The following is a 49793-nucleotide window of genomic DNA, read 5'->3' as shown; positions in this document are numbered from 1 at the left end:
TGGCGCTGCGCGGCGATGGCGAGCACTTCATCTCGCTGGACCGGGTGATCCGCACCATGCGCGACACCGGCGCCGACATGCACGACAAGTACAAGGAAACCTCGCGCGGCGGCCTGGCAGTCAGCGCGGTCGAGTGCTGAGGGGGGAAATGCCATGACTGCTGCTCTGCAACTGCCCCGGCAAGGGACCCAGGCCAGGCTGGAATCCATTGGCTTCCTGCTGCTCGACGGTTTCAGCCTGATCGCCCTCGCAGGTGCGCTGGAACCCCTGCGCCTGGCTAACCAGCTGTCTGCGACCAGCCTCTATCGCTGGCGGACCCTGACCCTCGATGGCAGCCCATGTCGGGCCGGCAACGGCATGCAGGTGTCCCCGGAAGGCATCCTGGCTGGCGCAGGCGAGCTGGATGCACTGATCCTCTGTGGTGGCGACGGTCCGGCCTGTGTGGCTGACCCGCAGTTGCTGACACAGTTGCGAGACTTGGCCGAACGCGATGTGCACCTGGGGGCGCTGGGCTCGGCCAGTTGGGTATTGGCCGAAGCGGGCCTGCTCCATGGCTACGAGTGCAGCCCGGGCTGGGCTTGCCGGGTGGACTTGCGCGAGCGCTTCCCCGGCATCGCCCTGAGCCCGCAACCCTATTCGCTTGACCGTGATCGCTACACGGCGGCGGGCGGCAGCGCGGCGCTGGAACTGATGCTGCAACTGATCGGCCGTAGCCAGGGACCAGCGCTGCTGGGCGCGATCAGCGAGACGTTGGCCTTCGAGCAGGTACGTAGCGAACCCGTCCCCCCGCGCCTGACTCTGCGCGAGGCCTTGTCCAGCGCCCAGCCCAAGCTGCAAGAAGTCATCGCGCTCATGGAGGCGAACCTGGAAGAGCCCATCGATCTGGACGATCTGGCGAGTTTCATCGAGTTGTCGCGTCGCCAGCTCGAGCGCCTGTTCCAGAAGTACCTGCACTGCTCGCCGTCGCGCTATTACCTCAAGCTGCGTCTGCTGCGCGCCCGCCAACTGCTGCGCCAGACCGCCATGCCGGTGGTGCAGGTGGCCATGGGCTGCGGCTTCCTCTCGGCGCAGAACTTCTCCAAGTGCTACCGCGAGCACTTCGGCATCCCGCCCAGTAACGAGCGGCTGGGCAAGCCCCAGCTGTGCCGCATCGCCATGCATTGACACCGAGCGACACCACCTTCGGGCCCGCCCGTGCCTGGCAGCACGGTCCGGGCCCGTTTTTTTGGTCGAGCGCTGTCGTTGTGGGGCAAATCTTTGTGGGGCGAATTCATTCGCCAAGCAGACCGCAGGCCTGCCTTTGGGCTTGGCCGGGGGCAGCTGCGCTGCCTTTGGCAAATGAATTCGCCCCACAGAAAAGCGGCCTGCTCCAGCCGTGAAAATCCGATTGCGTCCAACGCCCTCACTACCTCGTAGGCGGGGCGGCGTTCCGCTGAGCGCAGCGCCAACGAAAGCCTTGAGCGTTTGCGGGGGATTTTGCCCTGGGCGGCCCCTGCGGATCTGACCAACTTCGGGTCGGAATCGTACAAAAACCGCCCGCTTCCTTCTGTTGCAATGCTTTCCAACGGCCCGCCAATCCGGCGTGTCGAGTCACTGGAAAACAACAAGGGTTCCCGCCATGCAAATGCCCAAGACGATCCGGATCCAGAACGGCGACAAGGTCAACTCCACCTTCTCCGCTCAGGAATACGCCAACCGCCAATCCAAGCTGCGCGCCCATATGGCGGCGGAGAACATCGACGCGGCGATCTTCACCTCGTACCACAACATCAACTACTACAGCGATTTCCTGTTCTGCTCCTTCGGTCGTCCCTACGCCCTGGTGGTGACCCAGGACGCAGTGGTCAGCATCAGCGCCAACATCGATGGTGGCCAGCCCTGGCGCCGCACGGTTGGCACCGACAACATCGTCTACACCGACTGGCAGCGCGATAACTACTTCGTCGCCATCCAGCAGGCGCTGCCCAAAGCCCGCCGCATCGGTATCGAGTATGACCACCTGAACCTGCAGAACCGCGACAAGCTGGCTGCCCGCTATCCGGAAGCCGAACTGGTGGATATCGCCGCGTCCTGCATGCGTATGCGCATGATCAAGTCCGCCGAAGAGCACGTGATGATTCGCCACGGTGCACGCATCGCCGACATCGGCGGCGCCGCGGTGGTCGAAGCCCTGCGTGATCAGGTTCCGGAATACGAGGTGGCCCTGCATGCCACCCAGGCCATGATCCGCGAGATCGCCCGTACCTTCCCGGATAGCGAGCTGATGGACACCTGGACCTGGTTCCAGTCCGGCATCAACACCGACGGCGCCCACAACCCGGTCACCTCGCGCAAGGTGAACAAGGGCGACATCCTCAGCCTGAACTGCTTCCCGATGATCGCGGGCTATTACACCGCGCTGGAGCGCACGCTGTTCCTCGACCATTGCTCGGACGACCACCTGCGCCTGTGGGAGGTCAACGTCGAAGTGCACGAGGCCGGCCTGAAGCTGATCAAGCCCGGCATGCGTTGCAGCGACATCGCCCGTGAGCTGAACGAGATATTCCTGCGTCACGACCTGCTGCAGTACCGCACCTTCGGTTATGGCCACTCCTTCGGCACCCTCAGCCACTACTACGGCCGCGAAGCCGGGCTGGAGCTGCGTGAGGACATCGATACGGTTCTGGAGCCGGGCATGGTGGTGTCCATGGAACCGATGATCATGCTGCCGGAAGGCCTGCCAGGCGCCGGTGGCTACCGCGAGCACGACATCCTGATCGTCACCGAGAATGGCGCCGAGAACATCACCAAATTCCCCTACGGACCGGAGAAAAACATCATCCGCAAATGATGACCACCACGGGCTGTGCAGAGCCGACACTGCGCGGCCCGTGGATTGCAAGCGCGGAGGAGCCACGACCTTCGCGCCCAAGGAGATGACAAGCGCTTATCGCGGGCCCTTAGGCTTGCCACAACAAGAATCGACGCGCGGCATTCCCGAGGCTCCGGCCTCCTGCACGCGCCGCTCTTTAACTACCAGCTGCCGAACTTTCACTAAAAACAAAAGAGGTGTGGGCGATGGTCAGGTTAATCTTCAACACTCCCCCGGTGGGAGTGGTCGATGCAGTTTCATTCGTTCCCGGCGGCAACGGCCGCCAGGCTTTGAGCAATACTTCAGTCAACCAGGCAAGCGAGCAGCTGGCACTGCTCACCGGAGGTGGCCAGTGAGCGCTACCAACGAAACCCTTGCCTATGGAGGGGCGTCCAGCCGCTCGACCTCAACCGAGCGCAGCACTCTGCGGCGGGCCGCCACCGCCAGCTTCATGGGCAACTTCGTCGAATGGTTCGACTACGCGGCCTACGGCTATCTCGCCGCCGTCATCGCCGTGGTGTTCTTTCCGGCCACGGACAAGACCACCGGTCTGCTCGCCGCCTTCGCGGTGTTCGCCATCTCCTTCATCGTTCGCCCGATCGGCGGTATCGTCTGGGGCCATATCGGCGACCGCTACGGTCGGCGTAATGCCCTGTCCCTCTCCATCCTGATCATGTCGGGTGCGACCTTCTGCATCGCGCTGTTGCCCACCTATGCCCAGGTCGGTATGTGGGCGCCGCTCTTGCTGTTGCTGATCCGCCTGGTCCAGGGCTTCTCCGCTTCCGGCGAGTATGCCGGCGCAGCGGCTTTCCTGGCCGAATACGCCCCGGACAACAAGCGTGGTTTCTACACCTGCCTGGTGCCGGCCAGTACGGCGGCAGGATTGCTGTTCGGCTCTCTGTTCGCCGCCGGGCTCTACTCGCAACTGGACAGCGAGCAGCTGCACAGCTGGGGCTGGCGCCTGCCCTTTTTGCTGGCTGCGCCCCTGGGCCTGATCGGTCGCTACATCCGCCTGCATCTGGAAGACACGCCGAAGTTCCGTGAGATGGAGCAGGCGCTGGAGCAGAAGGGGGGTGAGCACAAGGTGCCGATCCGCGAGCTCCTCGGTGTGCATCGCAAGCGCGTGCTGGTGGCCATCGGCGTCACCTGCCTCAACGCAGTGGCCTTCTACCTGATCCTCAGCTACATGCCCACCTACCTCTCCGCCGAGATGGGTATGAACGAGACGGATTCCTTCCTGGCTTCCACCGTCTCGCTGGCGACCTACATCGGCTTCATCTTCCTGATGGGCAAGCTGTCCGATCGCTTCGGCCGCAAGACCATGCTGATCCTGGCCTCGCTGCTGTTCCTCGGTCTCACCCTGCCGCTGTTTGGCCTGCTGGAGGGCAAGTCCTTCGCCTTCATCCTGCTGATCCAGATCGCCTTCGGCCTGATGCTGGCGATGAACGACGGCACCTTGCCGTGCTTCCTCGCCGAAGTCTTCCCGACCCGTGTGCGCTACACCGGCTTCGCCTTCAGCTTCAACACCGCCAACGCCCTGTTCGGCGGCACCGCCCCCTTCGTTGCGACGTGGCTGATCAGCCAGACCGGCGACAAGATGGCCCCGGCCTGGCTGCTGGTGATCGCTGCCGGCGTTGCACTGCTGGCGATGCTGATGATCAAAGAGACCGCGCATAAGGCTTTGGCGGACGACTGACGGCCGGAGCGTGGATCCTGCCAACTTCGGGTCGGATACGTACAAAAGTCAGGCACGAGCTTCTGCTGCAATGGCAAATACCGGAATACCGCCCAGCCGGCGGTCCGGAGACGCATCTGCATTAGCAGCCCTCCGGCCAGGCCTGGCAACCTTGGAGAGAATTCGATGAGCAAGAGTGTTTTCGTAGGCGAGCTGACCTGGACCGAATATGCCGCCAGGGTCGCCGGGGGCGAATGCGTGATGATGCTGCCGATCGGTGCGTTGGAGCAGCACGGCCACCACATGTGCATGAACGTCGACGTGCTGCTGCCCACCGCGGTCTGCCAGCGAGTCGCCGAGCGTATCGGTGGGCTGGTGCTGCCGGGACTGCAGTACGGCTACAAGTCGCAGCAGAAGTCTGGTGGTGGAAACCACTTCCCCGGCACCACCAGCCTGGACGGCGCGACCCTGACCGGAACGGTGCAGGACATCATTCGCGAACTCGCCCGCCATGGCGCTCGCCGGCTGGTGATGATGAACGGCCATTACGAGAACTCGATGTTCATCGTCGAAGGCATCGATCTGGCCCTGCGCGAGCTGCGCTATGCCGGCATCCACGACTTCAAGGTGGTGGTGTTGTCCTACTGGGATTTCGTCAGGGACCCGGCGGTGATCGAGCAGCTCTACCCGGAAGGCTTCCTGGGCTGGGACATCGAGCATGGTGGGGTGTTCGAAACCTCGCTGATGCTCGCCCTGCATCCCCACTTGGTCGACCTCGACCAAGTGGTGGATCACCCGCCCGCGACCTTCCCGCCCTACGACGTATTCCCGGTCGATCCGTCGCGCACCCCGGCGGCCGGCACCCTGTCGTCGGCGAAGACGGCCAGCCGGGCGAAGGGCGAGTTGATCCTGGAAGTGTGCGTCAGCGGCATCGCCGATGCCATCTGCCAGGAATTCCCACTCACCAACGGCGCCTGAGGCTCGCCCGGCGTCGCCCCGAATAAACCGAACAAGCGGCTTCAACAACAAGTACAAGCGGGCCCCAAGCGGGCCGAGAGGAAGTTTCAGCTATGTCGAATTCAGACGCACACAAAGAGTACGGCCTCAGCCAGGTCAAGCCCGATCAACGCAGCTATGGTTTCGTCGATACGGTCTGGACCTGGTTCGGTTCGGGCATCAACACCGGATCGTGGTTCTTCGGTGGCATGGCGGCGGCACTGGGCATGGTCTTCGTGCTGCAGTACAGCGTGCTGTGGTTGCCGTTGATGATGATCCCTTGGGCCGCTGTCGCTTACATCGGTTATCGCTACGGCGCCAGCACGGCCGTGGTATCGCGCCCCTCGCTCGGTACCAAGGGCTCACGACTGACAGGCGTCGCGCAGTTTCTGGTGCTGATCGGCTGGCCCAGCGTCAACAGTTTCATCGCCGCTATCTCCCTGACCCATGTCTTCGGCGCCGCGTGGGGCTGGCCAGTGTTCGGGCAGCCAGGTTCTGCCGGGCCGATGGTGTTCGGCATCCTGCTGACCGCTATCGCCCAGGGCGTGATCACCTTCCTCGGCCATGAGGCAATCCGTTACCTGGAGCGCATTGCAGGCGTTCTGCTGCTGGTGCTCGGCGGCTGGGTGACCTACATCGTCCTGTCGCAGTGGGACCTGAGCCAGATCATGGACTTCAAGGTCGCGACACCCACGCACACGGTGGCTTTCTTCATCGACCTGGCGTTTGGCTTCTCCTGGACCTGGGCGCAGGTGGCGGACTTCTCACGCTTCTCCAAGACGGCGCCAGCCGCTACCGTGGGTAGCTGGCTCGGCCTGAACATCGGCCAGGGCTGGTTCATGGTCATTGGCGCGATCGGCACGATTGGTGTGGCCTTGCAGACCGGCAGCATCGACCCGAACAACTCCGATCCAAGTTCGACGCTCGCCACGCTAGGCCTGGGGTTGGTGTCCTTCCTGGTGCTGATTTTCGCCACTGTGAGTACCAACGTCACCGTGCTCTACGGCTCCGGCATGGGTCTGCTTGGCGCGTTCAAGAGCCTGACGCCAAAGAAGGCACTGGCGATCATTGTCGTCCTGCAACTGGCGCTGTGCTTCGTACCGATGGCGTTCGATTCGTTCCTGCACTACTTCGAAACATTCCTGGGCGTGATCGGCGGCCTGTTCATACCGCTGTGGACGATCATCCTGGTGGACTACTTCTGTATCCGTGGCAAACGTCTTTCGGATGCCGACTTGTTCGCTGAGGCCGGCGGGGCCTACTACGGCCGCACGGGGTGGAACCCGGCGGGGATTGCGTCGCTGGTACTGGGCTTTGCGGTGTACTTCGTCCTGGCCCACGTCTTCAAGGATGTTGCCGCCCAGATCACTGCGAGCTTCCCTGCGATCCTGGTGTCCGGCCTGTCCTACTGGCTGCTGGCAAAGAAGCCGGTCGTGGCGCTGAGCGGCGGAATCGGTCAGGACGCCTGACGGCCTGAGCCCCTGGACGAAAACGCTGCCCCCCGTGAGGAGGGCGGCGTTTCTGTTTTCGGGGGGTGGGCGCTGTTCTTTTGTGGGGGCGAATTCATTTACGAAGGGCCGTGAAGTTGCCCCCACAACGTTTCCTGGCAGTTTTTCCCAGCGGCCGAACCTAGCCGTGCAGCGGGCTCTGCTTGCGCTCACCGCGGGGGGAGTGGCCGAAGAAGCGGCTGTAGCACTTGGAAAAGTGCGCTGGCGAGGCGAAGCCGCAGGCCAGGGCGATGTCGCGTACCTGGGACTCGCTGCGCAGCAGCAGGTCGCGGGCGCGGTTCAGGCGCAGCTCCAGGTAGTACTGGCTGGGGGTGCGCTCCAGGTATTTGTGGAACAGCCGCTCCAGCTGGCGCACGGACACCTCGTTGAGCTGCGCCAGCTCTTCCAGCTCCAGCGGTTCCTCCAGGTTGGCTTCCATGATCGCGACGATCTGGCTGAGTTTCGGCTGGGCGTGGCCGAGCTTTTGCCGCAGGGGCACACGTTGCTGTTCACGGGCGCCGCGCATGCGGTCGCAGAGCAGCAGTTCAGCCGCACGGGTGGCGATCTCCACACCATTGGGTTCTCGTGCAATCAGCTGCAGGGTCATGTCCATCGACGCCGTGCCGCCCGAGCAGGTGTAACGGTCGCGGTCCAGTTCGAACAGCTGGTTGGAGATGATGATGCCGGGGAACTTGTCCTTGAGCTGCTCGATGTCCTCCCAATGAATGGTGCAGCGATAGCCCTTGAGCAGGTCGGCGCTGGCCAGCAGGTGGCTACCGGTGCAGATACCGCCCAGAGGCACGTCATGTTGGGCCAGCTTGCGCAGCCAGTTGAGCAGGTTGCGGTCGTTTTTCGCCGGGATGGGGTTGGAACCGACCACGAACAGGGCGTCCAGCTGGGGCGCGTCGTGAATGGAGTGGTCGGGCACGACACGCATGCCGTTGCTGGCCTGCACGGGCTCATGGTCGGCGGCGATCAGAATGGTGCGGAAGAGCGTGCGCTTGGCGGCCAGGTTGGCCATGCGCAGGGTCTCGATCGCCGAAGCGAAGCCGATGGTGGTGAAGTTGGGGATCAGCAGGAAGCCGAAGGTCTTCACTCTGGCTGACTGGGGCTCTCCCGAAACTTCGTCGACGGGCGGCACCGCAAGGTTCGCAACTGCCATCTAACTTTCCTCCACTGCATCGACTGTCGTTTTTGGGTATTGGCGGGTGAGGCAGACGTCGAAGTGCAGCAATGTCTCTTTATTGTTTTACGGCGCGGCAAGGCCTGGCGCCGGGGTCAAGCTTACACCCATTCCACCCCGCGATCAGCGGCGTCCGCAGCCGCCAGTCCCCATTCTTCAGCAGTTCTGGGCGGTATCCGCTCATCGCTGGGGGATGCTCTGTAGGCAATAAGGAGGATTTCCGCTTCCACCTAGGTCAGTTTGGGCATTTTGAAGTCGCAAACAGGCAAACGGTGGTCATGGGTATTTCGCACAATCGGTCGCAACAGGCTAGAACCGACCGGGATTCACCGGCGGCGCCATCCCCCGGCAAAACCGCTGATTACAGCGGGTTGCGGAGGCCCACCGGAAATCCCGGCGGGAGGACGGCTCGCCCTGTTCGACCCGGGCGGTAGGTAGCCCCAAACAATACAGGCGACATCAGGTTGTCGCAGGGAGATCTTCGATGTTCAGCAAGCAAGACCAGATCCAGGGTTATGACGACGAACTGTTCAGTGCGATGCAGGAAGAAGAGCATCGCCAGGAAGACCACATCGAGCTGATCGCCTCGGAAAACTACACCAGCAAGCGCGTCATGGAGGCCCAGGGCAGCGGCCTGACCAACAAGTACGCCGAAGGCTATCCGGGCAAGCGTTACTACGGTGGTTGCGAGTTCGTCGACAAGGTCGAGCAACTGGCCATCGATCGCGCCAAGGAGCTGTTCGGCGCCGACTACGCCAACGTCCAGCCGCACTCCGGCTCCCAGGCCAACAGCGCGGTCTATCTGGCTCTGCTGCAGGCCGGTGACACCATCCTGGGCATGAGCCTGGCCCACGGCGGTCACCTGACCCACGGCGCCAAGGTTTCCTCATCCGGCAAGCTGTATAACGCCGTGCAGTACGGGCTGGATACTGCCACTGGCCTGATCGATTACGACGAGGTCGAGCGCCTGGCCGTCGAGCACAAGCCGAAGATGATCGTCGCCGGCTTCTCCGCTTACTCCAAGACCCTCGACTTCCCACGTTTCCGCGCCATCGCCGACAAGGTCGGTGCGCTGCTGTTCGTCGACATGGCTCACGTCGCCGGCCTGGTCGCCGCTGGCCTGTACCCGAACCCGCTGCCCTACGCCGACGTGGTCACCACCACCACCCACAAGACACTGCGCGGCCCGCGTGGCGGCCTGATCCTGGCGCGCAAGAACGAAGAGATCGAGAAGAAGCTCAACGCCGCGGTCTTCCCCGGCGCCCAGGGCGGCCCGCTGATGCACGTGATCGCTGCCAAGGCCGTGTGCTTCAAGGAAGCGCTGGAGCCCGGCTTCAAGGAATACCAGGCCCAGGTCATCAAGAATGCCCAGGCCATGGCAAAGGTGTTCATGGATCGCGGCTATGACGTGGTTTCCGGCGGTACTGACAACCATCTGTTCCTGGTCAGCCTGATCAAGCAGGGTAAGACCGGCAAAGAGGCGGACGCTGCCCTCGGCCGCGCCGGCATCACCGTGAACAAGAACGCTGTACCGAATGACCCGCAGTCGCCGTTCGTCACTTCCGGCGTGCGTATCGGCACCCCGGCCATCACCACTCGTGGCTTCAAGGAAGAGCAGAGCATCGAGCTGGCTGGCTGGATCTGCGACATCCTCGACCACCTCGGCGATGCCGATGTCGAGGCGCAGGTGGCCAAACAGGTCGCCGGTCTCTGCGCCGACTTCCCCGTCTACCGCTAATCCAGGAGTCCGAACATGCAACGTTATTCCGGCTTCGGTCTGTTCAAGCACTCCCTGAGCCATCACGAAAACTGGCAGCGCATGTGGCGCAACCCAACGCCGAAGCCGGTTTACGACGTGATCATCGTCGGCGGCGGCGGCCATGGTTTGGCAACCGCCTATTACCTGGCCAAGGAATTCGGCGTGAAGAACGTCGCGGTAGTGGAGAAGGGCTGGCTGGGCGGCGGTAACACCGCGCGCAACACCACCATCGTCCGCTCCAACTACCTGTGGGACGAAGCGGCGCAGCTGTACGAGCACGCCATGAAGCTGTGGGAAGGCCTGTCCCAGGACCTGAACTACAACGTCATGTTCTCCCAGCGCGGCGTGTACAACCTGTGCCACACCCTGCAAGACATGCGTGACTCGGCTCGCCGGGTCAACGCCAACCGCCTGAACGGTGTCGATGGCGAGCTGCTCGACGCCCGCCAGGTGGCTGAAGAGATTCCGTACCTGGACTGCAGCAAGAACACCCGTTACCCGATCATGGGCTCCACCGTGCAGCGCCGTGGCGGCGTGGCCCGTCACGATGCCGTGGCCTGGGGTTATGCCCGTGCCGCTGACGCCTTGGGCGTGGACCTGCTGCAGAACACTGAGGTGATCGGCTTCCGCAAGCAGGACGGCGCTGTGATAGGCGTCGAAACCAATCGCGGCTTCATCGGCGCCAAGCGCGTCGGCGTCGTCACCGCGGGTAACTCCGGCCACATGGCCAAGCAGGCCGGCTTCCGCCTGCCGCTGGAGTCTCACCCGTTGCAGGCTCTGGTATCCGAGCCGATCAAGCCGATCATCCACAGCGTGATCATGTCCAACGCCGTGCATGGCTACATCAGCCAGTCGGACAAGGGCGACCTGGTCATCGGGGCCGGTATCGACGGCTACAACGGCTACGGCCAGCGCGGCTCCTACGGGACCATCGAACACACCCTGCAGGCCATCGTGGAGATGTTCCCGATCCTCTCGCGGGTTCGCATGAACCGTCAGTGGGGTGGCATCGTCGACACGACGCCGGACGCTTGCCCGATCATCTCCAAGACGCCGGTGAAGAACCTGTTCTTCAACTGCGGCTGGGGCACCGGCGGCTTCAAGGCCACCCCGGGTTCGGGCCATGTGTTCGCGGCCAGCCTGGCACGCGGAGAAATGCACCCGCTGGCCAAGCCGTTCTCCATCGATCGCTTCCACACCGGCGCGCTGATCGACGAACACGGCGCGGCTGCGGTAGCGCACTGATTGAGCTTCCTCTCCCTCTGGGAGAGGGCTGGGGTGAGGGTGGTTGAGGCCGTGCGAAGGCCGACATCCCTCACCGCCGGGCCCTCTCCCAAGAGGGAGAGGGGAGACACAAAGATTCACCGGAGACCACCATCATGCTGCACATCTTCTGCCCCTACTGCGGGGAGTTGCGCTCCGAAGAGGAATTCCATGCCAAGGGCCAAGCGCACATCCCGCGTCCGCTGGACCCGAGCGCCTGCACCGACGAGGAGTGGGGCGACTACATCTTCTTCCGCGACAACCCGCGCGGCATCCATCACGAGCTGTGGGTGCACTCGGCTGGCTGCCGCAAGTATTTCAACGCCACGCGCCACACCGTGAGCTACGAGATTCTCGAAACCTACAAGATCGGTGAGAAGCCCTCTGTCACCGAAGCCACCGTCGGCGAGAAGAAAGCCGCGACCGCAGGAGTAACGGCATGAGCCAGGTCAACCGTCTTCCCAAGGGCGGCCGCGTCGATCGCAGCCAGCCGCTGACCTTTACCTTCAACGGTGAGAACTACCAGGGCTTCGCCGGTGACACCCTGGCCGCAGCCCTGCTGGCCAACGGCGTCGATATCGTCGGCCGCAGCTTCAAGTACTCCCGTCCGCGTGGCATCGTTGCTGCCGGTGCGGAAGAGCCCAATGCCGTGCTGCAACTCGGCTCCACCGAGAGTGCCCAGGTGCCGAACGTGCGTGCCACCCAGCAGGCCCTGTATGCAGGCCTGGTGGCTACCAGCACCAACGGCTGGCCGAACGTGAACAACGACGTCATGGGCATCCTCGGCAAGGTCGGCGGCAAGATGATGCCGCCCGGGTTCTACTACAAGACCTTCATGTACCCGCAGAACCTGTGGCTGACCTACGAGAAGTACATCCGCAAGGCTGCTGGCCTGGGTCGTGCACCGCTTGAGGTCGATCCGGACATCTACGATCACATGAACCAGTACTGCGACGTGCTGGTGGTCGGTGCTGGCCCTGCAGGGCTGGCCGCGGCCCTGGCCGCCGGCCGCAGCGGTGCCCGCGTGATCCTGGCTGACGAACAGGAAGAGTTCGGCGGCAGCCTGCTGGATACCCGCGAGACCCTGGACGGCAAGCCTGCCAGCGAGTGGGTGGCACAGGCCATCGCTGAGCTGGAGAAGATGCCGGAAGTCACCCTGCTGCCGCGTGCCACGGTGAACGGCTATCACGACCACAACTTCCTCACCATCCACCAGCGCCTGACCGATCACCTCGGTGAAGTCGCGCCCCATGGCCAGGTCCGCCATCGCGTGCACCGTGTCCGCGCCAAACGTGTGGTACTGGCTGCTGGCGCTCATGAGCGTCCGCTGGTGTATGCCAACAACGACGTGCCCGGCAACATGCTGGCCGGTGCCGTATCCACTTACGTTCGTCGCTACGGTGTAGCGCCGGGCCGCCAGCTGGTGCTGTCGACCAACAACGATTATGCCTACCGCGTGGTTCTGGACTGGCTGGATGCCGGCCAGCAGGTCGTCGCCGTGGCTGATGCCCGCAGCAACCCGCGCGGCACCTGGGTCGAAGAGGCCCGCGCCCGTGGCGTGCGCATCCTCACCGGCAGCGCCGTGGTCGAAGCCCGCGGCAGCAAGCGTGTCACCGGTGCACGCATCTGCGCCGTCGACCTGAAGAGCTTCAAGGTCACCAGCCCGGGCGAAGTGCTCGACTGCGACCTGATCGTCACCTCTGGCGGTTACAGCCCGGTCGTGCACCTGGCGTCGCATCTGGGCGGCAAGCCGACCTGGCGTGAAGACATCCTCGCCTTCGTTCCGGGTGAGGGCTTCCAGAAACGTCATTGCGCCGGTGCCGTGAATGGTGTGTTCGGCCTGGGCGATGCACTGGCCGATGGCTTCGAGGCGGGCGTCAAGGCTGCTACCGAAGCTGGCTTCAAGGCGGTCGAAGGCAAGCTGCCGAAGACCGAGAAGCGTAATGATGAACCGGCGATCGCGCTGTTCCAGGTGCCGCACGACAAGTCCACCTCGCGTGCGCCGAAGCAGTTCGTCGACCTGCAGAACGACGTCACCGCAGCGGGCATCGAGCTGGCCACTCGCGAGGGCTTCGAGTCGGTCGAGCACGTCAAGCGCTACACCGCGCTGGGCTTCGGTACCGACCAGGGCAAGCTGGGCAACATCAACGGTCTGGCCATTGCGGCTCGCTCGATGGGCATCAGCATCCCGGAAATGGGCACCACCATGTTCCGCCCGAACTATACCCCGGTGACTTTTGGTGCTGTCGCCGGTCGTCATTGCGGTCACCTGTTCGAGCCCAAACGTTACACCGCCATGCATCGCTGGCACCTGGCGCAGGGCGCCGAGTTCGAGGATGTCGGCCAGTGGAAGCGCCCGTGGTACTTCCCCAAGCGCGGCGAAGACATGCATGCCGCCGTGGCCCGCGAATGCAAGGCCGTGCGTGACAGCGTGGGCATCCTCGATGCCTCGACCCTGGGCAAGATCGACATCCAGGGCCCGGATGCGCGCGAGTTCCTCAACCGTGTCTACACCAACGCCTGGACCAAGCTGGACGTGGGCAAGGCCCGCTACGGCCTGATGTGCAAGGAAGACGGCATGGTCTTCGACGACGGCGTGACCGCGTGCCTCGCCGAGAACCACTTCGTGATGACCACCACCACCGGCGGTGCCGCGCGTGTGATGGAGTGGCTGGAGATCTACCACCAGACCGAATGGCCGGAGCTGAAGGTGTACTTCACCTCGGTCACCGACCATTGGGCCACCATGACCCTGTCCGGCCCGAACAGCCGCAAGCTGCTCGCCGAGGTCACCGACATCGATCTGGACAAGGACGGTTTCCCGTTCATGAGCTGGAAGGAAGGCCTGGTTGGCGGCGTCCCGGCGCGGGTGTTCCGCATTTCCTTCACCGGCGAATTGTCGTACGAAGTGAACGTGCAGGCCGACTACGCCCTGGGCGTGTGGGAGAAGATCGTCGAGGCCGGCAAGAAGTACAACCTGACCCCGTACGGCACTGAAACCATGCACGTACTGCGGGCCGAAAAGGGCTTCATCATCGTCGGTCAGGACACTGACGGTTCGGTGACCCCGGACGATCTGAACATGGGCTGGTGCGTCGGTCGCAACAAGTCCTTCTCCTGGATCGGCTGGCGCGGCATGAACCGCGAAGACAGCCTGCGCGAAGACCGCAAGCAGTTGGTGGGCCTCAAGCCCATCGACCCGAACCAGGTGCTGCCGGAAGGCGCCCAGCTGGTGTTCGATCCGAAGCAGTCCATCCCGATGAAGATGGTCGGCCACGTCACCTCCAGCTACATGAGCGCGACCTTGGGCTATTCCTTTGCCATGGCCGTGGTCAAGGGTGGCCTGAAGCGCATGGGCGAGCGCGTGTTCGCGCCACTCGCCGATGGCAGCGTGATCGAAGCCGAAATCTGCAGCTCCGTGTTCTATGACCCGAAAGGGGATCGCCAGAATGTCTAACGTGAACGTCTACAAACAGCGCCCCGAAAAAGCCCAGGCCGAGTCGCCGCTGTTCCACGCCGGCCTCGACGAGCTGGCGCGCAAGGGCAAGAGCAGCGCAGGAGTGATCCTGCGCGAGAGGAAACTCCTCGGCCACCTGGTGATCCGTGGTGATGCCAAGGACCCTGCCTTCGCCGGTGGCGTGCACAGCGCCCTCGGCCTGGAGCTGCCGGTGGCCCTGACCCTGGTGGCCAGCGGCGACACCTCGCTGCAGTGGCTGGGGCCGGACGAGTGGCTGTTGATCGTGCCGAGCGGCGAGGAGTTCGCCACCGAACAGCGTCTGCGCAAGGCGCTGGAGGGGCAGCACATCTCGGTAGTCAACGTCAGCGGTGGCCAGACCGTCCTGGAACTGTCCGGGGCCCATGCCCGCGAAGTGCTGATGAAGTCCACGTCCTATGACGTGCACCCGAGCAACTTCCCGGTGGGCAAGGCGGTGGGCACCAACTTCGCCAAGTCCCAACTGGTGATTCGCCATACTGGCGAAGACACCTGGGAACTGCTGGTTCGCCGCAGCTTCGCCGACTACATCTGGCTCTGGCTGCAGGATGCCAGCGCCGAGTTCGGTTTGGCGGTGAAGGCCTGAGGCATGCACGGATAGCCCCCTCTCCCACCGGGAGAGGGGGATAACCATCGGAGTCCGCATATGAGCCGCACCCCCGATACCTGGATTCTCACCGCCCATTGCCCGAGCGTGCTCGGCACCGTGGATGCGGTGACGCGCTTTCTCTACGAGCAGCGCTGCTATGTCACCGAACACCACTCTTTCGATGACCGGCTCTCCTCGCGCTTCTTCATTCGTGTTGAGTTCCGCCAACCGGACAACTTCGACGAGCAGGCCTTCCGTTCTGGCCTTGCGGAGCGCCTGGCACCCTTCGACATGCAGACCGAGCTGACGCCACCGGGCTATCGCGCCAGGGTGGTGTTGATGGTGTCCAAAGCCGATCACTGCCTGAACGACTTGCTCTACCGTCAGCGCATTGGCCAACTGGCCATGGACGTTGTCGCGGTGGTATCCAACCATCCTGACCTCGAGCCGCTGGCCCGCTGGCACGATATTCCCTACTACCACTTCCCCCTTGATCCCAACGACAAGCCGGCGCAGGAGCGCAAGGTCTTGCAGGTGATTGAGGAGACCGGCGCCGAACTGGTCGTGCTCGCCCGCTACATGCAGGTGCTCTCGCCCGAACTGTGCCGCAAGCTGGACGGCTGGGCGATCAACATCCACCACTCCCTGCTGCCCGGCTTCAAGGGCGCCAAGCCCTACCACCAGGCCTATCAGAAGGGGGTCAAGCTGGTGGGCGCCACCGCTCATTATATCAACAACGACCTGGACGAAGGCCCGATCATCGCCCAGGGCGTGGAGTCCGTGGATCACGCCCATTACCCCGAAGACCTGATTGCCAAGGGCCGGGACATCGAGTGCCTGACCCTGGCCAAGGCCGTGGGTTACCACATCGAACGCCGTGTGTTCCTCAACGCCAACCGCACGGTTGTGCTCAACGCATGACTTAGAAATCCCTGCCCGCCAGAACGTAGCCCGGACTTCAGTCCGGGACCGGAGGTGGGCAGTTTCCCGGGCTGAAGTCCGGGCAACAGCAGCATTTAGGGGGACCGCTCTGCCAGGTTTACCGGCGGTGCCCAGCAACAGACGCAAGCTCCAGTACAAGGCCGCGCGGCCGTCGGTCGCGCCTTTGTATTCACAACAACAAAGGAGAATTACGCATGTCTGGTAATCGTGGTGTCGTTTATCTCGGCGCAGGCAAGGTCGAAGTCCAGAAGATCGACTATCCAAAAATGCAGGATCCGCGCGGTCGCAAGATCGAGCACGGGGTCATCCTGAAAGTTGTTTCCACCAATATCTGCGGCTCGGACCAGCACATGGTGCGCGGCCGTACCACCGCCCAGGTCGGCCTGGTGCTTGGCCACGAGATCACCGGTGAGGTGATCGAGAAGGGCCGTGACGTCGAGAACCTGCAAATCGGCGACCTGGTTTCCGTGCCCTTCAACGTCGCCTGCGGCCGCTGCCGCTCCTGCAAGGAACAACACACTGGCGTGTGCCTGACCGTCAACCCGGCCCGCGCCGGGGGTGCTTACGGTTACGTCGACATGGGCGACTGGACCGGTGGCCAGGCCGAGTACGTGCTCGTCCCTTACGCCGACTTCAACCTGCTGAAACTGCCGAACCGCGACAAGGCCATGGAGAAGATCCGTGACCTGACCTGCCTCTCCGACATTCTGCCCACTGGCTACCACGGCGCCGTGACCGCTGGCGTCGGCCCGGGCAGCACTGTCTACGTCGCCGGCGCTGGCCCGGTCGGCCTGGCCGCCGCCGCCTCCGCCCGCCTGCTGGGCGCCGCCGTGGTCATCGTTGGCGACCTCAACCCCGCCCGCCTGGCCCACGCCAAGGCACAGGGCTTCGAGATCGCCGACCTGTCGCTGGACACCCCGCTGCACGAGCAGATCGCCGCGCTGCTGGGCGAGCCGGAAGTGGATTGCGCCGTCGACGCCGTGGGCTTCGAAGCTCGCGGCCACGGTCATGAAGGCGCCAAGCACGAGGCTCCGGCTACCGTGCTCAACTCGCTGATGCAAGTCACCCGCGTGGCCGGCAAGATCGGTATCCCCGGCCTCTATGTCACCGAAGACCCGGGCGCAACCGATGCCGCGGCGAAGATCGGCAGCCTGAGCATCCGCTTCGGCCTCGGCTGGGCCAAGTCCCACAGCTTCCACACCGGCCAGACCCCGGTGATGAAGTACAACCGCGCACTGATGCAGGCCATCATGTGGGACCGCATCAACATTGCCGAAGTGGTGGGCGTGCAGGTCATCAGCCTGGACCAGGCCCCCAACGGCTACCACGAGTTCGATGCTGGCGTGCCGAAGAAATTCGTCATCGACCCGCACAAGACCTTCAGCGCAGCCTGATCGACTGCAGTACCCCCGACGCCGTGGGTGTGACAGCCGCGGCGTCTGTCCTCAAGGAGCCTTCGGGCTCCTTTTTTTGGTGCTTCTCCGAAACCCGGTGGGGCAGTGGGATGAGCCGACGGAATGCCGGGAACGCTGGCCCCCTCCGCGTAGTCATATCCTCGAGTTTCCGCTCACCGGCCGGTACGCAGTGTTCCGGCACGGCTCAATCCTCGAGGTCGACTATGCACACCCCCCGAATCCTGACCCTGGCCACTTTGCTGACGTTGGCGGCCAGCCCGGTATTCGCCGTTACCCTCAGCGATGTGGTGTCCGCCGCGGCAGCGAGTGGCGCCGGGACAGGAACAGCGCAAAGCACCGCCCCGGGCATAGCGCCGGCGGAAACCGCAGCTTTGGTGAACCAGTTGGGCGGCCAATTGCAGATCACCCCGGAGCAGGCCATTGGCGGCGCCGCGGCGTTGTTCGGCCTGGCACGCAATAACCTGCCGGCCGACGAGTTTGCCCAACTCGATCAAGCGGTACCGGGAGTCGGTCTGTTGACCGATCCCAACACCATGGGGCTGCTCAATGGATTGGGTGGCTTGGGCGGTTTGCTCGGGCAACCGGCGACCGGTGGCCTGGGCAACCAGCCCGGTGTGCTGGCCGGTCAGATGAACAACATGGCCGACGTCACCCAGGCCTTTGGCAACCTGGGCATGGATGGCGGCCTGATCGCCCAGTTCGCACCGCTGATCCTGTCGTTCCTCGGCCAACAGGGCCTGACCAGTTCACTGCTGCAGAACCTCGGCAATATCTGGAAGTGGACCACGCCCCAGGTCAATCCGGGCCTGCAGCCTTTGGTGCCGGTCGCGCCGGTGGTAAATGGCACCTCGACCTGAGGTGCCCGTTCAGGCGTTTCTGTTCAGCTCTGCGCGCAATTGGTCGATGCGCGCATCTTTCTCTTCCCATAATTGGTTGACCCAGCCCTGGACGGACTGGCGGAATTTGGCATCGTTCTCGTAGTCACCCTGCCACAGGGCCGGGTTCAGTTCGCGGGTCTGGATGTCGACGATGACCCGGGGCACCTGACCGCTGAGCAGGGTCCAGAAGCCGGGGACGCCGTTGCCAGGGTAGACTAGGGTGACGTCGAGGATGGCGTCCAATTGCTCGCCCAGCGCCGCGAGTACGAAGGCGACACCGCCGGACTTCGGCTTCAGCAAGTGTCGGTAGGGCGACCCTTGCCGAGCCTGCTTGGCGGGGGTGCAGCGGGTGCCTTCCAGGTAGTTGACCACGGTGACCGGCAGGCGCTTGAACTTCTCGCAGGCCGCCTTGGTGATTTCCAGGTCCTTGCCCTTCATCTCCGGATGTTTTTCGAGGAAGGCCTTGGAGTAGCGCTTCATGAAGGGGTAGTCCAGCGCCCAGAAGGCTAGCCCAAGGAATGGAACCCAGATCAGCTCTTTTTTCAGGAAGAACTTGAAGTAGGGCGCCTTGCGATTGAAAGCCTGCACCAGCGCCGGGATGTCGACCCAGGACTGGTGGTTGCTGATGACCAGGTAGGAAGTGTCTTTGCGCAGCCTATCGCCGCCACGGATGTCCCAGTGCGTCGGGATGAGGGCGGCAAAAATGCGCTTGTCGTTCTCGGCCCAGGCTTCGGCGACCCACATGACGCCACGCGAGCAGGCGTCGCGCAGGCGCTGGCCGGGCAGGACAACCTTGAGCAGGGCGATCAGCAGCATCGGGCCGATCAGAGTCAGGGTGTTGAGCAGCAACAGCAGGGTGGTGGCAATTCCGGTCAGCAGTGCCCGCATGGCTCCTTGGCTCCTCGGCCTGTTGTTTGAGCGCCATGATACGCAGGGAATGGGAAGCGCCCAAGCCGATGGCCAGCTCGCGAGCCAGAGACACGCAGTGTGAAAGTCGGCGCGCTCGCGGGCGAAATACCTTGCCTAGTGGAGCGCACCGTCGAACCATTGGCCGCTAGGTCAGTCCGAAAATCGTAGTCATTGACGAGGAGAAGCTTCTTGAAACGTCTGATTGCCCTGCTGTCACTGGTGGCCCTGCCGGTGTTCGCCACCGAGGAGCCTACTCTCTACGGCCGCTACGAGTACGTGCGGCTGCCGGAGATCGGCCAGACCCTGAAGGCCAAGATGGACACAGGGGCTTTGACCGCTTCGCTGTCGGCGAAGGATATCGAGCGCTTCACGCGCGACGGTGAGGACTGGGTACGCTTTCGACTGGCCACCAGGGACGCGGACGACACTGTCTTCGAGCATCGACTGTCGCGCATGAGCAAGATCAAGAACCGCGCCGGCGAGCAGAGCGAGGAGGACGAGGCACCCTCTGCGGAAGTGTCCAAGCGCCCGGTGGTGGACATGGAAATGTGCCTGGGGGGCGTGAAACGCACGGTGGAGGTCAACCTTGCCGACCGCAGCAGCTTCAACTACCCCTTGCTGATCGGCGCCAAGGCTCTGCGCGAGTTCAAGGCTGCCGTCTATCCGGGGCAGAAGTTTGCTGCCGGAAAACCGCAATGCTGATATGAGCGGACGAGGCTGCTCGACACGTTGGGCGGCCTTCCAGTTCAGGGATCCGAGCGTTCCTTCTACACGGAGCGCCCAACCTCAGGGCGCAGAAGCACCACCCTGAGGCTCTTGCGCTTCAACTCGTGTGGTGCTCTGCTCTGGTCGTCGTTGCCTGCGGTCGCGGATTGATAAGCGACTGCCGCCTCGCGGCGCCCGGGCGAGCGTGCATCGTCTATAAGTGATCGGCAAAGGCGCCCTGCTTGTCGTTGGGTGTCGCCATTTCGTAAACAGCTTTTGGCTTGATTCTTGATTCGGCACTCGTCCAAGCGCCGACGCTGGGCTACAAGAACTACAGACACCCAGGAGCCCGTGCATGAAAACCGTTGCCGAGATACTCAGAGCCAAGTCCCATACCCAAATCTTCAGCGTCAGCCCGACGACGACTGTGCTGGAAGCCGCCTTGCTGATGGCCGAGAAGGACATCGGAGCATTGGTGGTGATGGAAGCCGGCGAGTTGGTCGGTATCGTTACCGAGCGTGACTTCGTGCGTCGTGTGGCTGCATTGGAGCGCTCCGCCTACGCCACCGGCATCGAGGAGGTCATGACCTCCAATCTGTTCGTGGTCGCCCCGCGTGACAGTAACCAGTACTGCATGCAACTGATGACCGAGAAGAACTTGCGCCACCTGCCGGTGCTGGACAACGGCAAGTTGGTGGGGCTGCTCTCCATCCGAGATCTGGTGCGCGATATCACCGCCGAGCAGGAAAGCCTGATCCAGCATCTGGAACAGTACATCCGCGGGGCTTGAGCCATTGGCTCTGCCAACCCAGCCGGGCTGCTGCCTGCGAAGCAGCCCGGCCGCCCTCCAACACAGACGGACTGATCAGGGGGTCGGTGTGGTGGCTTGCAGGGAGGGACGCAGGCTGACGGCTGAATACCAGGCGGCCAGCCGGGGGCAGTCACGGCGCCAGTTCAGGTCGGGCATGCGGAAGTCCAGGTAGCCGAGCGCACAGGCGAGGCTGATGGCGGCGACGTCGAAGTGTTTCTCAAGCTCGCCAGAGGCTTGCTCGAAGACCTCCAGGGAACGGTCGATCTTGCTGAACTGGCCCAGCACCCAATCATCCCAGCGCTTGTCCTCGGGCCGCAGGAACGTCTCGTAGCGGGTGAGGACGGCAGCGTCGAGCATCGCGTCGGCCAGCGAGGCGAGAGTCAGCCGGCGCCAGCGAGCGGGCCCCTCGCGGGGGATCAGCGGCGTGCCCTGATGCTGGTGGTCGAGGTAGTCGAGGATCACCCGGCTGTCATGCAGCACGCTGCCATCGGGGAGCACCAGGGCTGGAATCTTGCCGGCCGGGTTGTGCTCGTTCAGCTCCGTGCTCGGGTGCACCGGGGAGAGCTGCACGCCGCGCAGGGTCACCGCGTCCAACTGACCGGTTTCGTGCAACAGCACCATCACCTTGCGCACGTAGGGTGAGGTGGGGGAGTGGTAGAGGGTCAGGCTGGCGCTCATGCGGAGTCCTCGGCAACAGGGGCGTTTGACAGCCAAGTTATACCGTATTGGCGAGCGGCCGGGCAGGCTGTCACAACGCCGGGGCTTGCAGTCGGCGTTGCCTACGGGCGAGGGCAGAGGCCAGGGCAGCTGGGCTGTCAAGGCCTTGGCGGCGGGCTAGGCTGAAGAGAATCAGGGCTATCTCCGCGGTCACCAGCGCATCGGCGCTGGCGTGGTGACGTTGCTGAACCTGCAGGCCGAAGTGGTCAATCCAGTCGTCCAGGCCACCGTTGCGAATGCCGGCTTCGGGGCAGAGCATCGGCGCCAGTTCGGCGACGTCGAGGAAGCAGTGGCGCAGGCGGTAGTCGAGATCCTGCTTGAGCGCGCGGGTCAGCATGCGCTGGTCGAAAGTGGCGTGGAAGGCAAGGATCGGACTGTCGCCGAGAAACTCCATGAAATCGAGCAGGGCTTCAGCCGGATCCACGCCAGCGGCCAGGGCGCTGGGAGCGATGCCGTGGATCAGCACACTGGCGCTGGGTTTGCCGGCGTCACGCTGGAGGGTGGATTCGAACTGACTGCCGAGGTCGATGGCACCGTCTTCGATGGTCACGGCGCCAATCGAAAGCACCAGGTCACGGCTCATGTTCAGGCCGCTGGTTTCCAGGTCGAGGACGACGAAACGCTGCTCGCGGAGCGGGCGATCATCCAGGGTGGCGGGTGCAGGCAGCTGGTCTCGACGTTCGGCTATGGCCGGGTCGAGGGGCTTGCGGCGGGTGAACCAGGGGAATCCGCTCATAGCTGGTAGCGCAGCGCGAGGCTGCTCTGCAGGCGCTGGGCCTGGCGGAACGACTCGCGCAGGATGCGCCGGTCGAGGTGGTTGAGGCTGTCCGGATCGAGCCGGTTGGAGTAGGGCAGGCCTTGCCGTGCCTGGAGCTGGTGCTGCTGCATGCGGGTGAGCTGGATGAAGTGATAGGCCTCCTCAAAGGCTCCGCCGTCCTGGGCATCGATGACCCCGCGGCTGACCAGCACGCGCAGTCGATCGAGGGTGTTGCAGGCGTCGATGCCGTGAGCCAGGGCCAGCAAGCGTGCCCCGTCGACGAAGGGCGTCAGGCCTTGCACCTTGAGATCCAGGGTATCTTTCTCGGCCCCTTTGCGAGCGACCACGAAGTCGCGGAAACGCCCCACTGGAGGGCGCTGGCGCAGCGCGTTTTCGGCCATCAAGCGCTGGAACAGGCTGTTGTCGGCGATCTGGATGAGCAGCTCGCTGTGCAGGGCCTCACAGCCTTCGGTGGGGCCCCAGACGGCGCGCAGGTCGAAGTAGATGCTCGAGCCCAGCAGGCTCTCCGGTGTCGCCTCGCGGACGAACCCGGCGAAGCGACGGCTCCATTCCGTGCGCGAGAGGCAGAGCTCCGGGTTGCCGGCCATGATGCCGCCCTTGCACAGATCGAAACCGCACTGTGCCAATGCTTTGTTGACGTGTTCGGCCAGTGGCAGCAGCCGTCCGCGAATGGCCGCAGCCTCGGCGGCATCACGGGCCTCGAAGAGGATGCCGTTGTCCTGGTCGGTGTGCAGGGTCTGTTCGCAGCGCCCTTCGCTGCCGAAGCACAGCCAGGTGAAGGGCACGCCAGGGTCGCCCAGTTTTTCCAGCGCCAGCTCGATGACCCGGCACACGGTGTGGTCGTTGAGCAGGGTGATGATGTGGGTGATCTGGGTCGAGCTGGCGCCGTGGGCGAGCATGCTGTCCACCAGGCGCTGGATTTCACTGCGCAGGGCGGCGAGGGTTTCGACGCGACCAGCATGACGAATAGTGCGGGCCAGGTGTACCAGGTCGACGCGCTGCAGGGAGAACAGGTCGCGTTCGGAAACCACGCCGACCAGGCGTTCGTTCTCCACCACGCAGACATGGGCGATGTGCCGCTCGGTCATGGCAATGGCCGCGTCGAAGGCGCTGGAGGTCGGCGGTAGGTGGAACGGGGCCTGGGTCATGAGCTCTCTGATTGGCTGGCTCAGGTCGGCGCTGGCATCGGCGATGACGCGGCGCAGATCGCGCAGGGTGAAAATGCCCAGGGGTCGCCTGTCGGAACCGACGATCACAATACTGCCCACCTGCTGTTCGTGCATCAATCGCACGGCATCACGCAGGGGCAGGCCGGGAGGGCAGGCGACCGGCTGGCGCACGGCCAGTTCGCCCAGGCGTGTATCGAGCGAGTACTGGGCGCCGAGGGTTTCCACGGCACGGAGCTGGACTTGCTGATTGACCTGATCGAGCAGGCTGCTGACTCCGCGCAGGGCGAAGTCACGAAAGGGGTTGGAGAGGGCGAACAGCTTGACGAAGGCAGACTTGCCCAGCAGCAGGCAGAAGGTGTCCTCGCCCGCCAGGTGCTCGGTGCGCGTGGCGCGCTCGCCCAGCAGTGCGGCCAGCGGGAAGCATTCGCCGCTGGCGATCTCGAAGGTGGTTTCGGTTCCGCGCCGGGCGCTGTGCGGCCGTTCACCGACCACCCGGCCCTGCTTGACGATGTAGAAGTGCTCTACAGGCCCATCCTGCGGCTTGATGATGGACTCTCCAGCGGCATAGAAGCGCAGCAGGCAATGCTCGACCATGAAGGCGAGGTGGGCGGTTTCCATCTGATTGAACGGTGGATACTTCTGCAGGAGCTCCATGGTGCCGTGGATGTTCTGCATTACCGCCTGTTTGCCGGCTTGGGCAAAGGCATCTGCCTGGGTCATGGGCGTGCCTGTTCTATCGAGGATGGCTTCATGCTGCGGGGAGCCCGAACTTTCGCCCATTGGACCTAAGTCTAGGTGGTTGAGCGTCGGAGGTTTCTTACCGTTCGGCGGGAAGTTTCATGGTAATGGAACTCATTAGGGCTTTCAGGCATCTGACCCGCGGATTCCGTGCTAAATGTTTTTACTGGCTCGCAAGGCCTGCTATGGATGGCACCTTGAGGATTCTAAGATGAGTTACGGTGATTTGTTGACGGATGCCGAGCTGCAAGCGCTCGACGAAATCATGCGTGTACCCAGTGCGCCGCCCAGCGTTCTGTTGGTTGACGACGACGAGGCGGGACGTGATGCCTTGGCTGACCAGCTGGTATCGCAGGGCATCCCTTGCATCACTGCCGACAGCGGTGAGCAGGCTCTGGCGCTGCTGGTTACCCGACCTTCCATCGGTCTGATGATCACCGAGCTGCACATGCAATGCGGTAGCGGCCTGGAACTGGTGCGCCAAGTGCGCCAGTCGGCGCGCGCGAGCCTGCCCGTAGTCATCATCTCGGCTCATGCCGATGTCGAGGACGCTATCGAAGCCATGCACATGAAGGTGGTGGATTTCCTGCTCAAGCCTGTGGACGTCAACCGGCTGGTCAACCTCGCAGACATCGAGTTTGGTGCTCCACCAGAGCCTCCCAAGGCACCACCGCCCCCGGTGCGTCCCAGGCAGACGAAAGCCAAAGCGAAGGTCATTGCGCTGAAGAGCGCTTGAAGAAGCCGCCCGGAAGGGCGGTTTTTTTGGGTTCATCGCGGAATCTGGGGGAGAGGCGAGTTGACAGCTCTCTCTGTAGGAGCCAGCTTGCTGGCGAACATGCGCCATTCGCCAGCAAGCTGGCTCCTACAAGGTTTCGCGCGCCTTCGATATGTCACTCCGCCCGACAAGTCCGCCAAGGAGGTGTTGCAGGCTGCTTTCCGGGGAAGGCGGGAAGCCGGCGCCAGACAGTCGATCCGCTCGGATACGCGTCCGCAGTACAGGCAGTCGACGCGACGCACCGGCAGTTGTAGCAGGACGCGCTGATCCTGCAGGTCACGATCCCGCACCTGGCGGATGTGCTGCTGCTCGTGGATCAACAGGGTGTCGTGAGTGGATTGGCGACAGGCGACGACCTCGTAGCCCGGCCAGAAAGCGGCAAGATCAATAGGATGCACGGTGGCAGCAAGGTGTGGGGGTTGGGATGTTTGGCGACTGCCAATTTACCCGCTTCCCCGACTGTCAACTCGCTCTTCCCCCAGGTTCTGCGAAGAACCTTTTTTTGTGCCTGCGATTTGGGCAGTGCGGGTGCGAATTCATCCGCCAAGGGAAACGCAGAGGCCCATGGAATTCACAGGCAGGCGTAGGGCCTGCTTCGAGAATGAACTCGCACTACAGGGAAAGGTTTCTGTGACACAAAGAAAAACCGCCCGGAAGGGCGGTTTTTCATATCGCGCAGCTTACAGGCCGTACTTCGCCTTGAACTCGCGACGGCGGCGGTGCAGTACCGGCTCGGTGTAGCCGTTGGGCTGCTTGGTGCCTTCTACGACCAGTTCCAGCGCAGCCTGGAAGGCCACGTTGTCGGCGAAGTTCGGCGCCATCGGACGGTACAGCGGATCGTTGGCGTTCTGCCGGTCGACCACGGATGCCATGCGCTCCAGGCTCTCGACGATCTGCTCGCGGGTGACCACGCCGTGGCGCAGCCAGTTGGCCAGCAGTTGGCTGGAGATACGCAGGGTAGCGCGGTCTTCCATCAGGCCGACATCGTTGATGTCCGGTACCTTGGAGCAGCCGACGCCCTGGTCGATCCAGCGCACTACATAACCGAGAATGCCCTGGGCGTTGTTGTCCAGTTCGTTCTGGATCTCTTCCGCGCTCCAGTTGGTATTCGGCGCCAGCGGGATGGTCAGGATGTCGTCCACCGACGCCGGTGCGCGTTTGGCGAGTTCTGCCTGGCGGGCGAACACGTCGACCTTGTGGTAGTGCAGTGCGTGCAGGGTAGCCGCGGTGGGTGAGGGGACCCAGGCGGTGTTGGCGCCGGCCAGAGGGTGGCCGATCTTCTGCTCGAGCATGCCTGCCATCAGGTCCGGCATGGCCCACATGCCCTTTCCGATCTGCGCGCGGCCTTGCAGGCCAGTGGCCAGGCCGACGTCGACGTTGTTGTTCTCGTAGGCACCGATCCACTTCTCGGTCTTCATGGCGCCCTTGCGCACCATGGCACCGGCTTCCATGGAGGTGTGGATTTCGTCACCGGTACGGTCGAGGAAGCCGGTGTTGATGAAGACGACGCGCTCGGCAGCGGACTTGATGCAGGCCTTGAGGTTGATGGTGGTGCGGCGCTCTTCATCCATGATGCCGACTTTCAAGGTGTTGCGCGCCAGGCCCAGCACGTCTTCCACGCGGCTGAAGATTTCGGTGGCGAAGGCCACTTCCTCCGGGCCGTGCATCTTCGGCTTGACGATGTACATCGAGCCGGTGCGGGTGTTCTTGCGGCTGGTGTTGCCCTTGAGGTTGTGCAGCGCGATCAGGCCGGTGAACAGGCCGTCCTGAATGCCTTCCGGTACTTCATTGCCAGCGGCGTCGAGGATGGCCGGGTTGGTCATCAGGTGGCCGACGTTGCGCACGAACAGCAGGCTGCGGCCGTGCAGGGTCAGTTCGGAGCCATCGGCCTTGGTGTAGACGCGGTCGGGGTTCATGGTGCGGGTGAAGCTCTGGCCGCCCTTGCTGACTTCTTCAGCGAGGTCGCCCTTCATCAGGCCCAGCCAGTTGCGGTAGACCACGACCTTGTCGTCGGCATCGACAGCGGCGACGGAGTCTTCGCAGTCCATGATGGTGGTCAGCGCGGACTCCATCAGCACGTCTTTCACGCCGGCGGCGTCGGTCTGGCCGATAGCGCTGGTGGGGTCGATCTGGATCTCGAAGTGCAGGCCGTTGTTCTTCAGCAGCACGGCGGCCGGTTTGGCGGCGTCACCCTGGAAGGCGACGAACTGGCCGGCGTTCTTCAGGCCGGTTTCGCTGCCGTTCTTCAGGCTGACAGTCAGTTGGCCGTTCTTCACTACATAAGCGGTGGCGTCGACGTGGGAGGCGCCTTCCAGCGGCGCGGCCTCATCGAGGAAGGCGCGGGCGAAGGCAATGACCTTGTCGCCACGGACCTTGTTGTAGCCCTTGCCCTTCTCGGCGCCGCCTTCTTCGCTGATCGCGTCGGTGCCGTAGAGGGCATCGTAGAGCGAACCCCAGCGGGCGTTGGCGGCGTTCAGGGCGAAGCGTGCATTCATCACCGGCACCACCAGCTGCGGGCCAGCCATGAGGGCGATCTCTTCGTCGACGTTCTGGGTGCTGGCCTGGAAGTCGGCTGGCTCCGGCAGCAGGTAGCCGATTTCCTGGAGGAATGCCTTGTAGGCCACGGCATCATGGGCCTGGCCGGCGCGTGCCTGGTGCCAGGCATCGATCTTGGCCTGCAGTTCATCGCGTTTGGCGAGGAGGGCTTTGTTCTTCGGAGCCAGGTCATTGATGACGGCTTCCACACCGGCCCAGAACTTATCGGCGGCAATGCCGGATCCGGGGATGGCTTCGTTGTTCACGAAGTCGAACAGGACTCTGGCGACCTGAAGGCCACCGACTTGAACGCGCTCAGTCATTGCTTGCCTCACTCTGCTCAATATCCGCTCGGACTAGGGGTTTCCCTTCTTGTAGTCCGAAGCGCGGCATACTACATGAAGCTGCCGCGAAAATCAGTGGGCTTGCGTCGCTATACGACTAAAAGCTGGTTTACGGTCACGGCAGCGGGCAGAATGTTCTCAAAAAACTGGCTCATTGTTCCAGTTAAATCTGAAAAATGTACACGATTTATTTTTCGATTGAACTGCGACAGGCCGTCGCATGCTCCATGGGTGTGGATTTCAGGCAGTCGTTCAGGCATTTCCTATACTCCGTCGAGCCTTGCCCGGAGTCATGCCATGCCTGTCCGCCTCGCCACCTATAGTGATCTTGATGATCTCTCCGAACTGTTCGTCGGCTACCTTGAGTTCTATGAAGTGCCCAAGCCACTCCCTGCCGTGCGTGCGTTTCTCGATGATCGGCTGCAGCGACGCGACTCGACCCTGTTCATCGCCCGCGATGACGCAGGGGCAGCTCTGGGCTTCATCCAGCTTTACCCGTTTCATTCATCGCTGGCGATGGCGCCGGCCTGGCTGTTGAGCGATCTTTATGTTGTGCCCCCGGCGCGCCGTCACGGCGTTGGTGAAGCCTTGATGAATGCGGCACGCGCCCATGCCGAGGCGACTGGCGCCTGTGGCCTGCAACTGGAAACCGCGAAGACCAATCTAGCTGGCCAGGCGCTTTATGAGCGGCTCGGCTATGTGCGCGACGAGGTCTTCTTCACCTACTGGCTGAGTCTGGCCTAGGCTGGCTGTCAGTTCCCCAACGAGGAGTCGAGCGTGGATCATCTGGTACTTACGGTCATCGCACCGGATCAGCCCGGGCTGGTCGAACGCATCGCCCAGTGCATCGCAGCCCATGGCGGAAACTGGTTGGAAAGTCGCATGTCACGCATGGCTGGGCAGTTCGCCGGCATTCTACGGGTGGCGGTGCCGGCCGAGGGCTACGACGAACTGGTCGAGGGTCTGCAAAGCCTGAATGCCCACGGCATCCGCGTGATGCTGGCGCAAAGCGGGATCGAGCCGGCCTGCACCTGGAAACCGATCCTGCTGGACCTGGTCGGCAATGACCGGCCTGGGATTGTCCGCGACATCACCCGGCTGCTTTCCGAACTGGGCGTCAACCTGGAAAGCCTGGTCACCGAGGTGGCCCCGGCGCCGATGAGCAGCGAACCGCTGTTCCATGCCGAGGCGGTCCTAGCCGTGCCGCTATCCTTGTCGCTGGACGTGTTGCAGGCCAAGTTGGAGACCCTGGCGGATGAGTTGATGGTGGAGCTGAACCTGCATAAGGAAAAGTGAGTGTGCTCCTGGCAGCGCGGCAATGGATTCGCCGCAGCGATCCAGCGGCGACGTTGAAGCCAGCCGAGTGGGTGGATGTTAAAGCGACATCCACCCATCCATGAGGAGTTCAGGCGTTGCGCCGCAGGGTAAGCCAGGCATCGACGCTGTAGATCGCAAGTCCCGCCCAGATGAAGCAGAAGGCCAGGAGTTTGCTCGGGTCGAAATGCTCGTCGAACAGGAAGATCGCCTGCAGCATCACCAGGGTCGGCGCCAGGTACTGGAGAAAACCCAGCGTGGTGTAGGGCAGGTGGCGTGCGGCGGCGTTGAAGCACACCAGCGGAACCAGGGTGATGGGGCCCGCGGCAACCAGCCAGAGGGCTTCTGGCGTGCTCCAGAACGCAGCCTGGGACGAAGCCGCATTCGGGCTGAGCAGCAGCCAGCCGATGGCCAGCGGCAGCAGCAGCCAGGTTTCCACCACCAGGCCCGGCAGGGCGGCCACTGGCGCTTGCTTGCGGATCAGACCGTAGAATCCGAAGGTCAGCGCCAGGGTTAGCGAGACCCATGGCAGCGCACCCACCTGCCAGATCTGCTGCGCCACGCCGACGGCGGCCAGCAGCACTGCCAGCCACTGCAGCCTTCGCAGGCGCTCGCCGAGGATCAGCATCCCCAGCAGCACGTTGATCAGCGGGTTGATGTAGTAACCGAGACTCGCCTCGAGCATGCGACCGTTGTTCACCGCCCAGACATAGACCAGCCAGTTACCGGCGATCAAGATGCCGCTGGCCGCCAGCACCCCGAAACGCTTGGGGTTGTCGCGCAGTTCGCGCAGCCAGCCGGGATGCTTCCACACCAGCAGGAGCAGCGCGCCGAACACGGCTGACCAGAGGGCGCGATGAACGATGATTTCCAGTGCCGGAACGCTCTGGATGACTTTGAAGTAGAGCGGAAACAGGCCCCAGATGATGTAGGCGGTCAGTCCCAGGATGTACCCGCGACGCGGGTCGGCGGTTGCCATGTGCGGTCCTTGATTAGGCAGCTAACGAGTGGGCCATCATTCTAGTGGGCGCTGTCGGGGCTTGTCTGTGTGCTCAGGTTTTTTCCGCAAGCCTGTGCAATCGGAAAGCGTAAAGGCTGCTTTACGCCGGCAACCTTTACATGGTTGCGACCCCAGTAGGAGCCAGCTTGCTGGCGAACTCCTTGCCGCCGGGTTCGCGGGCAAGCTCGCTCCTGCAAAGGCCGCTCCGCAGGCTTACGGACTGACCAATATTTCGGGTCAGAACAGCTTCAGCGGCTCTTCGTCCAGCGCCGACAGTTGTTCGCGCAGGGTCAGGATCTGGTCGCCCCAGTAGCGTTCGCTACCGAACCAGGAGAAGTGCATCGGGAAGGCTGGATCGTCCCAGCGGCGGGCGATCCAGGCGCTGTGGTGCATCAGGCGGAGGGCGCGCAGGCCTTCGATCAGTGGCAACTCACGCGAGTCGAAATCGTGGAATTCCTGGTAGCCGTCGATCAGCTCGGCGAGTTGCCCGGTGCGCTCGAAGCGGTCACCGGCCAGCATCATCCACAGATCCTGCACCGCCGGGCCCATGCGGCAATCGTCGAGGTCGACCACGTGGAAGACGTCGTCGCGGCACAGCAGGTTGCCGGGGTGGCAATCGCCGTGCAGGCGGATCGGCTGGAAGCGCGTTTCACTGAACAGCTTGTCGATGCGCTTGAGCAGGTCGCGAGCGACCGACTCATAGGCCGGCAGCAGGCTGCGCGGGATGAAGCCGCCGTCCAGCAGGGTGGCCAGGGATTGGTGACCGAAGTTTTCCACCGTCAGCGTCTCACGGTGCTCGAAGTGCCGTGTCGCGCCCACGGCGTGCAAGCGTCCGAGGAGCTGACCGAGGCGGTAGAGTTGGTCGAGATTGCCGGGTTCGGGCGCGCGGCCGCCCCGCCGGGGGAACAGGGCGAAGCGGAAGCCGGCATGTTCGAAGAGGCTTTGCCCGTCGCACACCAGCGGCGCCACGACTGGCACTTCGCACTCGGCCAGTTCGGCGCTGAAGCTGTGTTCTTCGCGGATCGCCGCATCGCTCCAGCGCTGCGGGCGGTAGAACTTGGCGATCAGCGGCTCGCTGTCTTCGATGCCGACCTGGTAGACGCGGTTCTCGTAGCTGTTCAGTGCGAGGATTCGAGCGTCGCTGAGGTAGCCGAGGCTTTCGACGGCATCGAGCACCAGGTCGGGGGTGAGGTCATCGAAGGGATGGGACATGCGCGGCTCCGTCATCAGGGCACCCAGTCTATCCCTGTAGGAGCGAGCTTGCTCGCGAAGATCGGCAGCACTGGTGAGCAGGCTCGCTCCTACAGCGGCGTGCCGAGCAGAACCTGGCCAGGTGCGAACTGGGCACGCACCGGATCGCCGCCTTGAAGTCCCAGCTTCGCAAGCAATTCGGGCTCCACCAGCGCGCATAGAGTCAGACCGCTCGCCATGCCGATGCGGACTTCACTGGGGCCGTCGTCGGCAGGCAGGATCTGCTCGATCCAGCCTTCCAGTTGGTTCAGCTGCGGATCGGCCGGGCTCGACAGCGCCTGCAAGCTCAGCCAACCGGCCTTGATCAGGGCGACGACACCGCGCCCTGCCGTCAGCTCGAGCTTTTCGGTGCTGTCGCGGGTGATCTGCGCCTGGATACGGGCGCTGCCGGCAAGTTCGATCTCCACCAGGTCATTGCGCCCCTGCGGCTGGATGGCGACCACGCGCCCGCTGAGCTGGTTGCGCGCGCTGGTACGCAGCATCAGGCGGCCGAGCAGCTCTAGGTCTTGCTCGCTTTCGGCGCTTTCCAGCAGGCGCGCTTGCAGGCTTTCCAGGCGTTTGTAGAGCGCCAGCAAACGCTCGCCCTCGGCTGAGAGTCGCGCCCCGCCGCCGCCCTTGCCGCCGACGGTGCGTTCCACCAACGGCCGCCCGGCGAGGTTGTTCAACTCGTCGATAGCATCCCAGGCGGCCTTGTAGCTCAGCCCTGCTGCCTTGGCGGCACGGGTGATCGAGCCTTGCACGGCGATCTGCTCGAGCAGGGCCACGCGCTGCGGTCGACGGGCGAGTTGCTGGGCGAGGGTGGTGGACAGGTTCATGGGATGGGTTCGTCTGGGGGTATGGCGCGCAGGCTGCTGGAGCCTGACCGGCAAGTCAAGGGTTCGGCCGGCTCATGAGTTGCCGGGGCTGGGCGTACGTGCCAGGCAGTAGATGTCGACCCGCTCGGCGCCGTGGTGCTTGAGCAGCCGCGCCAGGTAGTGTGCAGTCGTGCCGGTGGTCAGCACGTCGTCGACTATGGCCAGGTGCAGGCCGGCCGGTTGCGCATCGGTGGCCAGATCGAAGGCCTGGCGCAGGTTGCGGCGGCGGGCCTTGGCGTCCAGTCCCTGCTGGGCGGGAGTTTCGCTGATGCGCTGAAGCCAGTTGGCCCGCACGGTGAGACCCAGGTCGTCGCCGAGCCAGCGTGCGAGCATCTGTGCCTGATTGAAACCGCGCTGGCGCAGCCGTCGCGGAGCCAATGGCACCGGCAGCAGGGCGGTGGGGCGCGGAAGGCCTTCGCTGTAGGCGTGAGCCAAGTGGCGGCCCAGCAACTCGGCCAGCAGGCGGCCCATGGGCCACTGGCCCTGGTGCTTGAAACGGGTGATCAGGCTGTCCACCGGGAAGCCATAGCGCCATGGGACTTCCACTCGTGTGAATGGCGGCAGGCGTTTCAGGCATTCGCCGCAGGGCAGATCGAGGGTGGGTAGGGGCAGGGCGCAGATCGAGCAGTGTCCTCCCAGCCAGGGCAGTTCGGCCTCGCAGCCGGCACAGATCGGAAGGTCAACACCCGTGCCTCCACAGAGAAGGCAGACCGGGCTGGGCGTCAGCCAGGCCGGGCGTCGCTGCCAGAGTCGCGTGAGCCATGGATGCATGGTCCCCTCCTTGGGACGCGGGTCAGGCGATCAGCCAGCTCATCACCACCAGGCCGAGGAAGGTGAGAATCAACCCTCCGATGATCGAGCGACGTATCAGGGCGCGGATGCCGGCATAGAGCAGCAACAGGCCGATCACCAGCAGGATCAGACTGAAGAACGAGACGTCCATGCCAATGGCGCGCGCCATGCCGTGGACGAAGTCGTCGATGGCATCGCTGATGCCGCCGAGTGCGCCTGACAGCAGCTCGACGAAAAAACGGATGATCGAGCCCAGCAGATGGCCGAGCCAATCGAAGAATCCTTCGGTACGCATTGCGGTGTGGTGCTCCTTTAGCGTCAGGCTGATGGTTTGAACCTGCCAATCATGCCAGGTTCAGCGCCGCGAACTGCTCAGTTGCGGGGCCAGGAAAGAGTGCCGGAAATATTCGCGGAAGGCTTTCATCGGTTCGCTGAACTCCAGGTCGCGACGCCAGGCCAGCCCGACGCTCATCGGCGGCACAGGGTCGTTCAGCGACAGGGTTTCGATACGTCGCCCCTCCAGTGACCAGGGCCGGTAAACCAGGTCGGAGAGGATGGCCACGCCCGAGCCGTTCGCCACCATGCTGCGCACCGCCTCCACCGAACTGGTGCGCAGGATCACCCTGGGCTGCAGGTGGCTGCTGTCCCAATAACGCAGGGCGGTCTGATCGGCTTCGTCCACCGTCAGCATGATGAAGGGCTCGCGGGCGACGTCCTCCAAGCCCACCGAGGGCCGCTCGCTGAGCGGGTGGCGATTGGGCAGCCAGAGGCGCCGTTCCGAGCTGAACAGGGTTTCGGCGGCGATCTCCGGGTGCTGCAGGTTGGCGGTCAGCACCACCGCCATGTCGAACTGGCCTTCCAGCAGGCCGCGCTCGATGGTTTCGCGCTCCTGCTCGAAGAGGTTCAGCTGGATGCCCGGGTACCACTGCGCGAGCCGCTGCAGGTGATAGGGCAGGAAGTAGCCCATCACCGTGTAACTGGCGGCCACGCTCAGGCTGCCCTCGATGCTGGTATCCGGCAGCGGGCTTTTCAGCGCGTCCTCGACACTGCGCAGGATGGAGTAGGCGTGGTTGAGGAAGTGCCGGCCGCTGTCGGTCAGGGTCATGCCTTGCGGCGAGCGGATGAACAGGCTGACGCCGAGCAGGCTCTCCAGTTCCTGGATGGCGCTGGTGACCGCCGACTGGGAAATGCTCAGGTGGATGGCGGCCTGGGATATCTGCCCGACCTCGGCGGTGGCGACGAAATAGCGGACCTGGCGCAGCGTGAATGCCATGGTAGAGACCTGTCAGGGGGTATCGATTTTTCAGAACTCAGTCTATCGAATAATAAATCTTCCCAATACCTAGGGTGCCTTTTAACGTCGGCTCCATCGACATCCGACAACAAGAGGCAAGCAAGCGATGACTGAGGTCGACCTCAATTCCGACATGGGCGAAGGATTTGGCCCATGGACCATTGGCGATGGCGTCGACGAAGCGATCATGCCGCTGATCAGCACCGCCAATATCGCCACCGGCTTCCACGCCGGCGATCCCAACACCATGCAACGCACCGTTGAGCTGGCCAAGCGCCATGGCGTAGCCATCGGCGCTCATCCGGGCTTCCGTGACCTGGTGGGTTTCGGTCGTCGGCACATCAATGCGCCTGCTCAGGAGCTGGTGAACGACATGCTCTACCAGCTCGGCGCGCTGCGTGAATTCGCCCGCCTGCAGGGCCTGCGCCTGCAGCACATCAAGCCTCACGGCGCGCTGTACATGCACCTGGCGCGTGACGAGGGCGCCGCCCGCCTGTTCATCGAAACCCTGCGTCGCCTCGATCCCGAACTGCTGCTGTTCTGCATGGACGGCTCGGTCATCTGTCGCATCGCCCAGGAGCTGGGCCAGCCGGTGGTGCGCGAGTTCTACGCCGACCGCGACTACGACGCTTCCGGCTCCATCGTGTTCATCCGCCGGATCACTGCGCTGGACCCGGAACAGGTCGCCGACAAGGTGCTGCGTGCCTGCCAGGAAGGCGTGGTGCAGACCGTCGATGGCAAAGACATCCCGATCGCCTTCGACTCGGTGTGCATCCACAGCGACACGCCCGGAGCCCTGGCCCTGGTCCAGCGCACCCGCGCGCGCCTGGATGCTGCGGGCATCGCCGTCAGAGCGCCGCGCTGAGCCCTCCCTTACTTCGCCTGCCTAGACAATGACTACAAGAGGAATAGAAATGGCCGAATATCACGTGCTTTCCCCTTTGCCCGGCACCTTCTACCGCAAACCAAGCCCGGATGCCGACAACTACGCCAACGCCGGTGACCGTGTGCAAGCCGGTGCCGTGATCGGGCTGGTGGAGGTGATGAAACAGTTCTCCGAATTGACCTCCGACCAGGGCGGTCGGGTGCTGGCGTTCCACGCCGAGGACGGTGACCCGGTGGAGCCGGGGCAATTGCTGGCCGTGATCGAAACCGACGTGTGAGGGCCGGACGATGAGCAACTCCATCCACAAGCTGCTGGTGGCTAACCGCGGCGAGATCGCCGTACGCATCATCCGCGCGGCCCAGGCCTTGGGCATTCCCACCGTGGCCGCGTGCAGCGAGGCCGACGCCCAGTCGCTGCCGGCCCGTCTGGCCGACGAGGTGCGGATCATCGGCCCGGCCCGCGCCGACAAGAGTTATCTGAACGCCGAGGCTCTGCTGCAAGCCGCGCGGGACAGCGGCGCCAATGCCATCCACCCCGGTTATGGCTTCCTCTCGGAGAACGCCGCCTTTGCCCAGGCGGTGGTCGAGGCGGGCCTGATTTTCGTCGGCCCGGGTGCCGACACCATCCGCCGCATGGGCGATAAGGCCGAAGCGCGGCGCACCGCCCGGGCCGCCGGCGTACCGGTGGTGCCAGGCTCGCCGGGTGAGCTGGATGACCTCGCCTCAGCCCTGGCCTGCGCCGAGACGGTGGGCTATCCATTGCTGATCAAGGCCTCCGCTGGTGGCGGCGGTCGTGGCATCCGCATCGCACACGACGCCGCCGAACTGTCCCGCGAATTTCCCCTGGCCCAGCGCGAAGCCCAGGCCGCGTTCGGTTCGGACGCTGTTTACCTGGAGCGTTTCATTCGTCAGGCGCGGCATATCGAGGTGCAGATCCTCGGCGACGGTCAGCATGCGGTGCACCTGTTCGAGCGCGAGTGCTCGCTGCAGCGCCGTCGGCAGAAAGTCTTCGAGGAAGCGCCATCGCCGGTCCTCACCGCCGAGCAGCGCCAAGCCTTGTGCGAAAGCGCCGTGCGCCTGGCTCGCGACATCGGTTATCGCGGTGCTGGCACCCTGGAGTATCTGTTCGATTCCCACAGCGGCGAGTTCTTCTTTATCGAGATGAACACGCGCATCCAGGTCGAGCACCCGATCAGCGAGATGATCACCGGCATCGACCTGGTGCAGTGGATGCTGCGTATCGCCGGCGGCGAGTCGCTGTCGCTGCGCCAGGACGACATCCACATCCAGGGCGCGGCGCTGGAAATGCGCATCAACGCCGAGGACCCGGCGCGCAACTTCTTCCCCAGTCCGGGCCTGGTGGAGGAGCTGGTCTGGCCGCAAGGCGAGGGTATCCGCGTGGAGAGCCACCTGTTCGAGGGCTATCGGGTCCCGGCCTATTACGACTCGCTGCTGGCCAAGTTGGTGGTGCACGGCGGCGACCGCGCCGAGGCCTTCGCCCGGGCCGAAGCGGCGCTGGACGCCACCCGCCTCACCGGCATGGCCACCACCATTGCGCTGCACCGCCTGCTGCTCGCCGACCCGGCGGTGCGTGACGGTCAGTTCGACACCGGAACCCTGGAACCCTGGCTCGCCGAACGGGCCGCTCTGCTGGCGCCCGCCGCCCCGGAGGCTTGAGATGAACGCAGAACCCGTGCGCTACAGCTTCGGCGGCGATGAGCACCTCTTCGCCGAAGTGTCCGAGTCCATGTCGCTGGAAGCCTTCTTCCGCGGCATGGCAATCACCCGCGCCGTCGAGCAGCAGGCGCTGCCCGGCGTGCTCGATATCTGTCTGGCCAACGCATCCTTCCAGATCCGCTTCAACCCCGACGAAATCGCCCCGAAGGCGCTGCTGGAAAAGGTCCGCGAACTGGAGGCCGAGGCCACCGCCGAGCGCAGTATCCAGACGCGAATCATCGAGATCCCGGTGCTCTATAACGATCCCTGGACCCATGAAACGCTGATGCGCTTCCGCGACCGCCACCAGGACCCGTCCGCCACCGACCTGGAGTACGCGGCCAAGGTCAACGGCTATGCCGACGCGCAGGCATTCATCGACGCCCACAGCGGCACGCCCTGGTTCGTTTCCATGGTCGGCTTCGTCGCCGGGCTGCCCTTCATGTACCAGATGGTCGAGCGCGAGCAGCAGTTGCAGGTGCCCAAGTACCTGCGTCCGCGCACCGACACGCCTAAGCTGACCCTCGGCCACGGCGGCTGCTTCGGCTGCATCTACTCGGTGCGTGGGGCTGGCGGCTACCAGATGTTCGGCGTCACCCCGGCGCCCATCTACGACCCGCAGCAGCGCCTGGGCTACCTGAAGGAATCCATGGTGTTCTTCCGCTCCGGCGACATCGTCAAGTTCAAGCCCATCGACCGCGAGGCCTACGACCAGGCCGTGGCCGAAGTCGAGGCTGGAACCTTCCAGTTGCGCATCCGTCCGGTCACTTTCGATCTGGATGCCTTCATTCAGGACCCGCAAGGCTGCAATCAGCACCTGCAGGAGGTGCTCCATGTCGATTAAGGTGCTGAAACCCGGTCTCGCCACTTCGGTGCAGGATGCCGGCCGCGAGGGCCATTACCACCTGGGGATTCCGCCGTCCGGTGCGCTCGACCAGTACGCGCTGCGAGCCGCCAACCTGTTGGTCGGCAACCCGGCGGCTGCCGCCGTGCTCGAATGCACGCTGCTTGGCCCGCAGCTGGAATTCCAGCGCGATGCCCTGGTGGCGGTGTGCGGCGCACGCATGACCCCTCGCCTGGATGGCGCCGAGATGCCCCAGGACGCCACGTTCCATGTGCGCGCTGGCCAGGTGCTGGGCTTTGATTACATCAAGGCCGGGGCCCGGGGTTATGTCGCCATCGACGGCGGCATCGATGTACCGGAGGTGCTCGGCAGCCGTTCCACCTACGGCCTGGGCTCCATCGGCGGCTTCAACGGCCGTCGTCTGGCTGCCGGTGATGAACTGCCGCTGGGCCAACCGTCCGGGCAGGATCGCGAAGGCCTGGCCCTGCCGCGCTCGTTGCATATCGAGCTGGGTGGAGAAGTGACCCTGCGCGTGGTCCCGGGTCTTTACCATCACCGCCTCACCGCCCGCGCGGCGGAGCAGTTCTTCGCCGATACCTGGACCGTAGGCTCGGAAGCCGATCGCACCGGCTACCGCTTCAAGGGTGGCACGCCGCTGGAGTTCGAACCGCGCGAACAGCCCTTCGGCGCCGGTTCCGATCCGTCGAACATCGTCGACGCCTGCTACCCCATCGGCTCGATCCAGGTGCCTGGTGGGCTGGAACCCATCGTCCTGCACCGGGACGCGGTGTCCGGCGGCGGCTACGCGATGATCGGCACGGTGATCAGCCCTGACCTCAACCTGATGGCGCAGATGCAGCCGAACCAGCGCGCCCGTTTCGTCGCCATCACCTTAGAAGAGGCGTTGGCGGCCCGACGTCACTACAACCAGCAACTCGAACGGCTGAACCGCTTCTTCCTTGCCTGATTAACCACGCGCAGCAACGGCGGTACCCGGTGGCTCCCTCTTCGCAGGGAGCCGTCGCGGTCCCCTGTTGCCGCAAAACCTGGGCCTCATCTTGCGGAGAAACCAAGATGGCAAGTCTGTCGACACAAGAACAAGACATCGACCTTTCCACCCAACCCGTTCCCCTCAACGCTCGGATGGGCAAGCTCTCGCTGACCATGGCCTGGTGGGCCGTGTGCAGCGCCATGTTCTACATCGTGGTCGGAGCGTCGTTGGCGCTGGCTTACGGCGCGCGTAACGCCATCATTGGCATGCTGCTCTCTGTGGTCTGCTACGGCGTGATCAACGCGGTGATCAGTCGCTTCGCCTTACGCAGCGGCCTATCGGTGGCGCTGTTCTCGCGTGTGCTGTTCGGCCGGCTCGGCGCCTCCCTGGCAACGCTGATCTTCTTCTCCACGGCGATCTACTACGCGGTCTTCGAAGGCTCGGTGATCGCGGTGGCGTTCAATCATCTCTATCCGTCTATTTCCTACCCGTTGGCAGCGCTGCTGGTGGTGCTGTACAGCGTGCCGCTGATCTTCGGCAGCGTGCAGAACTGGCTGGACAAGTTCAACGGCGTACTACTGCCGTTCTACCTGTTCGGTCTGCTGGCTGCCGTGGCGTTGTCCATAGGCGAATACGGCTACCAGCCGCAGTGGCTGGATTTCGGCCCTGCCGAGCCGTCGGCGACTGGCTGGTGGGATTGCTTTACCGCCTACATGGGCGTGTGGGTGCTGATGATGTTCACCTTCGACTACGCACGTTTCGGCAAGCCGGAAGACGCCAAGTACCACGGCCGCTGGAACTTCGGCATGCCCTTCTATCTGGTGACCTTCCTGCTCAACGGCATGGCCGGCATCTACCTCGCCGCGAGCATTCCGCGCCAGGGTGAGCTGAGCGAAGTGACGGTGGTGCTGGCGATTCTCCAGCTGATGGGTATCTGGGGTCTGCTGTTCGTCTGGGTCACCCAGACGCGCATCAATACTGCCAACTACTACCTGGCCACGGTAAACATGCAGGCCTTCTTCGGCGACCTGCTGCGCCTGCGCTATTCGCGCGTGGTCTGGGCCCTGGTGGTAGGAGCGGCGGTCTACGGCCTGATGCTGGCGGATGTGTTCGCCTGGCTGCTCAAGGCGCTGGCCTGGCAGGGCGTGTTCGTGGTGGCCTGGGTTGGCGTGGCGCTGGCGCACATCCTTGGCAAGGGGACGGCCCAGGTGACTGATTCCCCCAAGCTGAATGCTGTCGGATTGGCCGCCTGGTTCTGTGGTGTGCTGCTGGGGTTCGCGCTGATGCAGGCTGGCGGCGTGCTGCAGTCGCTTTCGGCCCCGCTGACTTTCCTGGTCTCGGCGGGCGTCTACGGCGTTGCCGCGCGCTTTGGCAAAGTCGGGCGAACTGCCTTGGCGTAGCGAATGCCGAATGATCAAAAAATGATCAGATGTAAACCTGTGTCCAGTTTGTGGTTGACAGCGTCATAGCTCAACTTATGATGCCCTAAGCCTGAATTACCGGTGTCGCAGCCGGGCATCCCTGACAAGAAGCAACGCCAAAGCGTCGAAGGAAACCTCCATGAGTGCAACTGCAACCCTCGTTACCCGCCACGATTGGTCCCTTGCCGAAGTGAAGGCGCTGTTCGAGCAGCCGTTCAACGATCTGCTGTTCCAGGCCCAGACTGTCCACCGCGCACATTTCGACCCGAACCGGGTACAGGTTTCCACGCTGTTGTCGATCAAGACCGGCGCCTGCCCGGAAGACTGCAAGTACTGCCCGCAGTCCGGCCACTACAACACCGGCCTGGACAAGGAAAAGCTGATGGAGGTGCAGAAGGTCCTCCAGGCCGCAGCCGAAGCCAAGTCCATCGGCTCTACCCGTTTCTGCATGGGCGCCGCCTGGAAGCACCCGTCCGCCAAGGACATGCCCTACGTGCTGGAGATGGTTAAAGGCGTGAAGAAGCTCGGCTTGGAAACCTGCATGACCCTCGGCAAGCTGACCCAGGAGCAGACCCAGGCGCTGGCCGAGGCCGGTCTCGACTACTACAACCACAACCTGGATACCTCGCCGGAGTTCTACGGCAACATCATCACCACTCGCACCTACAGCGAGCGTCTGCAGACCCTGGCCTACGTGCGTGAGGCTGGGATGAAAATCTGCTCCGGCGGCATCCTCGGCATGGGCGAGTCCGTTGACGACCGCGCCGGCCTGCTGATCCAGTTGGCCAACCTGCCGGAGCATCCGGAATCGGTTCCGATCAACATGCTGGTCAAGGTCCAAGGCACCCCGCTGGCAGAAGAGAAGGACGTCGATCCATTCGACTTCATCCGCACCCTGGCCGTGGCGCGCATCATGATGCCGAAGTCCCACGTTCGCCTGTCCGCCGGTCGCGAGCAGATGAACGAGCAGATGCAGGCCCTGGCCTTCATGGCCGGCGCCAACTCGATCTTCTACGGTGAGAAGCTGCTGACCACCGCCAACCCGCAGGCGGAAAAAGACATGCAGCTGTTCGCCCGTCTCGGCATCAAGCCGGAAGAGCGCGAAGAGCACGCCGATGAAGTGCACCAGGCCGCCATCGCGCAGGCGCTGGTCGAGCAGCGCGACTCCAAGCTGTTCTACGACGCCGCATCCGTCTGATACTGCATCACCGAATTCTGTAGGAGCGAGCGGGCTTGTGAAGCCGTGAGGCTCCTGCAGGTTCGCCAGCAAGCTGGCTCCTACACAAAGCCGACCCGCCCATGTCCTTCGATTTCGCCTCCCGCCTTGCCGCCCGCCATGCGGAAAATCTCTACCGCCAGCGCCCCTTGCTGGAGAGCCCGCAGGGCCCAGAGGTGGAGGTCGACGGTCGGCCCATGCTGGCCTTCTGCTCCAACGATTACCTGGGCCTGGCCAATCACCCCGAAGTGATCGCCGCCATGCGCCAGGGCGCCGAACGCTGGGGCGCCGGTGGTGGTGCCTCGCACCTGGTGATCGGCCACAGTGGCCCGCACCATGACTTGGAGCTGGCGTTGGCCGAGTTCACCGGCCGGCCCCGTGCGCTGCTGTTTTCCACCGGCTACATGGCCAATCTCGGCGCCGTGACCGCGCTGCTCGGCAAGGGCGACACGGTGCTGGAGGACCGCCTCAACCACGCTTCCCTGCTGGACGCCGGCCTGCTCAGCGGGGCGCGTTTCTCGCGCTACCTGCACAACGATGCAGTCAGCCTCGCCAGTCGCCTGGAGAAGGCCGAAGGCAACACTCTGGTGGTGACTGACGGCGTATTCAGCATGGACGGTGACCTGGCCGAATTGCCGGCGATCTGTGCCGCCGCCAAGGCAAAGGGCGCCTGGGTGATGGTCGATGACGCCCATGGCTTCGGCCCGCTCGGCGCTCACGGCGGCGGCATTGTCGAACATTTCGGCCTGGGCCTGGACGATGTGCCGGTGCTGGTCGGCACCCTCGGCAAGGCCTTCGGCACTGCTGGTGCCTTTGTGGCCGGTAGCGAAGAGCTGATCGAGACGCTGATTCAGTTCGCCCGCCCGTACATCTACACCACCAGCCAGCCTCCGGCAGTGGCCTGCGCCACGCTGAAGAGCCTGGAGTTGCTGCAGCGCGAAAGCTGGCGTCGCGAGCACCTCGTCAAGCTGATCCAGCGCTTTCGCGAGGGCGCGGCCGAAATTGGCCTGACCCTGATGGACAGCCCGACGCCAATCCAGCCGATCCTGATCGGCGATAGCGCTCGCGCCATGCAACTGTCGGCCTTGCTCAAGGCCCGCGGCATCCTGGTCGGTGCCATCCGCCCACCCACCGTACCAGCCGGCAGTGCGCGCCTGCGCGTCACATTCTCTGCCGCCCACAGCGAAGAGCAGCTTGAATCATTGCTGACTGCCCTGGCCGAGTGCTGGGCCGAGTTGCCACCGGAGGATGCTGCCGATGCGTGAACACTTGATCCTGCTGCCGGGCTGGGCCATCGGCCCGGCTGCTCTGGAACCGCTGCGTGATGCACTGGTGGAACGAGCGCCGCACCTGCGTGTGGAAATCGAGCCTCTGCCAGGCCTCGAACAGGCTGGCACCTGGCTGGATGCGCTGGATGAGCGCCTGCCCCGTGATACCTGGCTGGCCGGCTGGTCCCTTGGCGGCATGCTGGCGGCGCAACTGGCGGCACGCCGTGGCGACGCATGCCGGGGGTTGATCGGCCTTTGCAGCAACCTGAGCTTCCGCGCTCGCGAGGATTGGCCCAGCGCCATGCCGCATGACGTCTTCACTGCCTTCCACGAGGCTTGCCGGCTCGACCCGGCGCAGACCCTCAAGCGCTTCAGTCTACTGGTCGCCCAGGGCGCTCGCGATGCGCGTACCCTGGCGCGGCAACTGCAGGTCACTCAACCAAGCGTCGACCCCAAGACGCTGGACGCCGGTTTGCGTCTGCTGGATGTGTTGGATACGCGCGCTGCGTTGCAGGGCTTCAGTGGTCCGCAGTTGCACCTGTTTGCCGGGCGCGACGCGCTGGTACCGGTCACCGCGGCGGATGCGTTGCTGGAATGGCTGCCCGATATCGAGTTGCAGGTCTTCCCGGAAGCCAGTCATGGCCTACCGTTGGAGACCCCCGATGAGGTGGCTGAGGCCATCCTTGTATTCATGCGAGAGGGCGATGATGTCTGATCCCCTGGCTGCTGCCAAACCCTCGGTCGAGACCGGGGGCCTGTTGCCGGACAAGCGTCAGGTGGCGGCTTCCTTTTCCCGTGCGGCACAGAGCTACGACAGCGTCGCCGCCCTGCAGCGAGCGGTAGGTCACGAACTGCTAGCGAGCCTGCCAACTACCTTTGTGCCACGTCGCTGGCTCGACATGGGCTGTGGCACCGGCTACTTTTCCCGGGCCCTGGCCGACCGTTTCCCAGAGGCCGATGGCGTCGCGCTGGATATCGCCGAGGGCATGCTGCGCCATGCGCGTCCGCAGGGCGGTGCCCGGCACTTCATCGCCGGGGATGCCGAGCATCTGCCGCTGACCTCTGGATCGCAGCAACTGATCTTCTCCAGCCTGGCCGTACAATGGTGCGCCGACTTCGCTGCCGTGCTGGCCGAGGCTCGGCGCGTGCTGCAGCTGGGCGGAATCTTCGCCTTTTCCAGCCTGTGCGTCGGTACGCTGCAGGAGCTGCGTGATAGTTGGCTGGCAGTGGATGGCTTCATTCACGTCAACCGTTTCCGCCGCCTGGAGGACTACCAGGATCTCTGCGCTGCCAGCGGTCTGTTGCCGCTCGACCTGGAGAGCCGGGCCCTGGCCTTGCACTACCCGGACTTGCGTAGCCTGACCAATGAACTCAAGGCGTTGGGTGCGCACAATCTGAACCCGGGCCGCCCTGGCGGCCTCACTGGGCGGACCCGCATCCTGGCCCTGGTCGAGGCCTATGAGCGTTTCCGCCAGCCCCAGGGGCTGCCGGCCACCTACCAGGTGGTCTACGGCGTACTACAAAAGGAAGATTGAATGCGCGAGGCCTACTTCGTCACTGGCACCGACACCGAGATTGGTAAGACTACCGTTGCCGCCGGCCTGTTGCGTGCTGCCCGCATAGTCGGCCGCTCGACCGCGGCGGCCAAACCGGTGGCCTCCGGCTGCGAGCAGACGCCCGATGGCCTGCGCAACAGCGACGCCCTGGCGCTGCTGGGAGAATGCTCGCTGCCGCTGACTTATGACGAGGTCAATCCGCTGGCCTTCGCCCCGGCCATCGCCCCGCACCTGGCGGCGCACGAAACGGGTGTCGATCTGAGTGTCGAGGCTCTGGCCGCACCGGTGCGGCACGTGCTGGGCAAGGGTGCGGAGTTCACCCTGGTGGAAGGCGCCGGCGGCTGGCGCGTTCCGCTGGCGGGTGCGGCAAGCCTGTCCGACCTGCCCATCACTCTGGGGTTGCCGGTCATTCTCGTAGTGGGGGTGCGCCTGGGGTGCATCAACCACGCGCTGCTCACCGCCGAGGCGATCGCACGTGACGGCCTGCGCCTGGCAGGGTGGGTCGCCAACATCGTCGACCCGGCCACCTCTCGCCTCGAAGAAAACCTCGCCACTCTCGCCGAGCGCCTGCCGGCCCCCTGTCTGGGCCGCGTGCCGCACCTCGCTGAGGCAACCCCCGCCGCAGTGGCGGCCTACCTCGATCTCTCCCGGCTGAACCTGGCCATGTAGCCCGGACTTCAGTCCGGGCTACATGGCCAGCAGAAATTGCGTCCGCGCGCTCCGGCTGCTTCAATTGCCGCCACTGTCCATTCGCCAGCGGAGTCCGGCATGGAAATCAGCAAAAACTTGTTCAACGCAGGTCTTGGCGCCGTCCAAGCCGGCCAGCGGCGCATCGACCAGGCGGCTACCGATATCGTCGGCAGCAGCCTGCGGCGCGGCGAACAACCTCAGGCCGAAGCTGCCGACCTGACCTCCAGCCTGGTTGCACTGGACGTTGGCAAGTTCGAAGCCCAGGCGGGCGCGAAGGTCATCGAGGCGGCCGACGCCGCGCTGGGTACCTTGATCGACACCCACGCCTGACTCCCTCTCCACCGTCCTGTCTCTGGTCTGCAGCGCCCTGGCGCTGCCCCTTCGTTCTTGAACTTTACTGTCATTAGAGGCCTGCAGAATTCACTGCACGGTCGGGTTGCTGCACGCCTGAAAGCGTGACTGGTCGGTCGGGAAGGCCGCTTGACAAGGGTTTGGCGTAAACGTATGTTTCAAACGCCTGTTTGATTGTTGCCGGCGATGCCGTGCAACGAAGAACCAGATGCAGCACGCGACCGGCGCCCCGGTCACCTGAACTAGGAACCCACCGCAGAGGTTTATCGCTATGCCTGATTACAAGGCCCCCTTGCGTGATATTCGTTTCGTACGTGACGAACTGCTCGGCTACGAAGCGCACTATCAGAGCCTGCCTGGCTGCCAGGACGCCACCCCGGACATGGTCAACGCCATTCTCGAAGAGGGCGCCAAGTTCTGTGAGCAGGTGATCGCTCCGTTGAACCGCGTGGGTGATACCGAGGGCTGCACCTGGAGCGAGTCCGGCGTGAAGACTCCGACCGGCTTCAAGGAAGCCTACAAGCAGTTCGTCGAAGGCGGCTGGCCGAGCCTGGCCCACGACGTCGACCACGGCGGTCAAGGCCTGCCGGAGTCCCTGGGCCTGGCCATCAGCGAAATGGTCGGCGAGGCCAACTGGTCCTGGGGCATGTACCCTGGTTTGTCCCATGGCGCGATGAACACCCTGTCCGCCCATGGCACCGACGATCAGAAGCACACCTACCTGACCAAGCTGGTATCCGGCGAGTGGACTGGCACCATGTGCCTGACCGAGCCGCATTGCGGTACCGACCTGGGCATGCTGCGTACCAAGGCCGAGCCCCAGGCTGATGGTTCCTACAAAGTCTCCGGCACCAAGATCTTCATCTCCGCCGGTGAGCACGACATGGCCGACAACATCGTCCATATCGTCCTGGCCCGCCTGCCCGATGCCCCGGCCGGCACGAAAGGCATTTCCCTGTTCATCGTGCCGAAGTTCCTGCCGACTGCCGACGGTTCCGTTGGTGAACGCAATGCCGTTTCCTGTGGCTCCATCGAGCACAAGATGGGCATCCACGCCAACGCTACCTGCGTGATGAACTTCGACGGCGCTACCGGTTATCTGATCGGCCCGGCGAACAAAGGCCTGAACTGCATGTTCACCTTCATGAATACCGCTCGCCTGGGTACCGCGCTGCAAGGCCTGGCCCACGCCGAGATCGGTTTCCAGGGTGGCATCAAGTACGCCCGCGAGCGCCTGCAGATGCGCTCCCTGACCGGCCCGAAAGCGCCCGAGAAGCCTGCTGACCCGATCATCGTGCATCCGGACGTGCGCCGCATGCTGCTGACCATGAAGGCCTTCGCCGAAGGCAACCGCGCAATGGTCTACTTCACCGCCAAGCAGGTGGACATCGTCAAGTACAGTCAGAACGAAGAAGAGCGCAAAGCTGCTGATGCGCTTCTGGCCTTCCTGACTCCGATCGCCAAGGCCTTCATGACCGAAGTGGGCTTCGAGTCCGCTTCCCACGGCATGCAGATCTACGGTGGCCATGGCTTCATCAGTGAGTGGGGCATGGAGCAGAACCTGCGCGACTGCCGCATCTCCATGATGTACGAAGGCACCACTGGCGTTCAGGCCCTCGACCTGCTGGGCCGCAAGATACTGATGACCCAGGGCGAAGCGCTGAAGGGCTTCACCAAGATCGTCCACAAGTTCTGCCAGGCCAACGAAGCCAACGATTCCGTCAAGGAATTCGTCGAGCCGCTGGCCAAGTTGAACAAAGAGTGGGGCGAGCTGACCATGAAAGTCGGCATGGCCGCCATGAAGGACCGTGAGGAAGTCGGTGCCGCTTCGGTGGACTACCTGATGTACTCCGGCTACGCCTGCCTGGCCTACTTCTGGGCCGACATGGCGCGCCTGGCTGCCGAGAAATTGGCTGCCGGCGAAGGCGATGCTGCCTTCTACAAGGCCAAGCTGCAGACTGCGCGCTTCTACTTCAAGCGCATCCTGCCGCGTACCCGCATGCATGTGGAAACCATGCTGTCCGGTGCCAGCAACCTGATGGACATGGCCGAAGAAGATTTCGCCCTGGGTTACTAAGACCCGCGTGGCGAGATTGGAAAAAAGGCGGAGGGGCAACCCTCCGCTTTTTTATTTTTATTGGGCCTGCGTTATGGCGCGGCATTCAGCGTCCACCGTTCGATTGACCGAGACGCCTGCCGGGACTAGCGTCAAACGACCGTTTGACTGCCATTCCGGAGAATCTGCCATGCCCGAGTACAAGGCCCCGCTGCGCGACATCCGTTTCCTCACCGACGAAGTCTTCGACTTCCCGGCCAGCTACGCTGCACTGGGTGCCAGCGACGCGACCCCGGACATGGTCGCGGCAATCCTCGAAGAGGGCGCCAAGTTTTGCGAGCAGGTGCTGTCGCCCCTGAACCGCAGCGGCGATGAAGAAGAGTGCCAGTGGAAAGACGGCGTGGTCACCACGCCAAAGGGCTTCAAGGAAGCCTTTGCCCAGTACGTCGAGGGCGGCTGGAACGGCCTGGCTGCCGACCCCGCCTATGGCGGCCAAGGCCTGCCGCACTCGCTGGGTCTGATCATCAGCGAAATGGTGGCTGCAGCCAACCAGTCCTGGGCCATGTACCCCGGCCTGACCCACGGCGCCATGTCGGCCATCCATGCCCATGGCACCGAAGAGCAGAAGCAGACCTACCTGACCCGCCTCACCGAGGGGCGCTGGACCGGCACCATGTGCCTGACCGAGCCACACTGTGGCACCGATCTCGGCATCATCAAGACCCGCGCCGTGCCCCAGGTGGACGGCAGTTATGCGATCTCCGGCACCAAGATATTCATCTCTGCCGGCGAGCACGACATGAGCGAAAACATCGTTCACCTGGTGCTGGCCAAGCTGCCCGACGCGCCGGCTGGCACCAAGGGCATCTCGCTGTTCATCGTGCCCAAGTTCCTGCCCGCCGGTGAAGGTGTCGGTGAGCGTAACGCGGTCTCCTGCGGCTCCATCGAGCACAAGATGGGCATCAAGGCTTCGGCCACCTGCGTGATGAACTTCGACGGCGCCAAGGGCTTCCTCATCGGCGAACCGAACAAGGGTCTGAACTGCATGTTTACCATGATGAACCACGCACGCCTGGGTACTGGCATGCAGGGGCTCTGCCTCGGCGAGGCGAGCTACCAGGGCGCGGTGCGCTACGCCAATGACCGCTTGCAGATGCGCGCCTTGACCGGACCGAAGGCGCCGGAGAAAGCAGCCGACCCGATCATCGTGCATCCCGATGTGCGGCGCATGCTGCTGACCATGAAAGCCTTCAACGAAGGCAACCGCGCCCTGGCCTACTTCACCGCCCAGCAATTGGACATCGCCCATCGCAGCGATAGCGCCGAGCAATGCGAGGAGGCCGAAAGCCTGCTGGCCTTCCTCACCCCCATCTGCAAGGCGTTCATGACCGAGACCGGCCTGGAGGCCACCAACCTTGGCATGCAGGTGTTCGGCGGCCATGGCTACATCCGCGAGTGGGGCATGGAGCAGCTGGTACGCGACTGCCGCATCGCCCCTATCTACGAAGGCACCAACGGCATCCAGGCGCTGGACCTCCTCGGGCGCAAGGTGCTGGGCAGCCAAGGCAAGCTGCTGCGCGGTTTCACCAGGCAGATCCACAAGTTCTGCCAGACTCAGGCGGAGCATCCCCAACTCAAGGCGCATGTGGCAGAGCTGGCACGTCTCAACCAGCAGTGGGGTGAGCTGACCCAGAAGGTCGGCCTGGCGGCCATGAAGAACCCCGACGAAGTGGGCGCTGCAGCGCTCGATTACCTGATGTATTCGGGCTACATCATCCTGGCCTACTTCTGGCTGCGCATGGCACTGGTCGCCGATGCGAAGCTGCAGGGCGGCAGTGGCGATACGGCCTACTACCAGACCAAACTGGCCACCTGTGACTTCTACTTCAAACGTCTGCTGCCGCGCACCGAGGCTCATCGGGCTGCGGTGGAGGCGGGCAGCGATTGCCTGATGCAGCTGCCGGCAGAGCACTTCGCGCTCTGACCCAGCAGGCCCGTCTTTCTGGCGGGCCCTATTAATTGAGTGACCGATAAATACTCTGCGGTCATATAAGGACTCTATGTGTCTGAAAAGTTGTTGGGGTAGACTCGGCGACCGATCCGTGAATTCGGCCTTTCCTGGCCCCTGTAGAGTGTTTGCGAGGTTTGCACATGGCTGACTACAAAGCCCCCTTGCGCGACATGCGCTTCGTCCTCAATGAAGTCTTCGACGTGGCCAAACTGTGGTCAGAACTGCCGGCGCTGGCCGAAGTGGTTGACGTCGATACCGCTGCGGCGATCCT

The 49793-nt window shown here is 63.8% G+C and carries 46 protein-coding genes and 2 pseudogenes; 34 read left to right on the top strand and 14 right to left on the bottom strand.

Going from position 1 to position 49793, the window contains the following annotated elements; genetic code table 11:
- The 6 genes from J7302_RS24510 to J7302_RS24485 all read left to right on the top strand — a co-directional run.
- Positions 1-140: L-serine ammonia-lyase, iron-sulfur-dependent, subunit alpha (locus J7302_RS24510; RefSeq protein WP_215380971.1), on the top strand; the 140-nt coding region annotated here is incomplete at its 5' end.
- Positions 141-153: 13 nt separating this feature from the next.
- On the top strand, positions 154-1164 hold the full coding sequence (locus tag J7302_RS24505) for a GlxA family transcriptional regulator (protein ID WP_215380964.1): 1011 nt from the start codon (positions 154-156) through the stop codon (positions 1162-1164).
- A 454-nt stretch (positions 1165-1618) separates the two neighbouring features.
- On the top strand, positions 1619-2830 hold the full coding sequence (locus J7302_RS24500) for a M24 family metallopeptidase (protein ID WP_215380962.1): 1212 nt from the start codon (positions 1619-1621) through the stop codon (positions 2828-2830).
- 373 nt (positions 2831-3203) lie between these two features.
- The gene (locus J7302_RS24495) at positions 3204-4547 is read left to right on the top strand and encodes an MFS transporter (protein WP_215380959.1); all 1344 of its coding nucleotides are present in this window, start codon (positions 3204-3206) and stop codon (positions 4545-4547) included.
- 165 nt (positions 4548-4712) lie between these two features.
- Positions 4713-5504 carry a creatininase gene (locus J7302_RS24490; protein ID WP_215380957.1) on the top strand — a complete coding sequence of 264 codons (792 nt, stop codon included), beginning with the start codon at positions 4713-4715 and terminating at the stop codon, positions 5502-5504.
- A 92-nt stretch (positions 5505-5596) separates the two neighbouring features.
- Complete coding sequence (locus J7302_RS24485; RefSeq protein WP_215380955.1) at positions 5597-6991, top strand: purine-cytosine permease family protein; 1395 nt, start codon at positions 5597-5599, stop codon at positions 6989-6991.
- A 160-nt stretch (positions 6992-7151) separates the two neighbouring features.
- Here J7302_RS24485 and J7302_RS24480 read toward each other — a convergent pair whose 3' ends face one another.
- Positions 7152-8171 (bottom strand): GlxA family transcriptional regulator, encoded by a 1020-nt coding sequence (locus J7302_RS24480; protein WP_215380952.1) that lies wholly within the window; start codon positions 8169-8171, stop codon positions 7152-7154.
- A gap of 505 nt (positions 8172-8676) precedes the next feature.
- Between J7302_RS24480 and glyA the strand changes: the two genes are divergently transcribed.
- The 8 genes from glyA (at position 8677) to J7302_RS24440 (ending at position 18510) form a co-directional block, all read left to right on the top strand.
- Positions 8677-9930: a serine hydroxymethyltransferase gene (gene glyA, locus J7302_RS24475; protein WP_215380949.1), complete on the top strand. Its 1254-nt coding sequence runs from the start codon at positions 8677-8679 to the stop codon at positions 9928-9930.
- Positions 9931-9945: 15 nt separating this feature from the next.
- On the top strand, positions 9946-11196 hold the full coding sequence (locus J7302_RS24470; protein WP_215380945.1) for a sarcosine oxidase subunit beta: 1251 nt from the start codon (positions 9946-9948) through the stop codon (positions 11194-11196).
- Between the two features lie 134 nt (positions 11197-11330).
- Positions 11331-11657, top strand: a complete 327-nt coding sequence (locus J7302_RS24465) for a sarcosine oxidase subunit delta (RefSeq protein ID WP_215380940.1) — start codon at positions 11331-11333, stop codon at positions 11655-11657.
- Positions 11654-14671, top strand: coding sequence for a sarcosine oxidase subunit alpha (locus tag J7302_RS24460; protein WP_215380937.1), 3018 nt, complete (start codon positions 11654-11656; stop codon positions 14669-14671). Before J7302_RS24465 ends, J7302_RS24460 begins: the two co-directional genes overlap by 4 nt.
- Entirely contained in the window at positions 14664-15293 is a 630-nt protein-coding gene (locus J7302_RS24455; protein WP_215380934.1) for a sarcosine oxidase subunit gamma, read from the top strand. Before J7302_RS24460 ends, J7302_RS24455 begins: the two co-directional genes overlap by 8 nt.
- 60 nt (positions 15294-15353) lie before the next feature.
- Entirely contained in the window at positions 15354-16217 is an 864-nt protein-coding gene (gene purU, locus J7302_RS24450) for a formyltetrahydrofolate deformylase (protein ID WP_215380930.1), read from the top strand.
- A 215-nt stretch (positions 16218-16432) separates the two neighbouring features.
- The gene (gene fdhA / locus J7302_RS24445; RefSeq protein ID WP_215380926.1) at positions 16433-17632 is read left to right on the top strand and encodes a formaldehyde dehydrogenase, glutathione-independent; all 1200 of its coding nucleotides are present in this window, start codon (positions 16433-16435) and stop codon (positions 17630-17632) included.
- A gap of 224 nt (positions 17633-17856) precedes the next feature.
- The gene (locus J7302_RS24440) at positions 17857-18510 is read left to right on the top strand and encodes a DUF2780 domain-containing protein (RefSeq protein ID WP_215380923.1); all 654 of its coding nucleotides are present in this window, start codon (positions 17857-17859) and stop codon (positions 18508-18510) included.
- Positions 18511-18519: 9 nt separating this feature from the next.
- On the opposite strand, the gene J7302_RS24435 is transcribed toward J7302_RS24440, so the two are convergent.
- On the bottom strand, positions 18520-19419 hold the full coding sequence (locus J7302_RS24435; RefSeq protein WP_215380920.1) for an acyltransferase: 900 nt from the start codon (positions 19417-19419) through the stop codon (positions 18520-18522).
- Positions 19420-19629: 210 nt separating this feature from the next.
- Between J7302_RS24435 and rloA2 the strand changes: the two genes are divergently transcribed.
- Entirely contained in the window at positions 19630-20142 is a 513-nt protein-coding gene (rloA2, locus tag J7302_RS24430; protein ID WP_215380915.1) for a retropepsin-like aspartic peptidase RloA2, read from the top strand.
- Positions 20143-20500: 358 nt separating this feature from the next.
- Positions 20501-20935: a CBS domain-containing protein gene (locus tag J7302_RS24425; RefSeq protein ID WP_215380911.1), complete on the top strand. Its 435-nt coding sequence runs from the start codon at positions 20501-20503 to the stop codon at positions 20933-20935.
- Between the two features lie 75 nt (positions 20936-21010).
- Here the strand turns inward: J7302_RS24425 and J7302_RS24420 are convergent, their stop codons facing one another.
- The 3 genes from J7302_RS24420 to J7302_RS24410 form a co-directional block, all read right to left on the bottom strand.
- Positions 21011-21634, bottom strand: a complete 624-nt coding sequence (locus J7302_RS24420; protein WP_215380908.1) for a glutathione S-transferase — start codon at positions 21632-21634, stop codon at positions 21011-21013.
- Positions 21635-21704: 70 nt separating this feature from the next.
- Positions 21705-22409, bottom strand: coding sequence for a 3'-5' exonuclease (locus J7302_RS24415; RefSeq protein ID WP_215380903.1), 705 nt, complete (start codon positions 22407-22409; stop codon positions 21705-21707).
- Positions 22406-24340: a putative nucleotidyltransferase substrate binding domain-containing protein gene (locus tag J7302_RS24410; RefSeq protein WP_215380901.1), complete on the bottom strand. Its 1935-nt coding sequence runs from the start codon at positions 24338-24340 to the stop codon at positions 22406-22408. The genes J7302_RS24415 and J7302_RS24410 overlap by 4 nt, the downstream gene beginning before the upstream one ends.
- 229 nt (positions 24341-24569) lie before the next feature.
- Here J7302_RS24410 and J7302_RS24405 point away from each other — a divergent pair.
- Positions 24570-25001 (top strand): annotated as a pseudogene (locus tag J7302_RS24405) (response regulator); the annotation flags it as partial.
- Positions 25002-25282: 281 nt separating this feature from the next.
- Here the strand turns inward: J7302_RS24405 and J7302_RS26720 are convergent.
- The 3 genes and pseudogenes from J7302_RS26720 to J7302_RS24395 form a co-directional block, all read right to left on the bottom strand.
- Positions 25283-25531: pseudogene (locus J7302_RS26720) on the bottom strand (ISL3 family transposase); the annotation flags it as partial.
- 282 nt (positions 25532-25813) lie between these two features.
- A complete protein-coding gene (locus tag J7302_RS24400) occupies positions 25814-27991 on the bottom strand; it encodes a malate synthase G (RefSeq protein WP_215380897.1) in 2178 nt (725 codons plus the stop codon).
- 110 nt (positions 27992-28101) lie between these two features.
- Complete coding sequence (locus J7302_RS24395; RefSeq protein ID WP_215380895.1) at positions 28102-28272, bottom strand: hypothetical protein; 171 nt, start codon at positions 28270-28272, stop codon at positions 28102-28104.
- A 37-nt stretch (positions 28273-28309) separates the two neighbouring features.
- Here J7302_RS24395 and J7302_RS24390 point away from each other — a divergent pair, with 37 nt between their 5' ends.
- Together J7302_RS24390 and J7302_RS24385 are read left to right on the top strand one after the other, a co-directional pair.
- Positions 28310-28756, top strand: coding sequence for a GNAT family N-acetyltransferase (locus J7302_RS24390; protein ID WP_215380893.1), 447 nt, complete (start codon positions 28310-28312; stop codon positions 28754-28756).
- 33 nt (positions 28757-28789) lie between these two features.
- Positions 28790-29308, top strand: a complete 519-nt coding sequence (locus J7302_RS24385; protein ID WP_215380891.1) for a glycine cleavage system protein R — start codon at positions 28790-28792, stop codon at positions 29306-29308.
- Positions 29309-29417: 109 nt separating this feature from the next.
- On the opposite strand, the gene rarD is transcribed toward J7302_RS24385, so the two are convergent.
- The 6 genes from rarD to J7302_RS24355 form a co-directional block, all read right to left on the bottom strand.
- Positions 29418-30305, bottom strand: coding sequence for an EamA family transporter RarD (gene rarD / locus J7302_RS24380; RefSeq protein ID WP_215380888.1), 888 nt, complete (start codon positions 30303-30305; stop codon positions 29418-29420).
- A 258-nt stretch (positions 30306-30563) separates the two neighbouring features.
- Entirely contained in the window at positions 30564-31538 is a 975-nt protein-coding gene (locus J7302_RS24375; protein ID WP_215380884.1) for a serine/threonine protein kinase, read from the bottom strand.
- 89 nt (positions 31539-31627) lie between these two features.
- Positions 31628-32392: a TOBE domain-containing protein gene (locus tag J7302_RS24370; protein WP_215380882.1), complete on the bottom strand. Its 765-nt coding sequence runs from the start codon at positions 32390-32392 to the stop codon at positions 31628-31630.
- Between the two features lie 72 nt (positions 32393-32464).
- A complete protein-coding gene (locus J7302_RS24365) occupies positions 32465-33202 on the bottom strand; it encodes a ComF family protein (RefSeq protein ID WP_215380880.1) in 738 nt (245 codons plus the stop codon).
- Between the two features lie 22 nt (positions 33203-33224).
- Positions 33225-33518, bottom strand: coding sequence for a hypothetical protein (locus tag J7302_RS24360; protein WP_215380878.1), 294 nt, complete (start codon positions 33516-33518; stop codon positions 33225-33227).
- 60 nt (positions 33519-33578) lie between these two features.
- Positions 33579-34496: a LysR family transcriptional regulator gene (locus J7302_RS24355; RefSeq protein ID WP_215380875.1), complete on the bottom strand. Its 918-nt coding sequence runs from the start codon at positions 34494-34496 to the stop codon at positions 33579-33581.
- Positions 34497-34623: 127 nt separating this feature from the next.
- On the opposite strand from J7302_RS24355, the gene J7302_RS24350 reads away from it, so the two are divergent.
- From J7302_RS24350 to J7302_RS24280, 15 genes are all read left to right on the top strand, one after another.
- Complete coding sequence (locus tag J7302_RS24350; protein WP_215380873.1) at positions 34624-35382, top strand: 5-oxoprolinase subunit PxpA; 759 nt, start codon at positions 34624-34626, stop codon at positions 35380-35382.
- A gap of 49 nt (positions 35383-35431) precedes the next feature.
- On the top strand, positions 35432-35680 hold the full coding sequence (locus tag J7302_RS24345) for an acetyl-CoA carboxylase (RefSeq protein ID WP_215380870.1): 249 nt from the start codon (positions 35432-35434) through the stop codon (positions 35678-35680).
- 10 nt (positions 35681-35690) lie between these two features.
- The gene (locus J7302_RS24340; RefSeq protein WP_215380867.1) at positions 35691-37079 is read left to right on the top strand and encodes an acetyl-CoA carboxylase biotin carboxylase subunit; all 1389 of its coding nucleotides are present in this window, start codon (positions 35691-35693) and stop codon (positions 37077-37079) included.
- Position 37080: 1 nt separating this feature from the next.
- A complete protein-coding gene (locus J7302_RS24335) occupies positions 37081-37962 on the top strand; it encodes a 5-oxoprolinase subunit B family protein (RefSeq protein ID WP_215380865.1) in 882 nt (293 codons plus the stop codon).
- Positions 37952-38929, top strand: coding sequence for a 5-oxoprolinase subunit C family protein (locus J7302_RS24330; RefSeq protein WP_215380863.1), 978 nt, complete (start codon positions 37952-37954; stop codon positions 38927-38929). Before J7302_RS24335 ends, J7302_RS24330 begins: the two co-directional genes overlap by 11 nt.
- 107 nt (positions 38930-39036) lie before the next feature.
- Entirely contained in the window at positions 39037-40353 is a 1317-nt protein-coding gene (locus tag J7302_RS24325) for a purine-cytosine permease family protein (RefSeq protein WP_394359112.1), read from the top strand.
- Between the two features lie 160 nt (positions 40354-40513).
- Positions 40514-41572, top strand: coding sequence for a biotin synthase BioB (gene bioB, locus J7302_RS24320; RefSeq protein WP_215380861.1), 1059 nt, complete (start codon positions 40514-40516; stop codon positions 41570-41572).
- A gap of 101 nt (positions 41573-41673) precedes the next feature.
- A complete protein-coding gene (gene bioF, locus J7302_RS24315) occupies positions 41674-42855 on the top strand; it encodes an 8-amino-7-oxononanoate synthase (RefSeq protein ID WP_215380858.1) in 1182 nt (393 codons plus the stop codon).
- Positions 42848-43573, top strand: coding sequence for an alpha/beta fold hydrolase (locus J7302_RS24310; RefSeq protein WP_215380855.1), 726 nt, complete (start codon positions 42848-42850; stop codon positions 43571-43573). The genes bioF and J7302_RS24310 overlap by 8 nt, the downstream gene beginning before the upstream one ends.
- On the top strand, positions 43566-44393 hold the full coding sequence (bioC, locus tag J7302_RS24305) for a malonyl-ACP O-methyltransferase BioC (RefSeq protein ID WP_215380852.1): 828 nt from the start codon (positions 43566-43568) through the stop codon (positions 44391-44393). Before J7302_RS24310 ends, bioC begins: the two co-directional genes overlap by 8 nt.
- Positions 44394-45083 (top strand): dethiobiotin synthase, encoded by a 690-nt coding sequence (bioD, locus tag J7302_RS24300; RefSeq protein WP_215380849.1) that lies wholly within the window; start codon positions 44394-44396, stop codon positions 45081-45083.
- Positions 45084-45182: 99 nt separating this feature from the next.
- Positions 45183-45434, top strand: coding sequence for a hypothetical protein (locus J7302_RS24295; protein WP_215380846.1), 252 nt, complete (start codon positions 45183-45185; stop codon positions 45432-45434).
- Positions 45435-45726: 292 nt separating this feature from the next.
- Complete coding sequence (locus J7302_RS24290) at positions 45727-47532, top strand: phenylacyl-CoA dehydrogenase (protein ID WP_215380842.1); 1806 nt, start codon at positions 45727-45729, stop codon at positions 47530-47532.
- A gap of 169 nt (positions 47533-47701) precedes the next feature.
- On the top strand, positions 47702-49495 hold the full coding sequence (locus J7302_RS24285; RefSeq protein WP_215380838.1) for an acyl-CoA dehydrogenase C-terminal domain-containing protein: 1794 nt from the start codon (positions 47702-47704) through the stop codon (positions 49493-49495).
- Positions 49496-49662: 167 nt separating this feature from the next.
- Positions 49663-49793, top strand: a 131-nt coding sequence (locus J7302_RS24280) for an acyl-CoA dehydrogenase N-terminal domain-containing protein (RefSeq protein WP_215380966.1), incomplete at its 3' end; no start/stop codon positions are given.

This window comes from Metapseudomonas boanensis, assembly GCF_018704125.1.
Taxonomy (GTDB): domain Bacteria; phylum Pseudomonadota; class Gammaproteobacteria; order Pseudomonadales; family Pseudomonadaceae; genus Metapseudomonas; species Metapseudomonas boanensis.
The sequence above is the reverse complement of the archived record's forward strand: the minus strand, read 5'-3'. Positions and strand labels throughout refer to the sequence as shown.

What these genes read in the sequence shown, in the direction of transcription:
- J7302_RS24505 (WP_215380964.1), top strand. Translation starts at nt 154, where the DNA reads ATGACTGCTGCTCTGCAACTGCCCCGGCAAGGGACCCAGGCCAGGCTG.
- J7302_RS24500 (WP_215380962.1), top strand. Translation starts at nt 1,619, where the DNA reads ATGCAAATGCCCAAGACGATCCGGATCCAGAACGGCGACAAGGTCAAC.
- J7302_RS24490 (WP_215380957.1), top strand. Translation starts at nt 4,713, where the DNA reads ATGAGCAAGAGTGTTTTCGTAGGCGAGCTGACCTGGACCGAATATGCC.
- J7302_RS24485 (WP_215380955.1), top strand. Translation starts at nt 5,597, where the DNA reads ATGTCGAATTCAGACGCACACAAAGAGTACGGCCTCAGCCAGGTCAAG.
- J7302_RS24480 (WP_215380952.1), bottom strand. Translation starts at nt 8,171, where the DNA reads ATGGCAGTTGCGAACCTTGCGGTGCCGCCCGTCGACGAAGTTTCGGGA.
- glyA (WP_215380949.1), top strand. Translation starts at nt 8,677, where the DNA reads ATGTTCAGCAAGCAAGACCAGATCCAGGGTTATGACGACGAACTGTTC.
- J7302_RS24470 (WP_215380945.1), top strand. Translation starts at nt 9,946, where the DNA reads ATGCAACGTTATTCCGGCTTCGGTCTGTTCAAGCACTCCCTGAGCCAT.
- J7302_RS24465 (WP_215380940.1), top strand. Translation starts at nt 11,331, where the DNA reads ATGCTGCACATCTTCTGCCCCTACTGCGGGGAGTTGCGCTCCGAAGAG.
- J7302_RS24460 (WP_215380937.1), top strand. Translation starts at nt 11,654, where the DNA reads ATGAGCCAGGTCAACCGTCTTCCCAAGGGCGGCCGCGTCGATCGCAGC.
- J7302_RS24455 (WP_215380934.1), top strand. Translation starts at nt 14,664, where the DNA reads ATGTCTAACGTGAACGTCTACAAACAGCGCCCCGAAAAAGCCCAGGCC.
- purU (WP_215380930.1), top strand. Translation starts at nt 15,354, where the DNA reads ATGAGCCGCACCCCCGATACCTGGATTCTCACCGCCCATTGCCCGAGC.
- fdhA (WP_215380926.1), top strand. Translation starts at nt 16,433, where the DNA reads ATGTCTGGTAATCGTGGTGTCGTTTATCTCGGCGCAGGCAAGGTCGAA.
- J7302_RS24440 (WP_215380923.1), top strand. Translation starts at nt 17,857, where the DNA reads ATGCACACCCCCCGAATCCTGACCCTGGCCACTTTGCTGACGTTGGCG.
- J7302_RS24435 (WP_215380920.1), bottom strand. Translation starts at nt 19,419, where the DNA reads ATGCGGGCACTGCTGACCGGAATTGCCACCACCCTGCTGTTGCTGCTC.
- J7302_RS24425 (WP_215380911.1), top strand. Translation starts at nt 20,501, where the DNA reads ATGAAAACCGTTGCCGAGATACTCAGAGCCAAGTCCCATACCCAAATC.
- J7302_RS24420 (WP_215380908.1), bottom strand. Translation starts at nt 21,634, where the DNA reads ATGAGCGCCAGCCTGACCCTCTACCACTCCCCCACCTCACCCTACGTG.
- J7302_RS24415 (WP_215380903.1), bottom strand. Translation starts at nt 22,409, where the DNA reads ATGAGCGGATTCCCCTGGTTCACCCGCCGCAAGCCCCTCGACCCGGCC.
- J7302_RS24410 (WP_215380901.1), bottom strand. Translation starts at nt 24,340, where the DNA reads ATGACCCAGGCAGATGCCTTTGCCCAAGCCGGCAAACAGGCGGTAATG.
- J7302_RS24400 (WP_215380897.1), bottom strand. Translation starts at nt 27,991, where the DNA reads ATGACTGAGCGCGTTCAAGTCGGTGGCCTTCAGGTCGCCAGAGTCCTG.
- J7302_RS24395 (WP_215380895.1), bottom strand. Translation starts at nt 28,272, where the DNA reads ATGCCTGAACGACTGCCTGAAATCCACACCCATGGAGCATGCGACGGC.
- J7302_RS24390 (WP_215380893.1), top strand. Translation starts at nt 28,310, where the DNA reads ATGCCTGTCCGCCTCGCCACCTATAGTGATCTTGATGATCTCTCCGAA.
- rarD (WP_215380888.1), bottom strand. Translation starts at nt 30,305, where the DNA reads ATGGCAACCGCCGACCCGCGTCGCGGGTACATCCTGGGACTGACCGCC.
- J7302_RS24375 (WP_215380884.1), bottom strand. Translation starts at nt 31,538, where the DNA reads ATGTCCCATCCCTTCGATGACCTCACCCCCGACCTGGTGCTCGATGCC.
- J7302_RS24370 (WP_215380882.1), bottom strand. Translation starts at nt 32,392, where the DNA reads ATGAACCTGTCCACCACCCTCGCCCAGCAACTCGCCCGTCGACCGCAG.
- J7302_RS24365 (WP_215380880.1), bottom strand. Translation starts at nt 33,202, where the DNA reads ATGCATCCATGGCTCACGCGACTCTGGCAGCGACGCCCGGCCTGGCTG.
- J7302_RS24360 (WP_215380878.1), bottom strand. Translation starts at nt 33,518, where the DNA reads ATGCGTACCGAAGGATTCTTCGATTGGCTCGGCCATCTGCTGGGCTCG.
- J7302_RS24355 (WP_215380875.1), bottom strand. Translation starts at nt 34,496, where the DNA reads ATGGCATTCACGCTGCGCCAGGTCCGCTATTTCGTCGCCACCGCCGAG.
- J7302_RS24350 (WP_215380873.1), top strand. Translation starts at nt 34,624, where the DNA reads ATGACTGAGGTCGACCTCAATTCCGACATGGGCGAAGGATTTGGCCCA.
- J7302_RS24345 (WP_215380870.1), top strand. Translation starts at nt 35,432, where the DNA reads ATGGCCGAATATCACGTGCTTTCCCCTTTGCCCGGCACCTTCTACCGC.
- J7302_RS24340 (WP_215380867.1), top strand. Translation starts at nt 35,691, where the DNA reads ATGAGCAACTCCATCCACAAGCTGCTGGTGGCTAACCGCGGCGAGATC.
- J7302_RS24335 (WP_215380865.1), top strand. Translation starts at nt 37,081, where the DNA reads ATGAACGCAGAACCCGTGCGCTACAGCTTCGGCGGCGATGAGCACCTC.
- J7302_RS24330 (WP_215380863.1), top strand. Translation starts at nt 37,952, where the DNA reads ATGTCGATTAAGGTGCTGAAACCCGGTCTCGCCACTTCGGTGCAGGAT.
- J7302_RS24325 (WP_394359112.1), top strand. Translation starts at nt 39,037, where the DNA reads ATGGCAAGTCTGTCGACACAAGAACAAGACATCGACCTTTCCACCCAA.
- bioB (WP_215380861.1), top strand. Translation starts at nt 40,514, where the DNA reads ATGAGTGCAACTGCAACCCTCGTTACCCGCCACGATTGGTCCCTTGCC.
- bioF (WP_215380858.1), top strand. Translation starts at nt 41,674, where the DNA reads ATGTCCTTCGATTTCGCCTCCCGCCTTGCCGCCCGCCATGCGGAAAAT.
- J7302_RS24310 (WP_215380855.1), top strand. Translation starts at nt 42,848, where the DNA reads ATGCGTGAACACTTGATCCTGCTGCCGGGCTGGGCCATCGGCCCGGCT.
- bioC (WP_215380852.1), top strand. Translation starts at nt 43,566, where the DNA reads ATGTCTGATCCCCTGGCTGCTGCCAAACCCTCGGTCGAGACCGGGGGC.
- bioD (WP_215380849.1), top strand. Translation starts at nt 44,394, where the DNA reads ATGCGCGAGGCCTACTTCGTCACTGGCACCGACACCGAGATTGGTAAG.
- J7302_RS24295 (WP_215380846.1), top strand. Translation starts at nt 45,183, where the DNA reads ATGGAAATCAGCAAAAACTTGTTCAACGCAGGTCTTGGCGCCGTCCAA.
- J7302_RS24290 (WP_215380842.1), top strand. Translation starts at nt 45,727, where the DNA reads ATGCCTGATTACAAGGCCCCCTTGCGTGATATTCGTTTCGTACGTGAC.
- J7302_RS24285 (WP_215380838.1), top strand. Translation starts at nt 47,702, where the DNA reads ATGCCCGAGTACAAGGCCCCGCTGCGCGACATCCGTTTCCTCACCGAC.